This is a genomic window from Ruegeria sp. A4, assembly GCF_056543025.1.
On the sequence record NZ_JBQGAW010000004.1, the window covers coordinates 56,196 to 111,725 of the forward strand.

The window sequence follows — 55,530 nt, forward strand, 5'->3', positions numbered from 1 at the left end:
CGCTTGAGGCATATCCGGTGGCCGACCGCGAGCGCATCAAGGAACAGCAAAAACGGCTCGAGGGCGACCGTCGCCCCAAAGCGCGTCCCGATGGAAAGGACCGCGCATGAGCTATCTAGAATATGCCGTGAAATCCACACCGTCGGGGTTTCGGAAATTCCTGTACATGAACTGGCCGCTGACCCTGTTGCTGATCAGCACGGCCAGCGCAGGGTTCCTGATGCTGTATTCGGTTGCCGGCGGGTCGTGGACACCCTGGGCAGAACCGCAGATGGAGCGGTTCGGGCTTGGCCTGATCGCGATGTTCATCATTGCTTTGGTTCCGATCTGGTTCTGGCGCAACATGTCCGTGCTGGCCTATCTCGGGTCGGTTGCGTTGCTGGTATTCGTGGAATTGTTCGGCACCATCGGCATGGGCGCGCAGCGTTGGATCGACCTTGGATTCATGCGCCTGCAACCCTCAGAAGTCATGAAGGTGGCCCTGGTCATGGTTCTGGCGGCGTACTACGACTGGCTGCCATCGCACAAGACGTCTCGCCCTCTTTGGGTCTTTATTCCCGTGGCTCTGATTGTCCTGCCCACGCTGCTGGTTCTGAAGCAGCCGGATCTCGGCACGTCGATCCTGCTGTTGGCTGCCGGTGGCGGGCTGATGTTTCTTGCGGGTGTCCACTGGGCTTACTTTGCGGCCGTCATTGCCGCCGTCGTGGGCCTGATCGCCGCCGTGTTCAACAGTCGCGGGACCGAATGGCAGTTGCTCAAGGATTATCAGTTCCGCCGGATCGACACGTTTCTTGACCCTTCTACCGATCCTTTGGGTGCCGGGTATCACATCACGCAATCCAAGATCGCCCTTGGTTCCGGGGGCTGGAACGGGCGGGGTTTCATGCAGGGTACGCAATCCCGGCTGAACTTCCTGCCCGAGAAACACACCGATTTCATCTTCACCACCCTCGCAGAGGAATTCGGGTTCGTCGGTGGCATCACGCTCTTGACTCTCTACGCCCTGATCCTTGTGTTCTGCATGGCGACCGCACTGGCCACCAAGGATCGGTTCTCGTCACTGGTTACTCTGGGCATCGCGCTGAACTTCTTCTTGTTCTTTGCCGTCAACATGTCGATGGTGATGGGCATGGCTCCGGTTGTGGGCGTCCCTCTTCCAATGGTCAGCTATGGCGGATCGGCCATGCTGGTGCTGATGGCCGCGTTCGGCATCGTCCAAAGCGCTCATATCCATCGTCCCCGCTGATCTGAAAGGCCCCCGATGCCCGTAAACGTTCTGTTTTCCGCGCGCCCTGCCCTGTGGCCCGTGTATGAACCGCTGCTCACTCGATACCTTGCGGAAGCCGGCGTTGAGGCGCGGCTCGGTACGGAATTTGACCCGGATCAGGTCGATTACGTTGTCTACGCTCCGAATGGCGGGTTACTGGATTTTTCGCCCTTTACGCGCCTGAAGGCGGTTCTGAGTCTCTGGGCCGGGGTTGAAAAGATCGCGGACAATGACACGCTGACCGTCCCCTTGGCGCGAATGGTGGATCACGGGCTGACGCAGGGTATGACCGAATGGGTGGTGGGCCATGTGCTGCGCTATCATCTGGGAATGGATCGCCACATCACCATCCAAGATGGCGTCTGGGCCCCGGATGCCCCGCCTTTGGCGCAAGAGCGCAAAGTGTGCATTCTGGGCCTCGGCGCATTGGGCGAGGCCGCGGCCCGCGCCCTGGCCTCGCTGAATTTCACGGTCACAGGCTGGAGCCGCACCGCCAAGGACATCCCCGGCGTAAATTGCCTGCATGGTCCTGACGGTCTACGTGACGCGCTTTCCCAGGCCGAGATACTGGCTCTGCTGCTGCCTGACACCGCTGCCACCGAAAACGCGTTGAATGCAGAAACGCTGGCCCTGCTGCCCAAGGGCGCGCGGATCATCAACCCGGGTCGCGGACCTCTGATCGATGACGATGCGCTGCTGGATGCCTTGAACGCGGGTCAGGTCGGTCACGCGACGCTGGATGTGTTCCGGGTCGAGCCCCTGCCCCCCGATCATCCGTATTGGGCACATCCGAACGTGACGGTGACCCCTCATATCGCGTCCGAGACCCGCCCGGCCACAGCCGCGCAGGTCATTTGCGAAAACATCCGGCGCGGCGAAGCCGGAGAGCCCTTCGTGCACCTGGTGGATCGCGCTTTGGGCTACTGATTTCAGGCCGCGATCAGACCGCGGCCTTTCAACAGGGCGTCAACCCCCGGCAATCTTCCCCGGAACGCCAGATACAGGTCTTCTGCCTCGCGCGAACCGCCAGTGGACAGGATGTTGTCCTCCAACGCTTTGGCGCGTTCGGGGTCAAAGGCACCTCCCGCCTCTTCAAAGGCGGCAAAGGCGTCGGCATCCATCACTTCGGACCACATATAGCTGTAGTACCCCGAGCTGTAGCCATCGCCTGCAAAGACATGCGCGAAATGCGGAGTAGCGTGGCGCATTCCAATGGCCTTCGGCATCCCCAACCCGGCCAAAACTTCTGACTGTTTCGCCATCGGATCTGACGGCGCCTCGCCATCGTGGAAGGCCAGATCAACAAGGGCCGAGGCGACATATTCCACCGTCTGGAATCCCTGATCGAAATTGGCCGCCTTCAGCACCTTTTGCAGCATGTCCTGCGGCATCGGCTCACCCGTTTCCGCATGGGTCGCAAACTCGGCAAGAACCTCGGGCACTTCCAGCCAGTGTTCGTAAAGCTGGCTGGGCAATTCCACGAAATCGCGCGCCACGGACGTGCCCGAGATGCTTTCATATGTCACGTTGGACAGCATCTGGTGCAGGGCATGGCCGAATTCATGAAACAGGGTCCGCGCGTCATCATAGGACAGCAGGGCGGGATCCCCCTTGGCAAAGTTGCAGACGTTGATGACCACCGGTGTCTGCTTCTTTGGGAATTTGGCCTGCGCCCTCATCGCGCTGCACCAGGCGCCTGACCGCTTGGACCCTCGTGCAAAATAGTCTCCGATAAATACGGCAACATGCTGCCCGTCGCGGGTAACGTCCCAAGCCCGGCAATCCGGGTGATAGAGGGGGACGTCCAACGATTTGAATTCCAGCCCGAAAAGCCGGTTGGCGCAGGCAAACGAAGCCTCGATCATGCGATCCAGTTGCAAGTAGGGTTTCAACGCGGCCTCATCCAGATCATGTTCCGCCTTGCGCCGCTTTTCAGCATAGTACCGCCAATCCCAGGCTTCCAGAGGGCCGTTGATGCCGTCTTCCTGCATCATCTGCGTCAGAACATCCGCGTCGGCGTCGGCGCGGGACTTGGCCGGTTCCCAGACCTGCATCAACAGTTCACGCACCCGATCCGGCGTGCGCGCCATCTCGGTTTCCAGCTTGTAGGCGGCGAATGTATCATAGCCCAGAAGCTTGGCGCGCTCTTCGCGCAAGGCCAGGATTTCCGCCGCGATGTCTCGGTTGTCGGTCTCGCCCCCATTGGCACCGCGTGCGGCCCAGGCGCGATAGGCTTTTTCACGCAGGTCCCGGCGGGGCGAGAATTGCAGAAACGGCACGATCAGCGACCGTGACAAGGTGACCACCGGCCCCTGTGCCTTCTTCTCCTGCCCCGCGGCACGTGCCGCGTCCACGACGAAATCCGGCAGGCCGTTCAGATCCTCTTCGGTCAGATCCATGTACCAGTCCCGCTCATCCGCCAGCAGGTTCTGGGTAAACGACGTGCCCAGCGACGCGAGGCGCGACTTGATCTCTTGCATGCGGGCGTCTTCGTCCCCTTCCAAAGCCGCGCCGGCACGCACAAAGCCCCGGTGGGTCAGCATCAGCACACGCGCCTGCTCCTCGGTCAGGTCAAGATCTTCGCGCCGTGCCCATAGGTCGGCCACACGCTTGAACAGCAACTTGTTGGAAGAAATGCCCGAAAAATGCGCCGAAAGCCTGGGGGAAAACGCGCGTTGCAGTTCTTCCCGCTTGGGGTTGCTGTCCGCGCCCGCAATCGTGAAGAAGACCGACAGAACCTTGTCCAGTTGCCCGCCCGCAGCCTCGAGCGCCTCGATCGTGTTGGCGAATGTGGGAGTATCCGGATTTGCCGCTATCGCGCCAATCTCGGCGTTATGCTCTTTCATCGCCTGCTCCAGTGCCGGCGAGAAATCATCATCCGAGATATCGGAAAAAGGGGCGATTTCAAATGGTGTGGTCCAGTTGGACAGGATCGGGTTGGTCATGCGGATCTCCTTTGATCCCATAGCTATGTCGCCATGGCCGGGTGTTCCAGAACACCCCACCCATGTGAAGAAAGGTTAATCGTTTGTCATGCCACAAATGGGGCAATCGTCCCGGCGGGTCAGAGCAATCTTTCGGCTTTCGCCATACAGCGCGTCATAGATCAGCATCTCGCCGCGCAGCGCCATGCCGGCGCCCGTTATCACCTTGATCGCCTCGACCGCCATCATCGATCCGACGACGCCCGGCAGCGGGCCGATCACACCGGCCTCGGAACAGGACGGGGCCAGACCGGGGGCCGGGGCCTCTGGGAAGATGCACTGATAGCAGGGGCTGCCATTGGCCGGGTCAAACACACTCAGTTGACCTTCCCACTGCGACAAAGCCCCCGAAATCAGCGGTTTGCCCAACGCGACGGCGGTTCGGTTTGCCAGATACCGGGTCTCAAAATTGTCGGTTCCGTCAAGGATCAGATCGAAGTCTGCAAACAGGTCGGTGGCGATTTCCTCGCTCAAGCGACGGTGATAGGGCAAAACAACGACCTTCGGGTTTTGCGCCTCCATCGCCTGCTGCGCCGAAAAGACCTTGGGCATTCCAATATCCGCGTCCCGGTGAATGACCTGTCGTTGCAGGTTGGCATTCTCGACGACGTCATCGTCGATGATCCCGATCGTGCCGACACCCGCAGCCGCCAGATATTGCAGCGCAGGTGCGCCCAGACCACCTGCGCCGATTACCAGTACGCGGGCTTTTTTAAGTTTTTTCTGACCGGGCCCACCCAGTTCGCGCAAAACGATATGGCGGGCATAGCGGTCCAGCTCGGCCTCGGTAAATCGGTCCGAGGGCATGTCGGGCTCCGGTTCCGAAGTTGAAACTGCGCGGTTACGCAAGGCTTTGAGTATTCTGCCATACAGCAAAGCCAGCGCCGCGAAACCCACGAGGATCAGCCAAAGCGCCGCAGACCCACCCGTTGCTTCGCGAAGAGGGTGCCCATCCGGCAAGATCAGATGGGACAGTATGACGCCGGCCAGCAACACACTCACGGAAACCACCCGCGCTTTTTTCGACGTGCCGGCGATATAACCGACACCCCAAAGCCCAGCAGCCAGGATGAAAACCAACAGCATCAGCCGCGCCCGGTCGAGCCGAAACCGCCAGCCCCGCGATCGGTTTCGCCCAGAGCCTGAGCCAGTTCAAACGTTGCCTGCACTACCGGCGCGACCACAAGCTGCGCGATACGATCTCCGTGGGCGATCTCGAACCGTTCCTGTCCCGCATTCATCACGATCACGCCCAAAGGCCCACGATAGTCGCTGTCGATAGTGCCCGGCGTGTTGGGCAGTGTAATCCCATGCTTCAACGCAAGGCCCGAGCGGGGCCGAACCTGCACCTCATACCCTTGTGGGATTTCAATGCGCAGGCCGGTCGGCACCAGCGCCCGCTGACCGGGGTCCAGCGTAATCGGCGCGCCGCCGGGCAGATTGGCACGCACGTCCGCGCCGGCCGCCCCCGAGGTTTCGTAAGAGGGAAGCGCCACGGCGGGGTCTGCCCCGTCTTCGCGGATCACCCGGATTGCAACCATGCCCTTGCCTTTCCTTCAGCCCGCCAACGCGTCCGCGATTTTCGCCGCCAGACGCCGGGCAACTTCGCCTTTGCCCATACGGGGCCATTCCTCGGCCCCGTTGTCCGAAATCAGGATGACCGCATTCTCTGACCCGCCCATAATGCCTGTTGCAGGGCTGACATCGTTTGCGACGATCCAGTCGCAGCCTTTGCGCAGACGCTTGGCCGTGGCGTGTTCGATCACATTGTCGGTCTCGGCCGCAAAGCCTACAACCAACGGCGGGCGGTTCACGCCCATCCCGGAAACACGTTTCAGAATGTCCGGGTTTTCGGCGAATTCCAGTACCGGCAGGCCATCGCGGCTTTTCTTCAGCTTCTTGTCCGATGCGCTGGCGACCCGCCAGTCCGCGACCGCAGCCGCGAATATTCCGGCATCGACGGGCAGAGCTGCATCAACTGCATCAGACATCTGTTGCGCGGTTTCGACAGGTACGACCCGCACACCCACCGGGGGCGGCACGTCTGCCGGGCCGGTCACAAAGGTCACCTCGGCCCCCAATTCCGCCAGCGCCCGGGCCACGGCGGCACCTTGGGCCCCGGACGAACGGTTGGCTATATACCGGACCGGATCTATCGGCTCATGCGTCGGGCCGGACGTCACCAGCACCCGCCTGCCCGCCAAGGGCCCCGCAGACAACCGAGCCTCAACCGCCGTGACAATTTCCAGCGGCTCTGACATGCGCCCCGGACCGTATTCGCCACAGGCCATGTCGCCTTCGTTCGGGCCCACAAAGCGCACGCCATCCGCTTGCAGCTGCTTCAGGTTTCGCTGTGTTGCCGGGTGGGTCCACATGCGCACATTCATCGCGGGCGCACACAGAATGGGTGTGTCCGTGGCCATCAGAAGCGTCGAGGCCAGATCGTTGGCCAGCCCTGCGGCCATCTTGCCCATCAGATCCGCCGTTGCGGGTGCCACGACGATCAGATCCGCAGAGCGGGACAGTTGAATATGCCCCATCTCGGCCTCATCAGTGAGGTCAAACAGATCGCGATAGCCTTTTTCACCTGCCAGAGCCGATACCGACAGCGGCGTCACAAACTCTTCCGCAGCGCGCGTCAATACAGGGGTTACGTCCGCGCCACGCTCGCGCAACCTGCGGATCAGGTCCAGCGATTTGTAGGCCGCGATTCCGCCACCGATAATCAGCAGAATGCGTTTGGATGACAGCATGTTCAGCCCTTCCCGTCCCGGTCGGCCCCGACATTAGGCAAGGCCCGCAGGTAGTTCCAGCGATTAATTCTGAACCTGAAATGCCGCACAGGGGTCTTCGCGCTCGGCCGTGGGGCTATCAATCACGATATCGAATTCTCCGTCGATTGCTCCATCCTCCGATTGTCCGACGGCCACGACTTTCCAACCAGGTCTGAGGCGCGCAAGATAGGTCGGTATGCCCCGATCCTTTCGCGCATGACCGTTTCCGGTGATCACGGCAACCGGACCCCCGGTTTCGTCCATCGCACGGACCACGGCCCGGGCCAGCACAGCATCGCGCAATCGTTGGATCGCAACCATCTGGGGCAACATTTCAGCCGGAAGCGCATCGCAATGCGCCGCCAACTGGTCGGCTTCGCGCGCGACCTGTTCTTCAGACGATAGAGGCACCGTCAGACCATAACGCGCCGCGTCTGCACCCAACGCCGTGGCGGCACCGCGTTCCATCGCGGCACGCGCAGCAGCACGCGGAACCATGGCCCCGTACACCGGCGCGCCTGACGCCTCGAACACCGGATAATACATGCTAAGCGGCGGCCAGCCACTTTCAGCCCATTCCAGAATACGGCTCAGTTCTTCCGGGTTGGACACAGCTTTCTGCGCAAGCCTCTGCGCGCCTTCTTCCGTGACCATTTCCCAGACGACGGCCGAGGGTGAAACAGCTTCAAGCGCTTCGGCCTGCACCAGATGATGCGTCGGGTTGTCGTGAACTTCCCCCAATATCACGACATCGGCGTCCCGCATCGCGGACATGGCATCAGCGGGAACAAGTCGATCTGCCAGCCCCGGTCGCGCTGCCGCAACCGTAAGACCCAGAACGCACACAAGAATCGCAAACTGTTTCATGCGATGAAGTGTTGCACCTCGCGCGACTGGGCTTCAAGGTTCTTGCGCATTTTCGCGAAGGCTGCGGCTTCAAGCTGACGTACACGTTCCTTGGACAGACCCAGCTCGGTTCCAAGGCTTTCCAGGGTTCGTGCGGGGTCTCGCAGCTTGCGCTCGCGCACAATGAAACGCTCGCGATCATTCAAGGCATTCATCGCCGTCAACAGCCACTTGCGCAGTTGTTCGGTGTCATGGCTGTGTTCAACTGCTTCGGCTGCCTGCTCGCGGTCATCTTCCAGGGCATCAATCCACTCGCGCCCATCCTCATCAGCGGATTGCACCGCATTCAGCGAAAAATCAGAGCCGGACAGACGACCTTCCATCATCTCGACGTCGCGCAGCGGCACACCGATTTCCGTGGCGATCATCTGATGCAATTGATGACGGTCCAGTTCCTGACCTTCGGTGGCGGCTTCCCGTTCCAGCCGGGCCTGAACTCGGCGCATGTTGAAAAACAGCGACTTCTGAGATGAAGTTGACCCGGTCCGAACCATGGACCAGTTCCGCATGACATAGTCCTGAATGCTTGCCTTGATCCACCATACGGCATAGGTCGAAAACCGCACGCCGCGATCCGGATCGAACTTGTCTGCGGCCTTCATCAGGCCAAGGCCTGCCTCCTGAATGAGATCATTCATCGGCGCGCCATAGCGCTTGAACTTGGCCGCCATCGAAATCGCCAGACGCATATAGGCGGTGATCAGACGGTGCAACGCCTGTTCATCACGCTCATCACGCCAGGCATAAGCCAGTTTCAGTTCGGTTTCCGCATCCAGCAGCTCGGCCTTCATTGCTTGCCGGGACATCGAAAAGTCCGTCGCATTATCTAGTGCCATAAACCTCTCCCCTGTTTGCAGGTACTGGTCAGACTTGCCTTGCCGACCTATGACCTTTACGCAAAACAGCACCAAACGGATCAACTATAGGTAAGTACTGTGTCGCCGGATTTAACCTTGGTTCTGGGTGGGGCCGCGTCGGGCAAGTCGGTTTTCGCCGAAGAACTGGTTGTTTCTCGGGGGAAAAGCCGAGTTTACCTTGCGACATCACAAGTGTTTGATGACGAGATGCGCCAGAAGATTGAGCGCCATCTTGAACAACGCGGCGACGGTTGGACCACGGTTGAAGAACCTTTTGATCCGGGGCCGGTTCTGGCCACGTTGTCGCCCGATCAGATTTGCCTGATTGACTGCGCCACCATGTGGCTGAGCAACCACATGTTGGCCGAATCCGATCTGGAAGCGGCACAAACCGCCCTGCTTGACGCCCTTCGTGCATGCCCGGCGCAAATCGTGATTGTCTCGAACGAAGTTGGCCACGGTATTGTCCCTGACAACGCCCTGGCCCGCCGGTTTCGCGAAGCCCAGGGGCGGTTGAACATCGCGCTTGCAGCGCAGGCCGATCTGGTGGTGCAGATCACCGCCGGGTTGCCCTTGGTTCTGAAAGGGCAATTGCCGTGACGCGCCTTCACCTTGTTCGACACGGGCCGACGCACGCGAAAACCATGGTCGGCTGGTCCGACCTGCCCGCCGACCTGAGTGATACAGCCGCACTGAAACGTCTGAACGACCATTTGCCGCCCGAGGCGCTTGTGATCTCGTCCGATCTGTCACGGGCAGTTGACACCGCCACGGCCATACAAGGTCAACGTCAACGCCTTCCTCATGATCCGGGCTTGCGGGAAATTCATTTTGGTCACTGGGAGTTGCGCGGATTTGCCGAAATCGAAGCCGAAGACCCGGAACTGGCCTTTGCATATTGGGACAACCCCGGCGATGTCCGCCCGCCGCAAGGTGAAAGCTGGAACGACGTCCGCAATCGGGTCGACGCGGCGATCGACACGCTTGTTTCAGCACATTCCGGCCGCGATCTGGTCATCGTTGCGCATTTCGGCGTTATCCTCACGCAAGTGCAGCGCGCCCTTGATCTGGACGGACAACAGACTTTTTCACACCGAATCGACAACCTGTCGGTGACGGATATCCTGATCGACGCAGACAGGTCGTCTGTCGGTACAATCAATCACCTTCCGTGAACAGACCCCGCACAAATCACTGTTTTACCGAACTGCGAACCTGCGGCATCGTCTGCGTATGACATATGATTTGTATATCGGCGACCGCCTCTTCTCCAGCTGGTCAATGCGTGGCTGGTTGATGCTTGAGAAATTCAACCTGCCCTACAGAAGCCACATGATTGGCCTGTATTCGGGCACCATGGCACAGGATATGGAGCCCTTGGCCCCAGCGCGACTTGTTCCTACCCTGCGCCTGCCGGAAGGAACTGTGGTGGGCGAAAGCCTGGCCATGGCTGAAACCCTGGCCGAGCGCCACCCTGATGCCGGGTTGTGGCCATCAGATCCCGCCGCCCGGGCAACCGCCCGCTGGCTGTGCGCCGAGATGGTGGCAGGGTTTGGAGCCTTGCGGGGTGAATGCCCGATGCAATTGCTGCACGTCTGGCAGGATTTCGACCCATCAGATGAAACACTGGCAGATCTGGCACGCATCGAAACACTCTGGGATCATGCGCGCATAATGTCAGGTGTGGAACAAGGCCCGTTGTTCGGCTCGTATTCGCTGGCGGACGTGTTTTACACACCTGTCGCAGCGCGGATCATCGGATATGGGCTGCCAGTTTCCAAGGCGAACCGGACCTATTGCCTGGACCTTTTGTCAGACCCCGCCGTCAGACAATGGCGCGCAATGGGCCTGACTGTCAGATACGACCCTTTTCCCTATCGTCTGGATTTGCCGTCCAAGCCCTGGCCGATCGGAGGGGTTTCAACCGCCAAGCCGGTCTCCGGCCCGTCAATCAACCAAGTTTGCCCGTATTCCGGCAAACCCGTTGCGGAATTTCTGGAGTTGGATGGAAAATGCTGGGGCTTCTGCAATCCATTCTGCCGCGACAAAACAATTGCCGATCCCGACGCGTGGCCAAAATTCGCTGCATTGCGCGCAACCGTTAACGACTCTTAAACCACAATCATGGCAGCAACACCCTGTTAACCAAGAACAGGACTGCCATGGTCGCCCGCGCCCACACTGTTGCCTTTCACGGCGTCGAAGCCCGCCCGGTCGAGGTGCAATGTGCCGTATCGCCCGGCTTGCCGGCCTTTTCCATCGTTGGCCTTCCCGACAAGGCCGTGTCCGAAGCCCGCGACCGTGTCCGCAGCGCGCTGAGTGCGATGGCCATCGCTCTGCCCTCTAAACGAATTACGATCAACCTGTCTCCTGCGGATCTGCCCAAGGAAGGCAGCCATTTCGACCTGCCCATCGCAGTCGCGCTGTTATCGGCACTCGAGGTCATCCCAGCCGATGCCGCCGAAGGAACGGTCGCACTGGGAGAGTTGTCGCTTGATGGCTCTCTGGTGCCTGTCGTCGGCGCCCTGCCCGCCGCCATGACGGCCGCATCCGAGGAACGCATGTTGCTGTGTCCCAAAGCTTCCAGCGCCGAGGCTGCATGGGTCGACGCCACTCAGGTTATCGGCGCGGGTTCCCTGGGCGATGTCGTCCGCCATTTCTCGGGACAGTGCCCTTTGCCGGCGGCACAACCCGGCGAGGTGAATCTGACGCCCAGCGTGCGGGATCTGCGCGATGTAAAGGGGCAGGAACGCGCCAAACGCGCTTTGGAAATCGCGGCAGCCGGGCGTCACCATCTGATCATGATCGGCACGCCGGGGTCGGGCAAATCCATGTTGGCTGCACGGCTTCCGGGCATCTTGCCACCGCTGACCGCAGTCGAAGCGTTGGAAACTTCGATGATCCAATCCCTGTGCGGGTTGCTGGATGAAGGCGGCATCAACCGCACGCGTCCTTTTCGGGAACCGCATCATACGGCCTCAATGGCAGCCATTGTCGGCGGGGGCAAAGGTGCCAAGCCCGGTGAGATCTCTTTGGCGCATAACGGCGTGCTGTTCATGGATGAGTTCCCCGAATTTCCGCGTACGGTTCTGGAGACCCTGCGCCAGCCAATAGAGTCCGGAGAAGTCATGGTGGCGCGTGCCAATGCCCATGTGAAATACCCCTGCCGCTTCATGCTGGTGGCCGCCGCGAACCCGTGCAAATGCGGCTACCTGACGGATCCATCGCGCGCCTGCTCTCGCGCACCCGGCTGCGGCGAAGACTATCTGAACCGTATCTCGGGGCCCTTGATGGACAGGTTCGACCTGCGGATCGAAGTTCCGCCTGTGGGCTTCACCGATCTTGATCTGCCCCCTTCCGGCGACAGCTCGGCGACAGTTGCCACGCGGGTTGAAAACGCCCGCGCCATACAGGCAGACCGGTTTCGGGGAATGCCAGAGATGCGTCAGAATTCCGACGCCGAAGGCAAAGTTCTGGAACAGATCGCAACACCCGATGCAGAAGGAAAAGCAGTTTTGCTGAAGGCGGCTGATCGGTTCGGCCTATCGGCCCGTGCCTTTCATCGCATTCTGAGGGTGGCGCGGACGATCGCCGACCTGGACGGCTCAGCCGACATCCGCAGGCCACATGTCGCAGAGGCGCTGAGCTTTCGCATCAGCGCCCGCGTGATGGCTTAGATCTTGGCTTCAATCGCCTGCCAGATCTTTTCGGCAATGTTCACGCCGTCGAACCGTTCCAGCTCTTGAATACCGGTCGGCGAGGTCACGTTGATCTCGGTGAGATAGTCGCCAATGATGTCGATCCCGACAAAAATCTGACCTTTTTCCTTCAGCAGCGGCCCGATGGCGGCACAGATCTCCAGATCACGCTCTGACAACCCGATCTTTTCCGGGCGTCCGCCCACATGCATGTTTGACCGCGTTTCGCCCGCGGCCGGCACCCGGTTGATTGCGCCAACCGGTTCACCGTCCACCAGGATCACCCGCTTGTCGCCATTGCTGACATCCGGCAGGAACTTTTGCACGATCAGAGGCTCGCGCGAGAACCCCGTGAACAGCTCGTGCAGAGAGGTCAGGTTGCGGTCATTGGCATCCAGTCGGAACACGCCCGCACCGCCATTGCCATAAAGCGGCTTGAGGATGATATCGCCGTGCTTTTCCTTGAACGCCTTGATCGTTTTTATGTCACGGGCAATCGTTGTCGGCGGCGTCAGGTCAGGGAAATCCAAAACCAGCAGTTTTTCAGGATAGTTCCGAACCCAGAACGGGTCGTTGACCACCAGCGTTTGCCCTTTCAGGCGGTCCAGCAGATGGGTGGACGTGATGTAATGCATGTCAAAGGGTGGATCCTGACGCAGCCAGACCACGTCGAAATCGGCCAGGTCAACTTCACGTTCGGGGCTCAGAACCGCTGGATCGCCAGCGACCCGCTGCACGGTCATGTCATGGCCGCGCGCCGTGATACGACCTTCCTGATAGGCCAGCTGATCCGGCCCGTAGAAAAACAACGAATGACCGCGCGCCTGCGCCTCTTCCGCCAGACGGAATGAGCTGTCGGCGTTGATGTCCACGGCCCCGATCGGGTCCATTTGAAAGGCGATTTTCATGGCGTGTCCCTCAGTTTCACGCAAGATACATGGCCCAGCAGGCCTGAGGGTTCAATGGGGCTTAGGCGTGACCGAAGGCGTTTTCGATGATTTGAACCGCGCCAGTGCCATCTACCAGTGCCGCGTCAAAGCGGACATTGGTCAATTGCCCACCCGGTTCGTTTTCCAGGTATTGCGCGGCTGAAGCACAGATTCGGTCAATTTGTCTTTGGCTGATCCGGGCTGCAGCATTTTCGAAACTGGAGCTTTTCTTGACCTCGATGAACACTAGCCCATCGCCGTCCCGCGCAATCAGATCGATTTCACCACCGGCACCCCGCCACCGATGATGCGCAATTGCAAACCCCCGGCGCTCGTAGTCCGAGGCGACCCGAAGCTCGGCTGACTGTCCCGCCTGATAGGAAACCGAGCCCTGAATTGCACGCCGCCCCATGTCATCCCTTTCCCAGTTTCAGAGCTTTCTGGTAAATAGGTCGGCGCGGCAGATCATACATTTCTGACACAAGATCCGCTGCGTCCCGAACCGAGTGGGTTTCCAAAGCTCGTTTCAAAGCCTCTTCTACGTCGGATTCGTTAACGCTTTGCAAATAGCCGCGATCCACCAGCAAAACGATCTCACCCTTGACCGGTTTTTCCTGAATTTCCGCCGCCAGATCGGCCAGTCTTCCACGGCGGATTTCTTCGAACTTTTTCGTCAGTTCACGGCACAAGGCCGCCTGGCGGTCTGCCCCCAGGCATTCCGCAAGATCTGCAAGGCTGGCCGAGACGCGTTTTGGGGATTCATAGAACACCAAGGTGCCTGGTATGTTTTTCAAAGCCTCAATCCGGGTCCGGCGTGCGCCCGATGCATTGGGCAAGAAACCTGCGAAAAAGAATGAATCCGTTGGCAGACCCGCCAGGGTCAGCGCTGTTATGGCAGCGGATGCCCCGGGCGCACAGGTCACCATATGCCCGGCTTCGGCCGCCTGCTTGCCCAGATCATATCCCGGATCAGCGATCAGCGGCATACCCGCCTCGGATGCATAGGCGACCGATTGTCCCTGTGCCAGGGCATCCATAAGTCTGCCACGCGCCCCGGCGCCGCTGTGATCATGGTAGGCTTGGATATGCCGACCCTCCAGGGGGATGCCATGGATTTCCATCAACCGCCGCAGGCTCCGGGTGTCCTCCGCCGCTATCACATCGGCCGAGGCCAGAACATCCAGCGCCCTGAGCGTAATATCGCGCGCGGTTCCGATCGGAGTGGCAACAAAATACAGGCCCGCAGCCAATCTGATCTTTTGGAAATTCAAAGCTGGACCCTCACAGCGTGACGTTTATTATCGCGGCTCAACAGAACAGAAGCATTCACAGCCGCCGGATCAGGGAGTTTTCATTTAGATGTTTACCGTTTGCAAGCCCGTAAGCAAGCTGGCGAAAGCCGCCATTGCCCTGACGACCGCAGCGTTTCTGGCCGCTTGTGAGCCGGGCGGCGTTGGGGGTGGCCCTTCGATTGACACGTCGAATCCTGTTCCGGTTGCTTTGCTGGTTCCCCGCTCGGGCGACGCCGCGCTGGCGCAGAGCCTTGAGAATGCGGCCCGTATGGCAATGTCCGATCTGCCTAACGTCAAAATCGACCTGCGTGTTTACGATACGGCAGGAAACCCGACCACGGCGACAGCGGTGGCCCAGCAGGCCGTTGCCGAAGGCGCCAAGATCATTGTCGGCCCTGTTTACGCCCAGGCGGCAAACGCTGCCGGACTGGCCGTACTGAACAATAACGTGAATGTTCTTTCGTTCTCGAACAACACCAGCATTGCGGGTGGCAATGTATTTGTACTTGGACCGACCTTTGAAAACACCGCCAACCGGCTGGTGAATTATGCGGGCAGGCAAGGCAAAACGAACACGGTTATCGTGCACAGCAATGATGCCGCGGGGCAAGTGGGGCAAGCTGCCATCGCCAATGCTCTGGCAAACAGCCGGGTCAACAATGCGGGAACGGTCGGATACGACCGGTCGCAGCAGGGTGTCATCAACTCGGTTCCCACCATCAAGGCCACCGTCGATTCGACAGGGGCGGACTCGATTTTCATGACGGCAACGACAGCGGGTGCCTTGCCACTTTTCTCGCAATTGCTGCCTGAGGCCGGCGTTTCTCCGGCGACGACACAATTCATCGGTCTGACCCGTTGGGATATCCCCCCGCAAACGCTGGAGCTGCCGGGCGTGCAAGGGGGATGGTTCGCCCTGCCCGACCCGTCAAAGGCCCAAGCCTATCGTCAACGGTACAACGCGACATATGGAGAAGCGCCACATCCGATCAGCGGTCTGGCCTATGACGGAATAGCGGCGATTGGTGCTTTGGTCAGCCAGGGCAAATCCAATGCTCTGACCGGTGCTGCCCTGACGCAAAATGCCGGTTTCCAGGGTGTTGGCGGCATCTTCCGCCTGCGCCCGAACGGCACCAATGAACGCGGCCTTGCCGTAGCGACGATTCAGAATAAACAGGTGGTTGTGATTGACCCTGCCCCGCAAAGCTTCTCTGGTGCCGGTTTCTGAGCGATCGGGCGAGACCATGGCGCCGGATGGCGCGCTAATTTGCCCTGCCGAAAACATCTTTGACAGCGTCAGCGTCAATGATGCGCTGGCCGAGGTGTTCGAGACCAGCTCTGACAACAGCAAAATGCGTTCTGAAACAGTGCGCATTCTGCGCGACGCTCAGAAAGCGGGTCGCAAAGCCATTGCCGATGCCTTCAGCGAGCGTCCGTTCGACGCGCGTGCGCTGACCCGGTCCTATACCTACCTGACGGACCAGCTGGTCGGAACCGCGATGCTGGTCTCCAGCACGCGCCTGCACCCGCTTGCGACGCCAACACAAGGTGAAAAGATCGCCGTACTGGCCGTTGGCGGATATGGGCGCGGTGAAATGGCACCGTCTTCTGATGTCGATCTGCTGTTTCTGACCCCGTACAAAATCACCGCCTGGGCCGAGAGCGTCATTGAATCGATGCTTTATATCCTTTGGGATCTCAGGCTTAAGGTCGGGCATTCCTCGCGCACGATCAAAGACTGCCTTCGGCTGGGCACCGAGGATTTCACGATCCGCACGGCAATGCTTGAACAACGCTATTTGGCGGGCGACAAGGCGTTGGCCGACGAGCTTGAGCGACGCCTGAAAACCGAGCTGTTCAAAGGAACCGAGCGGGAATTCATCGAAGCCAAACTGAACGAACGAGATGAGCGGCACCTGAAACAGGGAGAGCGCTACAAGGTCGAACCCAATGTGAAAGAGGGCAAAGGGGGGTTGCGCGACCTCCAATCCCTCTACTGGATCGCAAAGTACATCTATGGCGTTCAGGACGTGGCCGAACTTGTGCCTTTGGGTCTGTTCACTCCGGAAGAGTTCAAGACCTTCGTTCAGGCCGAAGAATTTCTTTGGGCTGTTCGTTCGCATTTGCATCTGGTGACGGGTCGCGCCACCGAGCAACTGACCTTTGACATGCAGGTCGAGGTTGCCGCGCGCATGGGCTATGAGGATCACGCCGGTCGCCGGGCGGTCGAGGTGTTCATGCAACGCTATTTCCGCGAAGCCACGCGTGTGGGCGAGTTGACGCGGATTTTTCTGACGAAGCTTGAGGCGCTGCACGTGAAAGGCGCACCTTTGCTGGAGCGTATTTTCCGCAGACGCCGGCGGGTCAAAGCGGGATACCGGGTTGTTCACGGTCGTCTGGACATAGCGGACCCTGACAAATTTCTGTCCGACAAGGTAAACCTTCTGCGCCTGTTCGAAGAAGGCTTGCGAACGGGAATGCTGATCCATCCGGATGCCATGCGTCTGGTGGCGGCAAATCTGCATCTGATCGACGACGAAATGCGAAATGACAAAGAAGCGCGGCGCATCTTTCTGGACCTGATGCTGAAACACGGCAACCCAGAGCGAGCCTTGCGGCGGATGAACGAACTGGGTGTACTGTCCGCCTTCCTGCCCGAGTTCGAGCCCATCGTGGCAATGATGCAGTTTAACATGTACCACAGCTATACGGTGGACGAGCATACCATCCAGTGCATCGTGAACCTGGCCCAGATCGAACGCGGAGAGCTGATCGAATCGCTGCCTCTTGCCTCTTCGATTCTGAAAGGTGGGGTCAATCGCAAGGTGCTGTATGTCGCCCTGTTGCTGCATGATATCGCAAAGGGACGACCCGAAGATCACTCGATTCTTGGAGCACAGATCGCGCGCAAGGTGGCACCACGACTGGGCCTGAACAAAGCAGATTCGGAAACGGTCGAATGGCTGGTGCGTTATCACCTGCTCATGTCCGATATGGCACAGAAACGTGACATTTCAGACCCCCGCACAGTGCGTGATTTCGCCAAGGCAGTTCAAACCGTCAAACGGCTGGACCTGTTGACCGTTCTGACCGTCTGCGACATTCGCGGCGTGGGGCCGAACACATGGAACAACTGGAAAGCCACGCTTTTGCGTGCCCTTCACGCCGAAACCAAGCGCGCGCTGGAAACCGGGATGGAGGACCTCAACCGCGCCAATCGCGGCGCCGAGGCAAAGAAAGCCCTGCGCACCGAACTGGCAGCCTGGTCCAAGGCCGACCTCAAATCCGAGACGGGGCGCCACTATGACCCATATTGGCAGGGTCTCAATCTGGCCACACATGTCGAGTTTGCGAACATGCTGCGTGCGCTGGAACAAAGCGGCGACCCCGGCGCGATGGAGATCCGCCTGCAACCGGACGAGGATCGCGACGCAACCCGAGCCTGTTTTGCGATGGGCGACCACCCCGGTATCTTTGCCCGCATTGCCGGCGCGCTGGCCCTGGTCGGCGCCAATGTCGTTGATGCGCGCAGCTATACGACCAAAGACGGCTACGTCACCGATGCATTCTGGATTCAGGACGCCGAAGGGCACCCGTTTGAAGCCTCGCGCCTGCCACGTCTTACGCAGATGATCCACAAGACATTGCGCGGCGAAGTGGTTGCGAAGGAGGCGTTGAAATCACGCGACAAGATCAAGAAACGCGAGCGTGCCTTCAACGTTCCAACGCATATCACCTTCGACAATGACGGTTCTGAAATATACACGATCATCGAAGTGGACACCCGCGACCGTCCGGGGCTGTTGTTTGACCTGACCCGGACCCTCGCCGCAGCGAATGTCTACATCGCCAATGCCGTGATCGCGACCTATGGCGAACAGGTGGTCGATACGTTTTACGTCAAAGATATGTTCGGCTTGAAATACCATTCGGAAAGCAAGCAACGTGGGCTTGAGGCCAAGCTGCGCAAGGCGATCACCGAAGGTGCTGAGCGTGCGGCCTCATGAAGCAGATCCGTTTGTTTTCAGGCCTGTTCACGGTCGGCTTCTGGACGCTGGCCAGTCGAATACTGGGGTTTCTGCGGGAAATTCTGCTGACCGCCTTCATCGGCCCCGGGCCGGTGATGGATGCTTTCGTCGCGGCCTTTCGCCTGCCGAACATGTTCCGCCGCTTTTTCGCCGAAGGTGCGTTTAACGCTGCTTTTGTGCCCATGTTCTCGAAACGGCTGGAGGCGGACGAGAACCCCCAGGGGTTCGCGCAGGATGCGTTCAACCTGTTGGCCGTGGCCGTTCTGGCGCTGGTCGGGCTGGCCATGGTTTTCATGCCGGGTCTGGTGTGGCTGACGGCCGAAGGGTTCTATGGGGATGAACGTTTCGATCTGGCCGTGGACTATGGCTATGTCGTGTTCCCGTATATCCTTTTCATGTCCTTGGCGGCGTTGTTTTCGGGGGTATTGAACGCCACCGGCAGGTTCGCAGCGGCCGCAGCGGCACCTGTTTTGCTGAACATCTTTGCCTGCACCGCGCTGATCGCCGGGGCCATCTCTGGCGGCGAGGTGATACGATGGCTGATCTCGGTCATTCCGGTCGCCGGCGTCGCACAACTGGTGCTGGTCTGGGTGGCGACCGAACGTGCAGGTATCCGTATCCGCCCCGGCCTGCCCCACCTGACGCCCGAGATGCGCCGGATGGTCCGCATCGCTGTTCCCGCCGCCTTGGCCATGGGGGTTACGCAGGTCAATCTGGTGGTCGGACAACTGGTGGCGTCAAAGACCGAAAAGGCCGTGAGTTGGCTGTTTGCCGCGGATCGCCTGTACCAACTGCCTTTGGGCGTCGTCGGAATCGCCATTGGCATTGTCCTGCTGCCTGACCTGTCCCGCCGCCTGCGCGCCGACGACAAAGAAGGGGCCCGCAACGCGTTTTGCCGCGCCGGGGAATTCATGCTGCTGTTGACGTTGCCCTCGACCGTGGCGTTCCTGATCATCCCGAACCCGCTGGTTTCGGTGCTGTTCGAACGGGGACAGTTCAGTCCCGAGGATACCGCTGCGACAGCGCTGGCGGTCGCGATTTATGGCATCGGTCTACCTGCATTCATGCTGCAAAAACTGCTGCAACCCCTTTTCTTTGCGCGCGAAGATACGCGTTCCCCGTTCCGCTATGCGGTGGTCGCAATGGTCGTGAACGCGGCCTTGGCGTTTGGCCTATTTCCGCTGGTGGGTTGGATCGCCCCTGCGATTGCCGCGTCAACTGCCGGCTGGGCCATGGTTGTTCTTCTGGCGATCGGCGCACGTCGTATGGGCGAAGAAGCGCGTTTCGATGACCGTTTCAGGGCACGTGCGGGCCGGATCGTTCTGGCCTCGGTCGGTATGGGCGCGGTCTTGTTTGCGTTGATCCACTTCTTGGGTTGGACGCTGGACATTCCCGGCTGGCGCTATCTTGCGCTTTTGGTCCTGATCGTGGTCGCCGCCGTCTCGTATTTCTGTCTTGGTCATGTCCTGGGAGCGTTCAAATTGTCAGAGTTCAAACGCGCCTTGCGCCGGGCCTGATCAATCGCGGCGGATGCGCCCGACGATCCGGGCCCAGGCCCCCGGCGCCACCAGAAATGACATGCCAAAGCCGGTGGCAAACCCGCCCAGATCGGCGACCCATTCCGCGTTTCCGCCGAAGATCAGACCAAACAGGAACTGAATGCCCATCAGAACGGCGATCAGTTGGAACGCCCTTGCCTGATTTGCCCCCACAAGCGACAGTTTGCGCCACAACAACCACGTGAATGCTCCGATCAGGCCATAAACAGGTGGAAACCCTCCGATCAGGGGATAGCGCGGGTCCAGCAAAACGGCGTAGGTCAACGCGCCGCCAATCCCCGAGACGACGAAGATCAGCAGCATGGGGACACCACCAAAAACCTCACCAACCATTTTTCCCATCGCCAGAACGAAGACACAGACAAAAATCGCCTGCGTAAAGTTGGCGGAAACAAAGGGATAGGTCACGAACCGGACCAGATGTTCGAACGGCCAACGCCCGTTCAGCACCATCCAATCGAAAATATCCGCCGAGAAGGCATAGTGCTGTATCGCGTCCAGACGCCAGCCCACGGCCGCCGGCCCTCCGATCAAACCGCGCGATCCCAGCGTGAAGGCCAGTTCGACGCCGATGATAAACAGAACCAGCGCCACCACAACGGGCGGCAACGGGTTTACGGCGGGTGTGTAATGCTCACTGCTCATTGGGATGGCCTTTCGCGGCTGTTGACGTCCCTTTGCCTCATGGGTAAGCGACGGGGGCTGATTTTTCCAGACAGGAGTTCCCTTTGATGACCGAGACCCAGTTCACGCCCCGCGTGTTTTCCGGCGCACAGCCTTCGGGTAACCTGCACCTCGGCAATTATCTCGGTGCGCTTCGGAACTGGGTGAGAATGCAAAGCGAGGAATTTGAAACCATCTATTGCATGGTCGATCTTCATGCAATCACGGTCTGGCAAGATCCAATCGAGTTGCAGCATGCAACGCGGGAGCTTTGTGCCGGTTACATCGCTTCTGGACTAAACCCCGAAAAATCGATTTTGTTCAATCAAAGCCAAGTGCCGGAACACGCGCAACTGGCTTGGATATTTAACTGTGTTGCTCGTATGGGTTGGATGCAGCGCATGACCCAGTGGAAGGACAAGGCCGGCAAAAACCAGCAGAACGCTTCGCTTGGCTTGTTTGCCTATCCTGCTCTGATGGCTGCGGACATCCTCATCTACCACGCGACCCACGTACCGGTCGGGGAAGACCAGAAACAGCATCTTGAGCTGACTCGCGACATCGCCATCAAGTTCAACAACGATTTCGGCGTCGATTTCTTTCCCGTCACCGAGCCGGTGATCGAAGGTGCGGCCACACGGGTCATGAGCCTGAGGGACGGATCAAAGAAGATGTCGAAATCCGATCCTTCTGACATGAGCCGGATCAACCTGACGGATGACGCCGAAGCGATTGCCAAGAAAATCCGCAAAGCCAAGACCGACCCTGATGCTCTCCCGTCAGAGGCCGAAGGGCTCGAGGACCGCCCCGAGGCGCGTAACCTGGTCAATATCTACGCGGCCCTGAACGATCAAACCATCGAACAGGTTCTGTCCGAAGTAGGCGGCAAGCAGTTCGGTGAGTTCAAACCGATGCTGGCCGATCTGGCAGTGGCGAAACTGGCTCCGATCTCGACCGAAATGTCACGCCTGATGGGGGATCAGGCCGAGATTGACCGGATTCTCGCCCGCGGCGCCGAGCGCGCACGTGAAATCGCTGCTCCGATCCTGCAAAAGACTTACGAGATCGTTGGCATGGTCGGCGCCGCATCACGCTGATTGCACTGGACCTTCGCCTGACGCCCTCCTAGGGTTTGCCTGAATCAAAGGAGGGCGTCATGGCAACCGGCACGAACATCCGGACCTATTTTCAAGGCCAATGGCATGAGGGGGACGCACCCATCATGCGCGCGGCGGATCATGGCGCCTGGCTGGGATCTTCGGTCTTTGACGGCGCGCGATATTTTGACGGCGTGGCCCCGGATTTGGAGGCCCATTGCGCACGGGTGAACCGGTCAGCCGAAGCCTTGATGCTGACGCCGACCATGACGACCGAACAGATGGTCGAGTTGGTACGCGAAGGGTTGCAGGCCTACAGCCCGGACACAGCCGTTTACATTCGCCCGATGTACTGGGGGATCGACGGTGACAGCACGGCAATAGTCCCGCAGGAAAACAGCACCGGTTTTGCCATCTGCCTGGAAGAAATCCCGATGGCCCCGGAAACCGCGTCGGCCACTCTGTCGACCACGCGCTTCCGCCGCCCGGTTCTGGAAAGCGCGGTCGTAAACGCCAAGGCGGGGTGCCTTTACCCCAACAACGCCCGCATGCTGCAAGAGGCGCGCTCGAAAGGCTTTTCCAACGCTTTGGTGGCCGATGCGATGGGGCATGTGGCGGAAACGGCGACGGCCAACATCTTCATGGTGAAGGATGGCGAAGTCTTTACACCGATCCCGAACGGAACCTTCCTGGCCGGCATTACCCGAGCACGGCATATCAAAAACCTGCGCGCAGATGGAGTAAAGGTCCACGAAACGGTTCTGAGCTTCGAGGATTTCCACGAGGCCGACGAGGTCTTCATGTCCGGCAACATGAGCAAGGTCACACCGGTAACTGCGCTGGAGGATACGCAATTTCAGGTGGGTCCTGTTGCTCGCCGTGCCCGCGCGCTTTATTGGGATTGGGCTGCAAGCGAACGCTAGCGCAAAGCCTCAGGCTTGCCCGAGTTGCCAGCGTGCGATCGGTCGGGCATGATCCCGGAAACCTAAAGAGGATACCCATGCGTAAGTTCCTAGTCGTTCTGGATGACAGCCGCGAATGCCTGAACGCGATGCGGTTTGCCGCGATGCGGGCTGCCCATACCGGAGGTGGTGTGACGGTCCTATCTGTCATCCCGCCCGACGAGTTCAATCACTGGATCGGTGTGGCCGAAACCATGCGTGAAGAAGCCCGCGAACGTATCCACGCGCATTTCGAAGTGTTTGCCAAATGGATGCGGGACAAGCAGAACGTGGAACCTGAACTGGCCATTCGCGAAGGTGATCCCGTGGCACAGATCATTGAACATGTTCAGTCCGATCCCGAGATTGGTGTTCTTGTACTTGGGGCGGGGACCGACAAAAAAGGTCCTGGTCCCTTGGTGACTCAACTGACGAAGAATTCGGGGAGCCTGCCGATTCCGATCACGATCGTTCCGGGCAATCTGAGCAAAGAGAAGCTGGAAGAAATAACCTGAGGCGCGGCGATGGCGAAGACGATACAGTTTTGGTTCGAATTCGCCTCGACCTATTCCTACCTCAGCGCGATGCGGATCGAAGCGGCCGCGCAAAACAAAGGCGTTGCCATTGAATGGCACCCGTTCCTGTTGGGTCCGATTTTCGCGGAACAAGGATGGCGCACCTCACCTTTCAACCTGTATCCGGCCAAAGGGCGGTACATGTGGCGCGATATGGAACGTCTGTGCAAGGCGCGCGGGCTTCCTTTTGCAAAGCCTGATCCATTTCCGCAGAATTCGCTCAGGGCAGCACGTCTGGTTCTGGCCATAGAGGATCATCGGGAACGGGCTGCGTTTGTTCGGGCCGTCTTCAGCGCCGAATTCGGCGCCGGGCAGAATATCTCAGAGGACAGCGTACTGGCCTCCTGCCTCGAAGAGGCAGGGCTGCGCAGCAGCCTGATGAACCGCGCAGGGGACCCGGAAATAAAACAGGCCCTGTTCGAACAATCTGCCCGCGCCAAGGCGCTTGGTCTGTTTGGTGCACCAAGTTTTCTGGCCGGGGAAGAGTTGTTCTGGGGCGATGACCGTCTGGATGACGCATTAGAATACTCTTCCACAATTTAGAATCGTTCCAAATCTTGACTTCCCGTGCGCCTGCGCGCATATCAGAAGCACATCAGACGGAGCGCCCTCATGTTCATCCAGACCGAATCCACCCCCAATCCGGCCACGTTGAAATTCCTGCCCGGCCAAACGGTGCTGGAAGCTGGAACAGCGGATTTCCCAACTGCGGAAGCGGGCGAAAAATCGCCTCTGGCCAAACGCATTTTTGCGGTCAACGGTGTGACTGGCGTGTTTTTTGGCAACGATTTTGTCACCGTTACCAAATCGGACGACGTTCAGTGGGACCACATCAAACCGGCCATTCTTGGCGCGGTGATGGAGCATTATCAATCCGGCCAACCTGTTATGGGCGCAGATTCCGCCGGAGCCTCGGGCCATGCCGAGCACTCTGGTGAAGACGCTGATATCGTCAACCAGATCAAGGACTTGCTGGACAGCCGTGTGCGTCCTGCCGTGGCTCAGGATGGGGGTGATATCACGTTCCACGGGTTTGATCGCGGCGTGGTCTATCTGCACATGCAGGGGGCCTGCGCGGGTTGCCCGTCTTCGACATTGACCCTGAAGATGGGCATCGAAAACCTTCTGCGCCATTACATTCCAGAAGTGACCGAGGTTCGCCCTGTTGCCGTCTAACCCGACGATTCTGGCATTTGACACATCGGCCGCGCATTGCGCGGCCGCTTTGTTGCGCGATGGCGAAATCGTGACGTCTCGTGCCGAAGCAATGTCACGCGGACAAGCCGAACGATTGATTCCGCTGTTGGAAGACGTTCTGGCGGAAACCGGATGTGATTGGGCCGGTTTGGACGCGATCGGCGTTGGGATAGGGCCCGGGAACTTCACCGGCATCCGTATTTCGGTTTCGGCCGCGCGGGGTCTTGCACTTGGGCTGGAAATCCCTGCGGTCGGAGTTTCCGGCTTCGATGCCTTGCGTGAGCTGGCGGAAGACGGGCAGATACCGGCGATCCCTGCCCCACGCGACCAAGTTTATGTGAAAATGCCCGGTGCCGATCCGTGTCTCTTGCCTCGGGCCGAAGCGGAACTTGGCGGGCCGTTGTTCTCCTGCTCTGACCCTGCCTTGCTGGCACAATCCATCGCCCTTGTGGCCGCACGGCGCTGGGATCGTACCAGTTTGCCGCCGGCACCTTTGTACGTCAGGCCCGCCGACGCGGCTCCGTCCCGTGATACCCCCCCTGTCCTGCTGAACGAATGACACCGCGCGAGATGGCATCGACCCATGCCGCAGCGTTTTCGCACTCGCGCGGCTGGACAGAAGATGAATTCGCCGCCCTTCTTGAAAACCGCTTTACTCATGCCGTCGGAGATTCCCGGTGCTTTGCACTGTTTCAGGTGATTGCGCGCGAAGCCGAGTTGCTGACAATTGCGACCCACCCTTCGTTTCAAAGGCAAGGCCTGGCACTTCGACTCATGCAGGAATGGCATGATCAAGCGATCGATTTGCAGGCAACGCGTGCCTTTCTGGATGTCGCGGCCGACAACATTGCGGCCATTTCCCTGTACAATCGATGCGGATATCGGCAGTGCGGGCTGCGCAAGGCGTACTATGCACGCGAAACGGGCCAGAAAACTAATGCACTCGTAATGGAATGCCGCCTGCCCCTACGGCAATCGCCCGTTTTTTAGACCATTTGGTCAGAATTCAGTTGACCATGGTGGTTGCAAACCCCCTTAATACCCGCCATCACAACAGTTATGCTCGCTAAAAGTGGGTGAACGGGGCTAATCTGACCCTGTGCCAACAAAATAAAATTGGGAGACTGAAATGACCCTGATGAAATCCTTGATGGGTGCTGCTGCTGCCGTCGCAATGTCAGCCGGAGCGGTTCTGGCCGAACCGGCGGTGATCTTTGACCTGGGCGGCAAGTTCGACAAGTCCTTCAACGAGGCCGCCTATAACGGCGCGCAGCGCTGGGCGAATGAAACCGGCGGCAAGTATCTGGAAATCGAAATTCAGGCAGAACCGCAGCGCGAACAGGCCCTGCGCAGGTTTGCGGAATCCGGTGCAAATCCGATCATCACCATGGGGTTCGGAATCGCTGACGCCCTGGCGGCTGTTGCAAGTGATTACCCCGACACCAAATTCGTCGCTGTTGACGTGACTTGGCTGGACGCTCCAAACATCCGCCAGATTGGCTTTGCCGAGCACGAGGGATCCTACCTGGTCGGCATGATGGCCGCCATGGCGTCGAAATCCGGCACCGTTGGTTTCATCGGCGGTATGGACATCCCGTTGATTCGCCATTTCGGATGCGGCTATGCCCAGGGCGCGAAGGCCGTGAACCCAGACATCAATGTTGTTGCCAACATGACAGGAACAACGCCTGCTGCCTGGAACGATCCGGTAAAAGGTTCGGAGCTTACAAAAGCGCAGATCAGCCAGGGCGCTGATGTGATTTACGCTGCGGCCGGCGGAACCGGCGTTGGCGTTCTGCAAACTGCGGCTGACGAGGGCATCCTGTCGATTGGTGTGGACAGCAACCAGAATCACCTGCACCCAGGCAAAGTTCTGACTTCGATGCTGAAGCGTGTGGACGTCGCTGTTTATGAAGCGATGAAAGCAGGCGAAAACGTTGAAACCGGCGTTTTCATCATGGGTCTGGCCGAAGATGGGGTCGGCGTTGCCATGGATGAAAACAACAAAGAGCTTGTTTCGGTTCGCATGAGCGACGCCGTAGACGAAGCCCGCAAGGCGATCATCAACGGCGACATCAATGTTGTAAGCTATTACGAGAACGACAGCTGCCCGGCGCTGCAGTTCTGATACCGTGCGGGGCGGGAGAGTGCCTTCCGCCTCGCCACCCACTTCGCCATCCTGGCGGACAGCCGGATGGGTTTCTCGGCAGTTGAGGGCAAGACATGACCGTCCCAGCCATTGAGCTCAAAGGGATATCCAAAGCCTTTGGGCCAGTTCAGGCCAACAAAGACATCTCGATCAGCGTTGCACCCGGTACGATCCATGGGATCATCGGTGAAAACGGCGCAGGCAAATCCACGTTGATGAGCATTCTCTTCGGCTTTTACAAAGCCGACAAAGGTGAGATCTGGATCAATGGGACCAAGACCGACATCCCGGACAGCCAGGCGGCCATCGCCTCGGGCATCGGGATGGTGTTCCAGCATTTCAAGCTGGTGGAAAATTTCACCGTACTGGAAAACATCGTACTGGGCGCCGAGGATGGCGGGTTGCTGGCGCCATCACTGGCAAAAGCCCGCAAAGAGCTAAAAGAGCTCGAGGAAGAATACGAACTGTTCGTCGATCCCGACAAGCGCATCGACGAGATCGGCGTGGGGATGCAGCAGCGGGTCGAGATCCTGAAGGCGCTTTACCGCAAGGCCGAAATTCTGATTCTGGACGAACCGACCGGCGTGTTGACCCCAGCCGAAGCCGATCAGCTGTTCCGCATTCTCGACCGACTGCGGTCCGAGGGCAAAACAGTCATCGTGATCACGCACAAACTGCGCGAGATCATGGAAAACACCGACACGGTATCGGTTATGCGGCGCGGGCAAATGACGGCCACGGTCAAAACATCCGAGACCAGCCCCGAGGAGCTGGCCGAACTGATGGTCGGCCGCAAGGTTCTGCTGCAAGTCGACAAAGTGCCCGCGACGCCCGGCAAACCCATTCTCGAGATCGAAAATCTCAGCGTTTTTGATTCGGCGGGCGTTGAACGGGTCAAAAACATCGATCTGACCGTGCGCGCAGGTGAGATCGTCGGCATCGCCGGCGTGGCCGGCAATGGTCAATCCGAACTGCTGGAAGTTCTTGGTGGAATGCGCCCCGGACAGGGCACGATCAAGCTGAACGGCGAACCGCTGGCACTGAGTGGGGCCGGATCAGATGGTCAGGCCCGCCGCGCGCATCACATCGCCCACGTGCCCGAAGACCGGCAGCGCGAAGGCCTGATCATGGACTTCCACGCCTGGGAAAACGTGGCCTTCGGATATCACCGCGACCCGGCCTATAAACGCGGTATCTTCATGGACAACGCGGCGTTGCGCGCCGATACCGAAGCCAAGATCGAAAAATTCGACGTCCGCCCGCCCAATCCCTGGCTGGCAGCCAAAAGTTTCTCGGGCGGCAATCAGCAGAAAATCGTTGTCGCCCGCGAGATTGAACGCAACCCTGACCTGCTGCTGGTCGGGCAACCCACTCGGGGCGTGGACATCGGCGCCATCGAGTTCATTCACAAACAGATTGTTGCGCTGCGTGATCAGGGCAAGGCAATCCTGCTGGTGTCGGTCGAACTGGAAGAAATCTTCTCGCTCTCGGACCGGATCGCGGTGATGTTTGACGGACATATCATGGGAGAACGCCTGCCCCATGAGACAGATGAAAAAGAACTGGGCCTTCTGATGGCCGGTGTTGCGGGAGAGGCCGCGTAACATGGAAAAAATGCCTAAATGGGCCGATGTCATTCTGATCCCCCTGATCAGTCTGATACTGGCCGCAATCCTTTCGGCGCTGGTCATCCTTGCCATCGGCGAAAACCCTGTCGAGGCCGTCAAATTGATGGTCACTGGTGCGCTGGGATCGACTTATGGCTGGGGCTATACGCTCTATTACGCGACCAACTTCATGTTTACCGGTCTTGCGGTGGCCGTCGCCTTCCATGCCCGTATGTTCAACATCGGGGGCGAAGGTCAGGCGATGCTGGGCGGGCTGGGCGTGGCCATGGTCTGTCTTTATGTCGACTGGCCGCATTGGAGCATTGCCTTGCTTGCCGCCTGCGCGGCATCGATGCTGTTCGGCGCGCTCTGGGCGGCCATTCCGGCCTATCTTCAGGCAAAGCGTGGCAGCCATATCGTGATCACCACGATCATGTTCAACTTCATCGCCGCTGCTTTCCTGAATTACATGCTGGTCAATGTCATGCGGCCCCAAGGGTCGCAGGATCCGGCCACCGCGCGGTTCTCTGAAAGCGTGCATCTGCCCTCTTTCCAGGAGATGTTCTCGACCGCAGAGAATGTTGTTTTCCGCGGCGCCCCGGCGAACATCACCTTTTTCATCGCATTGCTTGCCTGCGTCGTAGTCTGGGCACTGATCTGGCGCACGCGTCTGGGTTATGAAATCCGGGCTTACGGCCATTCCGAGACCGGCGCTGTCTATGCCGGTATTTCACCTGTGCGCATCACGATTGTCGCGATGCTGATTTCCGGCGGGCTGGCAGGGTTGATGGCCATCAACAATGTCATGGGCGAAGCCGAGCGACTTGTTATGAACTCGACCGAGGGCGCGGGTTTCATTGGCATCGCCGTGGCTCTGATGGGGCGTTCACATCCGTTCGGTGTGTTTCTGGCTGCGCTCTTGTTCGGATTTCTGTATCAGGGCGGCGCCGAGCTGGCGCTGTGGGCTTCGATTCCGCGGGAACTGATCGTGGTCATTCAAGCCCTGGTCATCCTGTTCACCGGCGCATTGGACAACATGGTGCGAATGCCGCTTGAAAAACTTTTCCTGGGTATGCGGAAGAGGGCTGAGTGATGGAATTTTTTGTAACCCTCATTCAGGTTCTGGATTCGACCATTCGCCTGTCCACGCCACTGCTGCTTGCCTGTCTGGCCGGTCTGTTTTCGGAACGGGCCGGGATCTTCGACATCGGCCTCGAAGGCAAAATGTTGATGTCAGCGTTCTTTTCGGCTGCAATCGCAGCTGTCACAGGGTCGGTTTGGCTGGGCCTGCTGGCTGGTATCGCATCCTCTTTGTTGCTGTCGGGCCTGCACGGGCTGGCGTCGATCACCTTCCGGGGCAACCAATTGATATCGGGCGTGGCCATCAACTTTCTGGCCTCGGGCCTGACCGTCCTGGTCGCGCAAAGCTGGTTTCAGCAAGGTGGTCGTACACCGTCCCTGTTTGGCGGGGGCCGGTTCGAACCGATCAACTTCCCATTCGCCGAGTCCCTCGGCGGTGTGCCAATTGTTGGTCCCATCTATTCCGAATTGCTCTCGGGCCACTCGATCTTGGTTTATGTCGCGTTCCTGATGGTTCCGGCCACCTGGTGGATTCTGTATCGCACCCGGTTCGGTCTGCGCCTGCGGGCGGTGGGTGAGAACCCGGCCGCAGTGGACACCGCCGGTGTCTCGGTGGTTGGCCTGCGGTTCGCCGCCGTCGCCATCTGTGGTTTGCTGTGCGGCATCGCAGGCGCCTATCTGGCTACGGCCTTGCAGGCAGGGTTTGTCAAGGAAATGACCGCCGGTCGTGGATTTATCGCCTTGGCCGCCCTGATCTTTGCCAAGTGGCGCCCGTGGCATGCCATGTGGGCCTGCTTGCTGTTTGGTCTGCTGCAAGCGATCGCGCTGCGGTTCCAAAATATCGACCTGGGTGGCGTCGTGATTCCCGTGCAGGTGATGGACGCCCTGCCCTATATTCTGACGGTGGTGATCCTTGCCGGCTTCGTCGGCAAAGCCATCCCACCTCGGGCAGGCGGAGAACCCTACGTCAAAGAGCGCTGATAAGGCCAGTTCCGAACTGAGTTTCAGTCCTGTTCGCTGCGGAGCGGCATGCAGAGTTGATTTTGCATGCCGCAACCGTTCTAAGAGGGTATGAGTGTGTACCTTCCTGCAAACTGGCAGTTGCCCGCAGACCCGATCAGCGCAAACAGGCAGGTCTGGTCGTATGTGCCGATTAGTCACATTCAATTTTTTAAATATTTAGGCGAATGCGACGCTATGGCGTTGCGCCTCTCAACTCAGTGCGACTAGAAGAGCCCATGCAGATATACCTTCCCATCGCCGAAGTCTCAGTAAACGCCTTTCTCTTGTTGGGGTTGGGCGGCATGGTTGGCATCCTGTCCGGAATGTTCGGTGTCGGTGGCGGCTTTTTGATGACCCCGCTGCTGTTCTTCATCGGTATTCCGCCGGCGGTGGCTGTTGCTACCGAAGCCAATCAGATTGTCGCATCATCCTTTTCCGGAGTTCTGGCACATTTCCGACGAAAGACCGTGGACCTAAAAATGGGAACGGTATTGCTGGTTGGCGGGCTTGTTGGGGCCGCTTTGGGCGTGGTTGTCTTCAACTATCTCAAAAGCCTGGGTCAGGTCGATCTGCTGGTGACACTCTGTTACGTTGTTTTTCTTGGCGTCATTGGCAGCCTGATGTTTGTCGAAAGCCTGAGGGCACTGCGTAAAGCCAAGAAAGGCGGCGCGGCCCCTGCCAAGCGCCGGCAGCGGGGCTGGGTCCATGCCATGCCCTTCAAAATGCGTTTTCGCACCTCGGGCCTGTATATCTCGGTCATCCCGCCGGCCTTGGTCGGTCTGTGCGTTGGGGTTTTGTCGGCGATCATGGGCGTTGGCGGCGGCTTCATCATGGTCCCTGCCATGATCTACTTGCTGGGTATGCCGACCAAGGTCGTTGTCGGCACGTCGCTGTTTCAGATCATCTTTGTGACAGCCTTCACCACGATGCTGCACGCCACCACCAACTATACGGTTGATGTTGTTCTGGCAGTCTTGTTGCTGGTGGGCGGCGTCATTGGCGCCCAGATCGGAACCGTGATCGGAGCCCGGATGCCGGCGGAACAATTGCGCGTGCTGCTTGCCGCTCTGGTGCTGGCCGTATGTGGCAAGCTTGCACTTGATCTGCTTATCGAACCCGCCGAGCTCTACTCGCTTGGCAGCGGCGGAGGGCACTGAGGATGCTGCGTTCGCTTATTGCCGCCCTGTGCTTGTTCTGCACGCCCGCTTTGGCAGCGGAAGAACAGGTTGTCCTTGGTCTCAGCCAGGACCGGGTTGCCATCACCGCGACATTCGACGGATCTGAACTTCTGATTTTTGGGGCCATCAAGCGGGAAACCCCAATCCCTTCCGGCCCTCCGGTCGAAGTCATCGTCGCGGTTGCGGGTCCGTCCGAGCCTGTCACCGTGCGACGCAAGGAACGCAAGCTTGGGATCTGGGTGAACACCGACAGTGTTCTTGTCGACCTTGCACCCAGCTTTTACGCCGTTGCAACCAGCGGACCCTTTGACGACATCCTGTCCGACACCGAAGACCTGCGTTACCGGATTTCGATCGAACGCGCGATCCGCTCGGTCGGTGCCGCGATGCATATCCGGGGCGCACAGGATTTTGCAGACGCCGTAATAAGAATTCGAGAACACGAACAACTATATTCGATCCGCGAAAACACCGTAGCAGTGGATGAACAAACCCTGTTCCGTACCTCAATCGATATGCCCGCCGACCTGACCGAAGGCGATTATTCCGCCCGGATTTTCCTCACCCGAGGCGGAGAGGTAGTCTCGCAATATGAAGCGATCATTGATGTCCGGAAAGTCGGTCTGGAGCGTTTTTTGTACAATATGTCCCGCCAGCAGCCCGTCTGGTACGGCCTGATGTCGCTGGTCATAGCGATTGCGGCAGGCTGGGGCGCCTCGACAGCCTTCCGGCTGTTGCGAGAAAAGTAACCGTCACCCCCGGCCGATATAGGGCATGGTCGTGGCCATGACGGTCATGAACTGCACGTTGGCCTCGGGCGGCAGGCTTGCCATATGCAGGACCGAGCGCGCGGCGTCTTCCACGGCCATCGTCGGATCTGGTGTTTCGCCCGCGGCTTGCGCCGCGTCCACAAGGCCCTGAACCATCTGCGTGCGCGCATTTCCGATATCGATCTGCCCGCAGGCAATTCCAAAGCGACGCCCATCCAGCGAAAGGCTGCGCGTCAGCCCTGTAATGGCGTGCTTTGTGGCCGAATAGTGTACCGAATTCGGGCGCGGAACATGTGCGGCTATCGAGCCGTTGTTTATGATCCGGCCGCCCTGCGGGTTTTGGTGACGCATGATTTTGAAAGCTTCACGCGCGCAGAGGAACATGCCGTTCAGGTTCACGTTGACGCTTTGATACCAATCGTCCAGTGCGATCTCGTCGATCGTGCCGCCCGGCGCAAAGATCCCGGCGTTGTTGAACAGAACATCCAGCCGCCCGGTGCGATCTGTAAAAGACCGAAAAGCCCGTTCAACCGCATTCGGGTCGGTCACATCCGCAGGCAGGACGGTGGCTGCCTGATGCTCTTTTGCCAGAGCTTCCAGTTTGTCTTTGCTGCGCGCCAACAGCCCGACCGTCCACCCTTGGGACAAGAACAGCAGGGCCGTTGCCCGGCCGATACCTGAACTGGCACCCGTTACGATGATGGATTTCATGTCTCTTCCGTCTCCAATGTCAGCGAAGCCGCCGGAATCGCCCTCAAGTCATCCACACGCAGGGGGTGCGTGGGTTTCGCCAGGCGATTGCGCACCACCCAGATCAGCCGCTCTTGCGCGCGTGTGATCGCGACATATGCCAAACGCTTCCACAATGGCTGTCCGGCCTCGGTCCGGCCCATGCGAGCGGCGGCAAAGAGATCCGGAGCGAACACCTGAACCGTATCCCATTGTGACCCCTGCGCCTTGTGGATCGTCACGGCCGCCCCGTGCAAAAAGGTCGCCCCCATGCGGGCGGCATAGGGAATGAACGGCTCTTCCTCGTCCGGTTTTTCGATCTGAACAATGGACGCGGCGCTGACCTGCGGGTCTTCGGCCCCCATCACGTGAAGACGCGAGAACCCCGGCTTTCGTCCCGGCCCCAGATATACCACCTGAGCTCCTTTGATCAGCCCCCGCGCCTCAAGGTCCAGCCGTTTCTTGCGATGTTTCAAGGGCAATTCGATCCCATCACAAATAAGCGGTTCACCTTCCAGCAATTCCGTATCCGGTGCGCCGTGAACTTGCCTGAAGGCCTGTATCAAACGAATGCGCGTGGCGTTGCGCCAGACGAGAACCGGGCTTCGGGCCATCAGATCGACCTCAACCCGCTGGCCCCAGACAACCCGATCATCCCGACGGGCTGTTTCTTCGATCAGTCGCTCGAAATCCTCGAAGCCCATTGCCGGGTCAGCCAGCGCATGCGCAAGATCCAGAATTGGGTTGTCTGCATCCTGGCGGTGCACGCGCTGAAGTGTCAGCTTCCTGGGCTCGGGCAATGCCTCGAACACCATGCTGCCGGACTGATTTACCGGTGCCAGCTGAGCCGGATCGCCGAACAACAGAAGGGTCGGGAAAATCTCTTTGAGATCATCGAACTGGCGGTCATCCAGCATCGACGCCTCATCGACGAACCCGATATCCAGCGGTTCGTCACGGCGCTTCCACCCGGTGATGAAATCCGACCCTCGCAAACCGGCGGCGGCCAGCGCCCCGGGGATAGATTTGTTGTTTTGGTAAAAAGCAGCCGCACGATCCAAAGCTTCATCCGTCAAACCTTCGATATCGGGGCGTTCGTCATTGCCGGCCAGCCATTCCGCAATACGCTCGTATTCCGGATCATAGACCGGCGTGTACAATATGCGGTGAATCGTGGTCGCAGGCACGCCGCGCAATCGCAGAACGCTTGCTGCCTTGTTCGTCGGGGCCAGGATGGCAAGGCTGCGCTTGTCTTTCGATTTGCGGCTTTCATAATCGCCGGACACGATCTGAACACCCGTCTCTGCAAGTGCCTTGTACAGCTCGGCCAACAGCAGCGTTTTGCCCGATCCGGCCTTGCCGATCACGGCCATCACACCAGATTTTCCTGCGCCTGGCAGTTTCAGAAGGGCATCATCTTCGAGATCAACACCCGCTGCCCGCAGCATCTCGGCGATGCTGTCATACGCGGCGGCCTGATCATCTGAGAACGTTACATTCGGCAAGGACATGGCGCGACCCTACAGGGCCGCGCCGACCACCACCAGATGTGGATTGGCGTTTTCCGGCACTTAAGCGGACAGGGCGAACCGGTGCTGTTTCTTCGGCCCGAATGCGGCCTTGAACCACATCCGAGACAGGTCGCGCGGGATGCCCGCACGCTCGGCCACCCGATTGCAGTCGTCCGCGGAATAGGGCCACAATCCGACTGAAATCTGATCGCGCCCGCTGCCCTGGGTTCCCAGAACCTCGGGCGAGGACCCGATCAGGCGATAGATTCTGATCATCCTTGCATCGAATACGCCAGCAATATGCGTCAGGCCGAAACCTTCCATCATTTCACCGCCGCTCAACATGATGGCGCCGGCAGTATGCGGGCTGGCTGTTCGGGACAGGCAGAACCGGGTGACTTCCCAGATCAGGGGGCTGCAAATCGGCTTGCCGCCATTCAGATGACCAAAAACCTCATTGATCATCACCCGACCGGTCGTAGGCAATACACGCATCGACCCTCCGTGGCTGCCATCCGGCTCTTCCCAGATGACATAAAGCGGATTGAGATCATCGTATTCGTCCCGTTCTTCGCCCTTCTCGTTGACGTGGACATCCCACCCCAACCTGGTCTTGAACTGATCCGCACGATCTTTGAACATCCCCTCTGCCAGAGTCGGAAATCTGTGTAACTCATCGGCATATAGATAACGCAACATGACTTGTTCCCCTTGTCGTCCTGTGCAGGAACGAAGGGAGTACAGAGTCGTGGTTAATTTTGCGTGTGGAGGCCGTTCGCCTCTTAAACCACTATTAATCCCCGGCTGAGTGCCGTGGCGATTGCGTGGGTTGTGTTATGTGCGCCCAGCTTTGAGCGCGCGCTTTCAATGTAAACGCGCAACGTATGCTCGGAAATCGTCAGGGAATGGGCCACTTGGGCGCGGCTGTATCCCAACGCCAAAAGTGTGATCGCGTCGATTTCCCTTGGCGACAAGCTGCGCGGGCAGTCCGGCTGCCTGTCTTTTTCAAACTCCAGCGCCTTGCGATTTATGTAATGCGCAACAAGAATCAAATCACGCCCGTAAGTCGAGATAAAGTTCTTCCAGGTTTGATCATCACAACTGTGGTTGACCGTGAACAGGGCAAACTGACCATTTGGGCCCCGAATTGGGATGGAATACCCCTGATTGCCAACGCCATGGTTTTGCGCATCCAGAAGGAAGGCCTTTGCCACCTTGCCGGACCAATCCAACGACTTCCAGTCAACCGGATGAAACCGCTGGAAACACCCCAAGATCACAGGGTCGATACGGTGATAGTTTTTTTCCCTGTAGCGCTCATCCCAGGCGTCTGAATAGGTGGTGTAGCCGTATTGATCTCCGGCACCGTCAACCCAGTGATACGTCAGGTGCTCGACGTTCAACGCGTCCCGCAAACGCTCAGCTACGGCGCTGAGTTCTTCAAGCGTGTTGGTGTTTTCCAAATCCTGAAGGATTTGACCCAAATCGACCTTCGTTGCCATCCGCGGGCGCCCGTGCCTCGTTCTTCATGGACGCAATCTCGGCAGCCGCGATCAGTCTTGTGTCATCAAGCTGCTCTGCAAGCGCGCTCAAACCATTCGCAACGGCGAAAGCATTGAGGTCCGACAATACGTCCAATATCCACTCATTTTGCGCCATCAGGGTCTCTCTGAAACAGTTAACGAAGGGTTAACACAACCATAACATGTATGATCTTTTTCAGCCTATTCGCCGGTTTCTACTCCCCAAAAATAGCGATGGGCAAAAATGCAAGCATTTGAAAGATCGTCAGAGGCCCGAAAAACGCAAAACACCCGCGAACCAGCAAGGTGATTCGCGGGCGTTTTTTGTCTACAACCCTGGCGGGTTGTTAGCCTGCGTCCAGGACTTCCTCGAGGGTACGCAGACCCGTACGCGGCGCCTGAACAAGAACGGACATATTGCCCGGCTTGTGCTCGTTCCGCAGCATTTTCATATGGGCCTCGGGCAGGTCATTCCACGTGAACACTTCGGACATGCAGGGGTCCAGGCGGCGCTCGACCATCAGCTTGTTCGCGGCTGCCGCCTGCTTCAGATGAGCAAAGTGCGAGCCCTGCAAACGCTTCTGGTGCATCCACATGTAGCGCACATCGAATGTACAGTTGAAACCCGATGTTCCGGCGCAAATCACGACCATACCGCCTTTTTTCACAACGAAGGTCGACACTGGGAAAGTGCTTTCACCCGGGTGTTCGAACACCATGTCAACATTGTTGCCTTTGCCGGTTATGTCCCAGATCGCCTTGCCAAATTTTCGGGCCTCTTTGAACCATTCGGCATATTCCGGTGTGTTGACCGTGGGCAACTGACCCCAGCAGTTGAAGTCACGACGGTTCAGAACACCTTTGGCGCCCAGACCCATAACGAAATCACGCTTGCTTTCGTCTGAAATCACACCGATCGCATTTGCGCCTGCTGTGTTGATCAATTGGATCGCGTAGGACCCCAGACCGCCCGACGCACCCCAGACCAGGACGTTCTGACCCGGTTTCAGATCGTGCGGTTCGTGGCCAAACAGCATCCGGTACGCGGTTGCCAGCGTCAGGGTGTAGCACGCCGCTTCTTCCCATGTCAGATGCTTGGGGCGCGGCATAAGCTGCTGTGCCTGCACGCGGGTGAACTGGCTGAACGAGCCATCCGGTGTTTCATAGCCCCAGATCCGCTGGCTGGGCGAATACATCGGATCTCCGCCGTTGCATTCCTCGTCATCGCCGTCGTCCTGGTTGCAGTGGATCACAACCTCATCGCCAACTTTCCAGCGCTTCACCTTGTCGCCAACGGCCCAAACGATGCCCGACGCATCCGAACCCGCGATGTGGTAGGGTGCTTTGTGGCCGTCAAACGGGCTGATCGGCTGCCCCAGAGCGGCCCAGACGCCGTTGTAGTTGACCCCTGCGGCCATAACCAGAACCAGCACTTCGTTGCTGTCCAGGGTCGGAACATCCACAACTTCCTGCTGCATGGCGGTGTTCGGCTCACCATGACGTTCTTTGCGGATGGCCCAAGCGTACATTTGCTTTGGGACATATCCCATGGGCGGGATTTCACCCATTTCATACAGATCTTTTTCAGGTGCCTCGTACGACGCGATACCACTTTCGGTGTCCAAAGCCATGCCGGCCTCCTCTGTTCAGTGCCTTTGCCGCGACGCAGAATCGCGCGCTTCACAGACTGGAATATTGGGCGCTGAGTAATATTGCAACCGTTTTTGGCGCTATATTGTAATTTTATGACCCAGCGGTTGCAGAAAGTTATTTTGCGGACGCAGAAATTCGGTCACCTGAATCCGCCGGGACGGATGCGGCGTAATAGTCCAGAAGATCGCCGCGCTGACCTGATACGGACAGCATGTTCCCCTGTCGGTTCAGAATCCGGCGTTCAACCAGTTGATCCAAAGCATTTGATATGGCCTGCGAATTGTCCTTGGTCTGCGGATCATCGCGCTCCATCATCTGTCGGATTTGTAACAGCACGTCTTCTTCGGACATCGGGCCCTTGTCGCGCACCAGCAAACAGGCCGCTGGTGCCGGCACAAGCGGAATAGCATGCTGGATACGCTGCATCAGCGCCCGGGCCAAATCCGTCATCATGTCGTCGCTGCCCTTGGCTCGGAATTCTCTCAGAGAGATCGGCCTGCCGTACCGGACGGACGCCAAACCGAACCGCTTGTATCGGCCGATCAAACGACGCCAGATCTGTTTCACTATCCAGCGCGTGATGACGCCGATCCGTGCGCGAAACCGCCGCTCTGTTCCAAGTGCCGCGCGGGTCAGGATGGTGTCTTCCAACACACGGTCGTAATTCAGGGCAACCGGGACAAACACCACATCGCGCCCCTGTGGCGACGTTCCATCCATGATGTACTTGAGCAGTCCAAGCTTGGGGCGCGCAATGGCTCCGGTCAGGCTCAGCCCGCCTTCTGGAAACATGGCTTGAGTTACGCCAGCATCGGTTGCGTGGCGTACATAGGTGGACAGAACCTGACGATAGAGTTCGCTGCCGGACTTGCGCCGGATAAAATACGCCCCCATCGCCCGGATCAATCGGCTGAGCGGCCAGACCCGGGCCCACTCTCCTACAGCATAAGACAGTGCAGAATGTCGGGCTGCAAGATACGTGACCAAAACGTAATCCATGTTGCTCCGGTGGTTCATGACAAAGACAACCGTAGCTTCGGGGTCAATGTTCCTGACGGATTCTTCGTCCTGGTAGCTAAGCCGTACCTCGTAGAATGTGTTGCTCAGCAAGCGGGCCAACCGGATCGCAAAGCTGAAATAGGCGAAGGCCGAAAATGACGGAACGATCTCTCGGGCATAACGACGTGCCTGCTCCGAGGCGACGGCCTCGGGCATGCCGGTTTCACGGGCATGTTGCTGAACCGCCTGGCCGACCTGCGGATCATAAATCAAGCGCTGGATCATGTCGTGTCGACGCGCCAACTTGAAGGGCTGGATTGGGCGTTGAAGGCGCTGGTTCAGGCGCGCCACCGCGCGTTCCAACCTGCGACGGAAAAACCAGCGGACGGACGGAAACAGGAAATGCGATGCGAAAGTGACCATGGCAAAGACCACGATCAGCACGAAAAGCCAAAGCGGAAGTTCCACGGTTTGCGTCATGGCGGCAGATTGCCACCAATCACAGCTGCCCACAATCTGAACAATTGCGGCATGCCGCAACGCAGCGAATTGACATGTCCCGAAAATTGCGCTTTAGAACCTCAAGACGAAATTTTATTGCCCACTGAAACGCGAGGCCCCGCTATGACGCAGACGCAGAAAGATCGCCCCTGGCTCATCCGAACCTATGCCGGTCATTCCACGGCCAAAGCCTCGAATGCGCTTTATCGGGGGAATCTTGCGAAAGGCCAAACCGGCCTGTCCGTGGCCTTCGATCTGCCCACGCAAACAGGCTATGACAGCGACCACACTTTGGCCCGCGGTGAAGTCGGCAAGGTCGGTGTGCCGGTCTGTCATCTGGGCGACATGCGGGTTCTGTTCGACCAGATCCCGCTTGAGCAGATGAACACCTCGATGACCATCAACGCCACTGCGCCATGGCTTTTAGCGCTTTATATCGCCGTCGCGGAAGAGCAAGGCGCGGATGTATCCAAACTACAGGGCACGGTTCAAAACGACCTGATCAAGGAATACCTGAGCCGCGGCACTTATGTTTGCCCGCCCAAACCGTCGCTCAAGATGATCGCGGACGTGGCCGAGTATTGCTATACCAATGTTCCGAAATGGAACCCGATGAACGTGTGCTCGTATCACCTGCAAGAGGCGGGTGCGACGCCAGAGCAGGAACTGGCATATGCCCTGGCCACTGCCATCGCCGTGCTGGACGAATTGCGCCCACGTGTACCTGCCGAGGATTTTCCGGCGCTCTGCGGCCGGATTTCCTTCTTTGTGAATGCTGGCATCCGCTTTGTCACCGAAATGTGCAAAATGCGTGCCTTCGTGGATCTTTGGGACGAGATCCTGCAACAACGCTATGGCGTTGAAAATCCGAAATTCCGTCGATTCCGCTATGGCGTGCAGGTGAACTCTCTGGGTCTGACCGAGCAGCAGCCCGAAAACAACGTCTATCGCATCCTGATCGAGATGCTGGCCGTAACCCTGTCGAAGAATGCCCGAGCCCGAGCGGTGCAGTTGCCCGCCTGGAACGAAGCGCTCGGTCTGCCGCGCCCGTGGGACCAGCAGTGGTCGATGCGGATGCAGCAGATCCTGGCCTACGAAACCGATCTGCTGGAATACGACGACCTGTTCGATGGCAACCCTGCTGTCGATGCCAAGGTCGAAGAGCTGAAAGAAGGCGCGCGGGCCGAACTGGCCAACCTGGATTCGATGGGCGGCGCGGTCGCTTCGATCGAATACATGAAGTCCCGACTGGTAGATTCCAACGCTGAACGCCTGAACCGGATCGAGCGCAACGAAACCGTTGTTGTCGGTGTGAACAAATGGATCGAAGGCGAGGCATCACCGCTTCAAACCGAGGACGGTGGCATCATGGTTGTTGATCCTGCCGTGGAACAAGAACAGATCGACCGCCTAAATACGTGGCGCGCAGAACGGGACGAAGCGGCCGTAACCGCGGCCTTGGCCGCGCTGCGCGAAGCGGCACAGACCGGGGCAAACATCATGGAACCGTCCATTGCCGCCGCAAAGGCCGGCGCGACGACGGGCGAATGGGCCGAAGAGATGCGCAAAGTCTATGGAACCTATCGCGGCCCAACCGGTGTTTCCGGGTCTGTTTCGAACAAGACCGAAGGGCTGGACGACCTGCGTGCCGCTGTTGATGCCGTCAGCGACAAGCTGGGCCGGCGTCTGAAGTTCCTTGTAGGCAAACCTGGGCTGGACGGCCATTCCAACGGTGCCGAACAGATCGCCTTCCGTGCCCGCGATTGCGGTATGGACATCAGCTATGAGGGCATTCGCCTGACACCCGAAGAAATCGTTGCGGCCGCCCGCGAAGATGACGCGCATGTCATTGGATTGTCGATCCTGTCCGGCAGCCACCTGCCACTGGTCAAAGACGTCATGGAACGTCTGCGGCAGGCGGGGTTGTCTCATATCCCAGTCGTGGTGGGTGGCATTATTCCGGACGAAGATGCCGAAAAACTGAAATCCATGGGTGTGGCCAAGGTCTACACCCCGAAAAACTTCGAACTCAATTCGATAATGGGCGATATCGTTACTCTGGTGGATCCTCGGAACCTCGCGGCAGAGTAAATTAGCTTAAAGGCACTTTTTCTCCTGTTTCCGTCTCTGAAAAATTCGGGATGGAATAAGCTGATATTTGGAATTACGGTGCGCGCTCATGTGCACCGTAATTATTATCTGATGGAGAAGAATGATGGGGATCAATCTTGAGAATATGTCACGCAAAGACCTTTTGGCTTTGCGCAATGACATTGAAAAAGCTTTGATCAGGGCAGAAAAACGCGAACGTCAGGAAGCTTTGAAAGCCGCAGAAAAGGCTGCGGCAGAATTCGGCTTCTCTTTGTCTGAGCTGTCCGGAGAAGCGTCTCGCAGCGTTAAGCCAACAAAAACAAAGGCTAAATACCGCAACCCGGAAAATCCAGATCAAACTTGGACCGGTCGCGGCCGCAAGCCTCAATGGGTGCATGACGCGCTGACCGCAGGCGTGGATATTTCTGATCTGGAAATCTAATCTGAGCGTTTTTGAAAATGACAATTCATATTGGCGCCGAAAAAGGCGAAATAGCTGAAACCGTTCTTTTGCCCGGTGATCCCTACCGGGCGAAATGGGCGGCCGAAACGTTTTTGGACGATGTCAAACAGGTCAATAACGTTCGGGGAATGCTTGGCTTTACCGGAAACTGGAAGGGAAACCCCGTAACAATTCAGGGAAGCGGCATGGGAATGCCGTCTCTTTCCATTTATGTAAACGAGTTGATCCGCGAATACGATGCGAAAACCCTGATCCGCATCGGATCCTGCGGGGGGATGCAGGACAGCGTCAAAATTCGTGACGTTATTCTGGCCATGACATCAACCACGCTGAGCACACCGTCGCGCGGCATCATGAAAGAGCTCAACCTTGCACCCTGCGCCGATTGGGGGCTGCTGCAAGCTGCCGCCACCGCGGCTGCCGCCAAGGGAACGCCGACCCATGTTGGTGGAATTTACTCGTCAGATGTCTTTTATGACGAGCGTCCAGATCTCAATGAACAGATGGTGCGTCACGGCATTCTGGGGGTCGAGATGGAAGCGGCCGAGCTCTATATCCTGGCGGCGCGCCACAAATGCCGCGCCTTGGCCGTTCTGACTGTTTCCGATCACCTGTTGACCGGAGAGGCTCTGCCATCGTCAGAACGTGAAAGCAGCTTTGGTGAAATGGTGGAAATCGCGCTTCAGGCTGCGTTCCCCAACAGCTGATGGTGGGCAGGCACGAGGAAACGGACGCCTGCCGTTGCTAACGCCCGTGCGAGCGATCATAACCATTGCTCGCAGGGCTGTCCCACCCCTTCAAATCACCACTGGCAGGAGCGAACACCTCGACCAGCAAGGGGTGGCATGCAGCCGTGTCCGAGGAATGTTCCGAGGAACAATCCCCGCCCGGGCAGGCGCTGAGGTTTCCCAGCAAATCAATCTCGGCAAAAAATTCCAGAAAATCTCCGGGGCGCACGGGTGAGGCTTTCATGAAGTACTGACCCGTGTCGCGGGTGAAACCGGTACACATGAAGACGTTCAATACGTCGTGCACCGCTGGTTCGGCTTCGGCCAGCGGAATATTGAGGTGATCCGCAAGCGCGCGGGTCAGGTTGGAATGGCAACAATGGTGGTATTGCGTACCGGACAAAAGGTTGCCCGTATACGGATCGCATCGCGTACCGATGACGTCATGAACCGACCCCCCATAGGAATCGATCCCGTACCACTCCAGCGTATCCGCAATAATCGTGGCCATCGGGCGCAGATGAGGAAAACTGGACCACATCCGCTCTCCGGTGGTCAGATGCGTGCCATGCAGCGCCCGGGTTTTTCCGGAATAGAAGCGTTCCGAAAGGTCGTTTCGGTTCCAGAGGTTCAGATCGCCAACCTGCGGCCCCTCGACGGAAGTGATGCGAAAGAAATGGCCGGCAGGCACTTCAAAACAACGCGCATCACGTGGCGGCACCAGCACTTCGCCCGTTTTGCTTGCGCGTGCGCGAAGGGACCTCATCCAAGGTACATCCGGTCGCGGCAATGCCTCGTTCGGGTAACAGATGACAGGGGCAACCGCGCGACGGGCTTCGGCATCTTCGGGAGGGTGAAGAGTGTTTTCTGAAACGGTCATGCCGGGCAAAGTGGCGCATTATTCAGCCCTCGGAAAGCCCTATCTTTCAGGGATCACGCGCCCTCAAACACTGCAAAGGTTGGTCCAGTGTAGTTATTTCGGCACCGCAGAAGCTGCACCGCCAGATGCCGTGGCTCTTGTCCTGCCGCCACCTGCAATCACGTGTCAGCCCGGAATGGCGCGAGCGCCAGAGGAAATAGGCAAACACGCCGGCCGCCAGAAGAAGCAGAAGAACAGGCATCCCTCTGCTTTGCCGATAAACCGTCAGTTTGCAAGCCTTGCCGCCTGTATCAGGCTGCGTTTGCGTATTCGAAAAGCTCTGGTTCCTTGTCAGCCTTCGCAGGTTCGGGCGTGTAATAGGCCCATGCCTGTTCAAGCAGTTCCAGCGCGTTTTGGGCGTCGGTTTTCCGTTCGGATGTGTCTTTGCTCATTGGAGTGATCCTGACTAAAGCTCATCACTCCTCCCTGCCCAAAAAAATAAGGCAATGCAGCCGGGGCTGCATCGCCTATTTTTGCAAGATGGACATGCGAAAATCGCAAGTCGGGCCAGTGTTTAGACCGCGCGCTCGACCATCATCTTCTTGATCTCGGCAATCGCCTTGGCCGGGTTCAGACCTTTCGGGCAGGTCTTGGCACAGTTCATGATGGTGTGACAGCGGTAGAGCTTGAACGGATCTTCCAGCTCATCCAGACGTTCACCAGTGGCTTCATCCCGGCTGTCGATGATCCAGCGATAGGCATGCAGCAAGGCCGCGGGGCCAAGATAGCGGTCGCCATTCCACCAGTAGCTGGGGCATGAGGTCGAGCAGCTGGCGCACATTACGCATTCATAAAGACCATCCAGCTTCTTGCGATCTTCGATGGACTGTTTCCATTCTTTCGCAGGGCGATTGGTCTTGGTTTCCAGCCACGGCATGATGGACGCATGCTGGGCATAGAAATGAGTCAGATCAGGGATCAGGTCCTTGACCACCGGCATATGCGGCAGCGGATAGATTTTCACATCGCCTTTGATCTCATCCATGCCATAGATACAGGCCAGCGTGTTGATCCCGTCGATGTTCATCGCGCAAGATCCACAGATGCCTTCGCGGCAGGACCTTCGGAACGTCAACGTCGGATCGATCTCGTTTTTGATCTTGATCAGCGCGTCCAGCACCATCGGACCGCACGTATCCATATCAACGAAATAGGTGTCGACACGCGGGTTCTGCCCGTCATCGGGGTTCCAACGATAGATCTGGAACTTGCGCACGTTCGTGGCGCCGTCCGGCTTTGGCCAGGTCTTGCCGGTAGTAATCCGGGAATTCTTGGGCAGGGTCAGTTGAACCATGTCAATTCTCCATTCAGCACAAGGCCGCCTTTCAGCCTGTCCGGGCGCATTCAGACGCCCCTCGGTTGTAATGCCCCCAATGGGCGATGTTCACGTCGAAATCCGGCGAAAGCCAATCCGCAAGGTTTTGCGGATCGTCCCGGTCGATATCAAAGCGCAGAAAGCGCGGGTTGTCGTCAAAGAAAGCTTCGACCTCGGAATGGTGCACGTCATACATATGCGCCCAGCCCCGTTTCACCTCGTCGGCCGTCTGTCCATTGGCCTTGCAGCATCGCTCTAGGTACCTACCGCCGGAATGGTTGGCACGTGATGCGATCCAGTCATCGCGATTGCGCGTGTTCAGCAAGAAATAGGCGTCGGGGTAAGCCGCGTGCAGCTCTCGAAAGAACCGCGCGCCGTCCAGCATGAAGCGCGAATTGACAAAGGCGATATCGGTGAAGGCCCGGACGGGACCGAACCCATCCAGCGGTCTGCGACCCATGGCAATATTGGTGACCATGCGATGTGCAAGGTTTAGACCCTGTTCATCTTCCCAATGCACCGAAGGAATCCCGCTGTTCTGAAACAGCTTGTGAATTGAGGTCGTCGCACAGCGGTTCAGGCCGATCAGGATGATCTTGGGATCGCTTTGCCCGGATTGGAGTTTCTCGACCGTCATTGCAAGCACCAGCAAAGCATATGCTGCGATGCGCCTGGGATTTCACCATGACTTGCGCTTTTTTGAACGCCCTTCCGGCATGTGACAGGATCAAAAGCGGCTTGTTTGGCTTCCCGGGTCGATATGGTGCTTGCGCCAGTCACACGTTCAACTCCGCTCGAACACTTTGAACGCGGCAAAGCTGTTCTTTGAGGCATGCGCATGCCCTTTGACGGCAAACGGGTTCTCTTCTTCACAATAGAGCTGCCAGCCGGGCATGAATTCTTCAACCCACAGGGAATACGGGCGATGGCGCACATGCTGGTTGGAAGGGTTCTGGTCAAAATCAGACGAATAGATAACGACGAAACGCTTTGCCAGCCCGAACAAGCGCCGCATGTAGTTTTCGTAAACGCTGTCTTCGGTCAGATGATAAATGACATCCAGCGAAAGAGAAACGTCATGCGGCTCAACCTCGGAATCGGCGTTTTTGAACACCCAATTGGGGCGGGATCGAAAAACTTCGTTGCAGCGCCGAACGCAGAGGTCCGAGACATCCAGACCGGTATATTTCGGGATATCAAACAATTGCGCCTGATTTCCGTCGCCCGATCCCAATTCCACAACCGAGTCCACGCCTTCCATCTCGACCATCGTGTTGATGAAATTCGCTTTGTAGACGGCAAGACGCCCGTAAGACCCCGCTCCCGAGGTCTTGCCACGCTCATATCGGCGTTGCCAATAATCGGTCGAAGAAAACTCTGCCATCTCGCCCCTGTTCCTGACCCGCCCTTTAGAACGTCCGCGCTTTGGGCGCGATTTTCTGCAAGCTGATACCGCCTTGGTCCTCGGTCGTCAGCGGATCAACGATGACCGGACGATAGCTGAGCTCAACCTTGTTGCCCTCGACCCGGCTGACCGTGTGAACACGCCAGTTTTCGTCATCACGCTCGCTGAAGTCCTCATGCGCGTGGGCCCCTCGGGATTCCTTGCGGGCCTCGGCACCGACGATGGTGGCAAGCGCGTTTGGCATCAGGTTGGTCAGTTCAAGGGTTTCCATCAGATCGCTGTTCCAGACCAACGAACGGTCCGTGACCTTCAGGTCGTCCATCTTTGCGGCAATCGCCGTCATCTTCTCGACGCCTTCGGCCATGGTCTTGGCGGTCCGGAACACGGCCGCATCCGCCTGCATGGTCTTTTGCATCTCAAGCCGAAGATCGGCGGTTGGGATTGAACCGCTGGCGTTGCGCACCGCATCAAAACGGTCAAACGCCTTGTCGACCGAAGCCTGGTTCAGAACCGGGTTGGGGGATTCGGCGTCGACAACCTTGCCAGCCCGGATCGCTGCCGCCCGGCCAAAGACCACAAGGTCAATCAGCGAGTTCGACCCCAGTCGGTTCGCCCCGTGGACCGAGGCACAACCGGCTTCGCCAACGGCCATCAAACCGGGAACGACAGCCGTCGGATCCTCGGCCGTCGGGTTCAAAACCTCACCCCAATAGTTCGTGGGGATACCGCCCATGTTGTAATGCACGGTGGGCAGAACCGGGATCGGTTCCTTGGTGACATCCACACCCGCAAAAATCTTGGCGCTTTCCGAGATGCCGGGCAGGCGCTCTGCCAGAGCTTCGGCAGGCAAATGGCTGAGGTTCAGGTGAATGTGATCCCCTTCGGCCCCTACGCCACGTCCCTCGCGGATTTCCATGGTCATCGAACGCGAAACGTAATCGCGCGGTGCGAGGTCCTTGTACTGGGGCGCATAGCGCTCCATGAACCGCTCACCTTCCGAGTTTGTCAGGTACCCGCCCTCGCCACGCGCGCCTTCGGTGATCAGACAGCCCGAACCGTAGATGCCGGTGGGGTGGAACTGAACGAATTCCATATCCTGCAAAGCCAGCCCAGCACGGGCCACCATGCCGCCGCCATCACCGGTGCAGGTATGGGCCGAGGTGGCGCTGAAATAGGCACGGCCGTAGCCACCCGTAGCCAGCACCACCATCTTGGCGTTGAAGACATGCATGGTGCCATCGTCCAGCTTCCAGCAGACGACACCCTGACACTGGCCGTCTTCGGACATGATCAAGTCGATGGCGAAATACTCGATATAGAACTCGGCGTTGTTCTTGAGCGACTGTCCGTACAGAGTATGTAGGATCGCGTGGCCGGTCCGGTCGGCGGCTGCACAGGTGCGCTGTACCGCAGGACCTTCTCCGAATTCAGTAGTGTGTCCACCGAAGGGGCGCTGATAAATCTTGCCCTCTTCCGTCCGGCTGAACGGAACGCCATAGTGCTCCAGCTCGTAGACCGCCTTTGGCGCCTCGCGGGCGAGGTACTCCATCGCGTCGGTATCGCCCAACCAGTCCGAGCCCTTGACGGTATCGTACATGTGCCATTGCCAATGATCGGGGCCCATATTCGACAGCGACGCGGCAATGCCACCCTGTGCAGCGACGGTATGAGAACGGGTTGGGAAAACCTTGGTCACGCAGGCCGTACGCAGGCCTTGTTCCGCCATACCCAATGTCGCCCGCAGACCGGCCCCACCGGCGCCAACAACGACCACGTCATATTCATGCGTTTCGTATTCGTATGCAGCCATTTCTTTCAGCTCCGGGAATTAAAGGGCAATGCGCGCGATGGCGAAGATGCCGGCCGCGGCCGCACCGTAGGACAGGCAGGTCACCAGAATGATCAGGACCTTTTCAAGCGTGCCGTGAACATAGTCTTCAAGCATCACCTGCGCACCGTCCGCGAAGTGTTTGAAGCCAACCGCCAGCGTCAGTGCTGCCACGATGGCGGGGAAGGGCCGCGAGTAGTATTCAAGCACCACATCAAACGGCTGACCCAGAACCGGGCCGAAGGTGAAAACAAACAAAGGCACAAGGATCAGCAGAGCCACCGAGCTGACTTTCATCGCCCAGAAATGGGCTGTGCCGGATTTCGCCGAGCCGAGGCCAGCGGCGCGTTTGCGGTCGGTCAGATAACGCATGTCAGGCCTCCAATCACGCGACGATGACAAGGGTCAGAAGGGTCAGCACGACCGATCCGATGACAACGGCCCAGCCCAGCTTTGTCGCTGTGGGAAGGTCCAGCCCAATAGCATTGTCCCAGATCAGGTGCCGTACACCGGCCAGCGTGTGATACCAAAGACCCCATACGGACAGAGCCATCACCAGATCGCCAAGCACCGAAGTAATCACTCCGTTCGCAACGGCGAAGGCCTCGGGCGACGTTGCTGCGGCCAGAAACCACCAGACGATCAGCAGCGCCGCCAGCAGTAGCGCGTTTCCGGTGATGCGTGTCAGGATGGATGTGACCGACGTCAGCTGTGGACGATAGATCGACAGGTGCGGCGAAAGTGGGCGGTTGCCCCGATTTACATCGGCCATGGCGGCTCCTTTTCGGTTGGCTACCGAACGTTTTACTGTTTTTTGCGACACTGTCACGTGCTGCGGGTGCAAAAACCACTAAATTCAGCGCAATTTGACGGATTATTCCGGTATGTGATCACACAAAATATTGTCGTGATCACATTTAACATTCCCCTTCATCAATGTTAGCGATTTCAAGACCAAAGGCATGTGATCACGAATCTCCTGACTGTCATTTCAGGCCCGCCGTTTGCTGCGTCACTTCGCGCAGCAGTTTCTTGCGAATTCGCTCTGGGTAGTCCGCGAAGCCCGAGGCCGAAACGACAAAAGCGCCTTCACCCACGATGACATTCTCAAAGAAATAGGCCGTCAGGTCCGGTTCACTTTCTTCGATGGCCAACGCATTGACGACGATACCGCGGTTGCGCAAAGCCGCGTGAACTTGCGTCGGTTCGACGCCTTCATTGGATACGCCGTCCCCCGACAGATCGATCAGTCGCCGTTTGCAATCGGAAACGGACTCAAATGCGTCCAGCGTCGTGTGCAGCGCCTCGCCAATCGCGGTCGAGAAGTTCCGCCAGATGCGTGGATCTTCGGCAACCTGATCTGCAAAACGATCCAGCGCCGCGAAACTGTCAACTCGGGTCCAGGGGATCGTGACCTGCTGGCGCGACGACCCGGTCCATTGCACCAGCATCAACTGCGCCTGACCACGAACCAATGCCTCGGACACGATCGGGTCACGCAGACCAGCAGCCAGCCCGTCCATCTGGATACGAAACTCGCTGGCGTCGACAGAGCCGGAAACGTCAACCGCCAGGGCCAGCGCCAGATCGCAGGCCTGAGCCGCCGGCGCCAGACAAACGCTGGACAATATCGCGCGCAGAATATGCATGGTGCAAGCCTAGCACGGCTTGCACGCGAATGGCTCACATTACCGTCAGCACGCCTATTGCGGCATGAGCGCCCAATAGTCGAGGTCCAGAAGAACATCCGGCAAATACCGGCCCTCGTCATTCTTCAACACGAACGGATCACCACCCTTCGTCGCCACCAGACGCAGGCGGATCGCACCCACGCCGGGAACACCGGTTTCCGCCTTGTCCAGAACTTCGGACCAGGCCTTGATCGTATCGCCCGCGAAGCATGGGTTGGCATGCGCACCACCATTCAGGCCGACAATCATCTGCGCGTTCGCAAGCCCATTGAACGACAATGTCCGCGCCATCGAGATCACGTGCCCACCATAGATCAACCTGCCTTCCGGGCGGAACGTCAGGTCGAAATGAACCTTGGCGGTGTTCTGCCACAATCGCGTGGCCAGCATGTGTTCGGCCTCTTCCACGGTGACGCCATCCACGTGGTCGATTTTCTCACCGATTTCATAATCGCCCCAACGATGTGCTTCACCGGCCAAAGCGAAATCGTAATTCGAGAAATCCAGACCTTCGGGCACGATCAGATCCTGGGGCGTCAAGGCCTTCTTCAATTCTGGAACAACCGTTTCGGGCGCTGGCACATTCACGTCTGCCTTGCGCACCATCACCCAACGGACATATTCGATGACGACTTCGTCCAATTGGTTCATTCCACGGGTGCGGACCCAGACGACACCTGTTTTCCCGTTGGAATTCTGTTTGACGCCAATCACCTCGGACACAGATCGCAGGGTATCACCGGCATAGACGGGTTTCAGCCAGCGGCCTTCGCCATAGCCAAGATTGGCAACCGCGTTCAACGAGACATCCGGAACCGTTTTGCCGAACACCAGATGAAACGCCGCCAGATCATCAAGCGGACTTTCCGGCAAACCGCAATCCCGGGCAAATTCGTCCGAGGAATACAGCGCGTGACGCGCGGGATAAAGCGCGTGATACAAACCGCGTTCGCCCTCGGTCACTGTGCGCGGCACGGCGTGTTGCAACACCTGCCCTACGGAATAATCCTCGAAAAATCGGCCCGGATTTGTTTTTACCATTACTGCTGTCCCAGTTTCATGTCGGGGGAATAGTCGGCTTCGACCTCTTTGGTCACAGCCTGCGCACACCGCATTACATTGTTGGCTGAGTCAAAGGCATAGGACGGGTCGCCGTACAGCTCCCATCCCTTTGCCAGCGCATCTGACACCTTGTGGCAGAAGGCTGACGTGTCTTCTTCGGTCAACAAACGATAGAGTTTCGCCATGCTGTCAGGTCCTCATGAGCCAAACGGAAACGGACCGACCAGGCCGTGGATATATCCGATAATCCCCAGCAGAACGATCGACGCCACAAGAAACATCGCATCCTTGCCATAGGTACCCGGCTCACTGGGCGTCCAGTCGGGTTCGGCCTTGTTGATCACGACAACTTCGACCACGGCCCATGCCAGAAGACCGCCGAACAGGATGATCGAGGCCAGATCTCCGTTCACCAGCAAATGCGCAAAGGCCCACAGCTTGAAACCACCCAGCATCGGATGGCGAAGCTTGTTCAGCACCCGGCCTTTGGTGCCCGCGGGGCTCATCATGAAGATCGCGATCAGAACCAACAGATTATTTACGTGAATCAGAAAGGTCGGCGGTGCCCAGACATAAATGAAGTCGGTCATGCGATAGCCGAACACCATCAGCAGGATCGACGCGACCAGCGCCAGGGCTACTGCCCCCTTGCCCCCGTCGCCCATCGCGGCGCGGCGTTCAGGCGCCACGCGTTTGAACAGATGCGCGGCCCACCACAGCGCCACGCCCAAGATCAGAAGAACAAAGCCCATGCTGGCTTACCCCGCTTGCAAAGCTGAAATCGCCTCTGCTTTTGCCAGAATTTCACGGGCCGTTGCAACGTGCAGGTTTTCAACGATCTTGCCATCCACGACAGCAACACCCTGCCCTTGCGCTTCGGTCTCTTCGAATGCCGAAATTTGGCGGCGGGCCAGATCGATCTCGTCATCCGATGGTGCGAAGGCCGTGTTGGCCACATCGACCTGGGCCGGATGGATCAGTGTTTTGCCATCAAAGCCCATGTCGCGACCCTGCGCACACTCGGCGGCCAGACCCTCGGTATCCTTGAACGCGTTGTACACGCCATCGATGATGATCAGACCTTCGGCCTTGGCGGCCAACAGGCACAGACCCAGCGAAGCCATCATCGGCAGGCGATCGGGGCGAAAGCGGGTTTGCAGCTCTTTGGCCAGATCGTTTGTGCCCATCACGAACCCGGCCATCAGCGGATGCGCGGCGATCTCGGCAGCGTTCAGCATTCCGCGCGGCGTTTCCATCATGGCCCAGATCGGCAATTCTCCGGTGATCGCCGCCAGAGCATCCACGTCAGCCGCCGAATTCACCTTGGGCAACAGGACAACATCGGCATCCATGTCGCGCACCGCCTCGGCATCGGCACGCCCCCATTCGGTGTCCAGCCCATTGATCCGGACGATTTTGACCCGCGCACCATAGCCCCCAGCGGCCAAGGCCCCTTTCAGCGTTTCGCGAGCGTTTTCTTTTTCGTCCGCTGCAACTGCATCTTCCAGGTCGAAGATGATCGCATCCACAGGCAAAGAACGGGCCTTGTCCAGGGCCCGGTCCTTCGAGCCAGGAATGTAGAGAACCGAACGATAGGGGCGCAGACGAGGATCCATGGACCACTCCTATTGAAATAAAGTTGCGCGGAATGGGACATTTTTTGCAGGAAAGTTCAAGCACAAAATCGCCGCACCGCAGCAAACCCGACGCAACGTGCGTTCCCTTAACCGGATTTCGTCCCTTGCCACCCACCCTGATCGGCAGTTGGAATCAAAAAGGGGTACGGGATGCGAAAGACGGTGTTCAAGATGACGATGGGGCTTGGTATCATGGTCCTGGCCGCGCAACATGTGCATGCTCAGGGTCAAAACTGTGCGCCCAGAGAAGCTGTACTGGAACGGTTGCACGAGGCCTATGGCGAAACGCGCAGGGGTTTGGGACTGGCCCGGAAAGGCGCCGTCATGGAGCTTTTTGCCTCGAACGAAACCGGCAGCTGGACGATCACGGTGACGTTGCCCAACGGGATCACCTGCCTTGTGGCTTCTGGTCAGGCTTTTGAAGAGGTGGCCGAGGCGCTGCGACCCAATGCCTGATCAGGTAAGCGCGTCCCAGATCAGCTTGCTGCCGGTGAGCGTCAGCAGCACATAGGCAAGCCCGAAGAACAGGCGTTCGGACAACATGAAATGTGCCCGGACGCCCAGCCATGCCCCCAGGATCGCAAAGGGTGTCAGCAGCAAATCTGCCCATAACGTCTGCCATGTGAACATACCCAGATACGCATAAGGTATGAATTTCGCGATATTGATCACCCAGAAAACCAGTACCGTACTGGCTTGAAATTCCGTTTTCGTCAGGCGTTGCGACAATAGATAGACCGCTGCCGGGGGGCCACCGGCATGGCTGACGAAACTTGTGAAACCCGCGACCAGCCCGGCAAACAAACCGGAAGACGGCGGCAGTCGCCTGGCAAACCCGCGCACCCACCCTTTCGACTGCGCGATGTGCCAGATTACGAACCCGACCGAGATGCCACCAATCAGCAGACGCAACAGATCATCATCTGTTGCACGATAAAGCCACGCACCCATCGCCACACCGGGCACGGCGCCAAGGATCAGCAGACGGGAATCCGGCCAGCTCCACCGCCTCCAATAGGGATTCAAAGTGGCCACGTCGATCACCATCAAGATCGGCAGCATCAGGGCCAAAGCCTGCCCGGGCGTCAGGATCAAGGCCAGAATCGACGACGAGGCAAAGGCCACGCCGGAACCGAAACCGCCCTTTGAAATACCGGCAAAGATCACGGCAGGGATCGCCACGGCAAAAAACATCAAGTTCAATTCGAACATGTGACAGTCCCGGTTTTGGCTTGTCTCAAAGGCCGTTTAGCGCAATCAAAGCGGGGCCTGCAAACAGTATGCGGTTGTATGCCACGTCGCAGAACTCTTGCCTATTGACGTTTTAACGACTAGCACAACCGCGATTTCAATACCGACCGGATATGGAGAAATTCCAAATGGCCAGACCCAAGATTGCGCTGATCGGCGCGGGGAACATCGGCGGCACGCTCGCACATCTCGCAGCTGTCAAAGAACTGGGTGACGTTGTCCTGTTTGACATCGCAGACGGGCTGCCTCAGGGCAAGGCGCTCGACATCGCTGAATCCGGCCCTTCGGAAGGGTTCGACGCCTCGATGAAAGGCACCAGCGACTATGCCGATATCGCTGGCGCGGATGTTTGCATCGTGACCGCAGGCGTGGCCCGCAAACCGGGCATGAGCCGCGATGATCTGCTGGGCATCAACCTGAAAGTCATGAAGTCGGTTGGCGAAGGCATCGCAGCCCACGCACCCGAAGCGTTCGTTATCTGCATCACCAACCCGCTGGACGCGATGGTCTGGGCCTTGCGCGAATTCTCGGGCCTGCCGCACAACAAGGTCTGCGGCATGGCAGGGGTGCTTGACTCGGCGCGCTTTGCACACTTCCTGTCGGAAGAGTTCAACGTCTCGATGCGCGACGTCACCGCCTTCGTTCTGGGCGGCCACGGCGACACCATGGTGCCGTCGGTCCGTTACTCGACCGTTGCCGGTATTCCGCTGCCTGATCTGGTCGAGATGGGCTGGACCACGCAAGAGAAACTGGACGCGATCGTGCAGCGCACCCGTGACGGCGGCGCCGAAATCGTTGGCCTGCTGAAAACCGGTTCGGCCTATTACGCGCCTGCAACATCGGCGATCGAAATGGCCGAAGCCTATCTGAAAGACCAGAAACGCGTTCTGCCCTGCGCGGCATACTGCAACGGCGAACTGGGTGTAGACGGGCTCTATGTCGGTGTTCCGACCGTCATCGGCGCTGGCGGCGTCGAGCGTATCGTTGACATCAAGCTGAACGAAGACGAGCAGGCAGGGTTCGACAACTCGGTGAACGCCGTGAAGGGTCTGATCGACGCGTGCAAGGGCATCGACAGCTCGCTGGCGTAAAACAGCCCTGAAGTCCGAATAACAGACCGGCCCGTTTCAGGGCCGGTTTTCTTTTGGTCCGCGCATGTCCCGGTCGCAAATGTTGGCGCAAACGCCGCAAATCCCTTTTTTCGAATGTGATTTTCTGACGCTGCGCAGTTTTTTCGAATCGTTTTGCCACATCAGAAACTTTGTGATCACACCCTAAAATCCCGTGATCACAAATGTTGAAAATCTTCGCCAAAAACCCATCGAGCATCAAAAAACCCTTTAAACTTGCCCGCTAGACACCCCTATAACGATTAAACGCAGTCAGACGGGACAGTTTCGATGAACATTCACGAATATCAGGCCAAAGCCCTCCTTCGCAGCTATGGCGCACCGGTGTCCGATGGTCGCGCCGTGTTGCGCGCCGAAGAAGCCAAAACCGCGGCAGGTGAGCTGGACGGCCCGCTTTGGGTTGTCAAAGCACAAATCCACGCAGGTGGTCGCGGCAAGGGTTCGTTCAAAGAGGCCGACGCCGGTGAAAAAGGCGGTGTTCGTCTGACCAAATCGGTTGAAGAAGCCGCCGAAGAAGCCAAAAAGATGCTGGGCCGTACTC

59 protein-coding genes (2 of these 59 running past the window's edge) are annotated in these 55,530 nt (G+C 58.4%); 29 read left to right on the top strand and 30 right to left on the bottom strand.

What is annotated here, in order from left to right:
• The 3 genes in view from mrdA to ACR0E2_RS13515 are tightly spaced (at most 15 nt apart) and all read left to right on the top strand, a layout consistent with a single transcriptional unit that may run on beyond the window.
• Positions 1–110, top strand: the 3' end of a protein-coding gene (gene mrdA, locus ACR0E2_RS13505; RefSeq protein ID WP_171206014.1) for a penicillin-binding protein 2. It extends 1,840 nt beyond the left edge of the window; the window shows 110 of its 1,950 coding nt (coding positions 1,841–1,950); its start codon lies beyond the left edge, outside the window; the stop codon is at positions 108–110.
• Complete coding sequence (gene rodA, locus ACR0E2_RS13510) at positions 107–1,246, top strand: rod shape-determining protein RodA (protein ID WP_480446753.1); 1,140 nt, start codon at positions 107–109, stop codon at positions 1,244–1,246. Before mrdA ends, rodA begins: the two co-directional genes overlap by 4 nt.
• Positions 1,247–1,261: 15 nt before the next feature.
• Positions 1,262–2,194, top strand: coding sequence for a 2-hydroxyacid dehydrogenase (locus ACR0E2_RS13515; protein WP_480446754.1), 933 nt, complete (start codon positions 1,262–1,264; stop codon positions 2,192–2,194).
• 2 nt (positions 2,195–2,196) lie between these two features.
• Here the strand turns inward: ACR0E2_RS13515 and ACR0E2_RS13520 are convergent, their stop codons facing one another.
• From ACR0E2_RS13520 to ACR0E2_RS13545, 6 genes are all read right to left on the bottom strand, one after another.
• Positions 2,197–4,212 carry a M3 family metallopeptidase gene (locus ACR0E2_RS13520; RefSeq protein WP_480446755.1) on the bottom strand — a complete coding sequence of 672 codons (2,016 nt, stop codon included), beginning with the start codon at positions 4,210–4,212 and terminating at the stop codon, positions 2,197–2,199.
• A gap of 75 nt (positions 4,213–4,287) precedes the next feature.
• Entirely contained in the window at positions 4,288–5,337 is a 1,050-nt protein-coding gene (locus ACR0E2_RS13525) for a HesA/MoeB/ThiF family protein (RefSeq protein WP_480446756.1), read from the bottom strand.
• Positions 5,337–5,792, bottom strand: a complete 456-nt coding sequence (gene dut / locus ACR0E2_RS13530; protein ID WP_171119662.1) for a dUTP diphosphatase — start codon at positions 5,790–5,792, stop codon at positions 5,337–5,339. The genes ACR0E2_RS13525 and dut overlap by 1 nt, the downstream gene beginning before the upstream one ends.
• 15 nt (positions 5,793–5,807) lie before the next feature.
• Positions 5,808–7,004, bottom strand: coding sequence for a bifunctional phosphopantothenoylcysteine decarboxylase/phosphopantothenate--cysteine ligase CoaBC (coaBC, locus tag ACR0E2_RS13535; protein WP_171229749.1), 1,197 nt, complete (start codon positions 7,002–7,004; stop codon positions 5,808–5,810).
• 63 nt (positions 7,005–7,067) lie between these two features.
• A complete protein-coding gene (locus ACR0E2_RS13540) occupies positions 7,068–7,892 on the bottom strand; it encodes a ChaN family lipoprotein (RefSeq protein WP_480446757.1) in 825 nt (274 codons plus the stop codon).
• Complete coding sequence (locus ACR0E2_RS13545; RefSeq protein WP_152456879.1) at positions 7,889–8,767, bottom strand: RNA polymerase factor sigma-32; 879 nt, start codon at positions 8,765–8,767, stop codon at positions 7,889–7,891. The genes ACR0E2_RS13540 and ACR0E2_RS13545 overlap by 4 nt, the downstream gene beginning before the upstream one ends.
• A gap of 99 nt (positions 8,768–8,866) precedes the next feature.
• On the opposite strand from ACR0E2_RS13545, the gene cobU reads away from it, so the two are divergent.
• From cobU to ACR0E2_RS13565, 4 genes are read left to right on the top strand one after another with little or no spacing between them, the layout of a single operon-like run.
• Complete coding sequence (cobU, locus tag ACR0E2_RS13550; RefSeq protein ID WP_480446758.1) at positions 8,867–9,388, top strand: bifunctional adenosylcobinamide kinase/adenosylcobinamide-phosphate guanylyltransferase; 522 nt, start codon at positions 8,867–8,869, stop codon at positions 9,386–9,388.
• On the top strand, positions 9,385–9,963 hold the full coding sequence (locus ACR0E2_RS13555; RefSeq protein ID WP_480446759.1) for a histidine phosphatase family protein: 579 nt from the start codon (positions 9,385–9,387) through the stop codon (positions 9,961–9,963). Before cobU ends, ACR0E2_RS13555 begins: the two co-directional genes overlap by 4 nt.
• 58 nt (positions 9,964–10,021) lie before the next feature.
• The gene (locus tag ACR0E2_RS13560; RefSeq protein ID WP_480446760.1) at positions 10,022–10,903 is read left to right on the top strand and encodes a glutathione S-transferase; all 882 of its coding nucleotides are present in this window, start codon (positions 10,022–10,024) and stop codon (positions 10,901–10,903) included.
• Between the two features lie 47 nt (positions 10,904–10,950).
• Positions 10,951–12,465, top strand: a complete 1,515-nt coding sequence (locus ACR0E2_RS13565) for a YifB family Mg chelatase-like AAA ATPase (protein WP_480446761.1) — start codon at positions 10,951–10,953, stop codon at positions 12,463–12,465.
• Here ACR0E2_RS13565 and gshB read toward each other — a convergent pair.
• From gshB to rsmI, 3 genes are all read right to left on the bottom strand, one after another.
• Positions 12,462–13,394, bottom strand: a complete 933-nt coding sequence (gene gshB, locus ACR0E2_RS13570; RefSeq protein WP_171206023.1) for a glutathione synthase — start codon at positions 13,392–13,394, stop codon at positions 12,462–12,464. The genes ACR0E2_RS13565 and gshB overlap by 4 nt on opposite strands.
• 61 nt (positions 13,395–13,455) lie before the next feature.
• Positions 13,456–13,827: a YraN family protein gene (locus ACR0E2_RS13575; RefSeq protein ID WP_171119670.1), complete on the bottom strand. Its 372-nt coding sequence runs from the start codon at positions 13,825–13,827 to the stop codon at positions 13,456–13,458.
• A 1-nt stretch (position 13,828) separates the two neighbouring features.
• Complete coding sequence (rsmI, locus tag ACR0E2_RS13580) at positions 13,829–14,686, bottom strand: 16S rRNA (cytidine(1402)-2'-O)-methyltransferase (RefSeq protein ID WP_480446762.1); 858 nt, start codon at positions 14,684–14,686, stop codon at positions 13,829–13,831.
• A gap of 88 nt (positions 14,687–14,774) precedes the next feature.
• Between rsmI and ACR0E2_RS13585 the strand changes: the two genes are divergently transcribed.
• From ACR0E2_RS13585 to murJ, 3 genes are read left to right on the top strand one after another with little or no spacing between them, the layout of a single operon-like run.
• On the top strand, positions 14,775–15,935 hold the full coding sequence (locus ACR0E2_RS13585) for a penicillin-binding protein activator (RefSeq protein WP_152456871.1): 1,161 nt from the start codon (positions 14,775–14,777) through the stop codon (positions 15,933–15,935).
• Positions 15,895–18,714: a [protein-PII] uridylyltransferase gene (locus tag ACR0E2_RS13590; protein WP_371813364.1), complete on the top strand. Its 2,820-nt coding sequence runs from the start codon at positions 15,895–15,897 to the stop codon at positions 18,712–18,714. The genes ACR0E2_RS13585 and ACR0E2_RS13590 overlap by 41 nt, the downstream gene beginning before the upstream one ends.
• Positions 18,711–20,252 carry a murein biosynthesis integral membrane protein MurJ gene (gene murJ / locus ACR0E2_RS13595; RefSeq protein ID WP_480446763.1) on the top strand — a complete coding sequence of 514 codons (1,542 nt, stop codon included), beginning with the start codon at positions 18,711–18,713 and terminating at the stop codon, positions 20,250–20,252. The genes ACR0E2_RS13590 and murJ overlap by 4 nt, the downstream gene beginning before the upstream one ends.
• Here murJ and ACR0E2_RS13600 read toward each other — a convergent pair whose 3' ends face one another.
• Entirely contained in the window at positions 20,253–20,939 is a 687-nt protein-coding gene (locus ACR0E2_RS13600) for a rhomboid family intramembrane serine protease (RefSeq protein ID WP_480446764.1), read from the bottom strand.
• 86 nt (positions 20,940–21,025) lie between these two features.
• Between ACR0E2_RS13600 and trpS the strand changes: the two genes are divergently transcribed.
• From trpS to ACR0E2_RS13665, 13 genes are all read left to right on the top strand, one after another.
• Positions 21,026–22,054 (top strand): tryptophan--tRNA ligase, encoded by a 1,029-nt coding sequence (trpS, locus tag ACR0E2_RS13605; RefSeq protein WP_171641678.1) that lies wholly within the window; start codon positions 21,026–21,028, stop codon positions 22,052–22,054.
• A 59-nt stretch (positions 22,055–22,113) separates the two neighbouring features.
• Positions 22,114–22,977 carry a branched-chain amino acid aminotransferase gene (locus ACR0E2_RS13610; RefSeq protein WP_170346396.1) on the top strand — a complete coding sequence of 288 codons (864 nt, stop codon included), beginning with the start codon at positions 22,114–22,116 and terminating at the stop codon, positions 22,975–22,977.
• Positions 22,978–23,054: 77 nt separating this feature from the next.
• The gene (locus tag ACR0E2_RS13615; protein ID WP_152456865.1) at positions 23,055–23,510 is read left to right on the top strand and encodes a universal stress protein; all 456 of its coding nucleotides are present in this window, start codon (positions 23,055–23,057) and stop codon (positions 23,508–23,510) included.
• A 9-nt stretch (positions 23,511–23,519) separates the two neighbouring features.
• Positions 23,520–24,113, top strand: a complete 594-nt coding sequence (locus tag ACR0E2_RS13620; protein ID WP_171229761.1) for a 2-hydroxychromene-2-carboxylate isomerase — start codon at positions 23,520–23,522, stop codon at positions 24,111–24,113.
• A gap of 69 nt (positions 24,114–24,182) precedes the next feature.
• Positions 24,183–24,746, top strand: coding sequence for a NifU family protein (locus ACR0E2_RS13625; RefSeq protein WP_152456863.1), 564 nt, complete (start codon positions 24,183–24,185; stop codon positions 24,744–24,746).
• Positions 24,736–25,326, top strand: a complete 591-nt coding sequence (tsaB, locus tag ACR0E2_RS13630) for a tRNA (adenosine(37)-N6)-threonylcarbamoyltransferase complex dimerization subunit type 1 TsaB (RefSeq protein ID WP_480446765.1) — start codon at positions 24,736–24,738, stop codon at positions 25,324–25,326. The genes ACR0E2_RS13625 and tsaB overlap by 11 nt, the downstream gene beginning before the upstream one ends.
• On the top strand, positions 25,323–25,757 hold the full coding sequence (locus ACR0E2_RS13635) for a GNAT family N-acetyltransferase (RefSeq protein WP_480446766.1): 435 nt from the start codon (positions 25,323–25,325) through the stop codon (positions 25,755–25,757). The genes tsaB and ACR0E2_RS13635 overlap by 4 nt, the downstream gene beginning before the upstream one ends.
• 139 nt (positions 25,758–25,896) lie before the next feature.
• Positions 25,897–26,895, top strand: a complete 999-nt coding sequence (locus ACR0E2_RS13640) for a BMP family lipoprotein (RefSeq protein ID WP_171119679.1) — start codon at positions 25,897–25,899, stop codon at positions 26,893–26,895.
• 95 nt (positions 26,896–26,990) lie between these two features.
• Positions 26,991–28,520, top strand: a complete 1,530-nt coding sequence (locus ACR0E2_RS13645; RefSeq protein ID WP_171233094.1) for an ABC transporter ATP-binding protein — start codon at positions 26,991–26,993, stop codon at positions 28,518–28,520.
• 1 nt (position 28,521) lies between these two features.
• Entirely contained in the window at positions 28,522–29,616 is a 1,095-nt protein-coding gene (locus ACR0E2_RS13650) for an ABC transporter permease (RefSeq protein WP_152456858.1), read from the top strand.
• Positions 29,616–30,584 carry an ABC transporter permease gene (locus ACR0E2_RS13655; RefSeq protein WP_480446767.1) on the top strand — a complete coding sequence of 323 codons (969 nt, stop codon included), beginning with the start codon at positions 29,616–29,618 and terminating at the stop codon, positions 30,582–30,584. The genes ACR0E2_RS13650 and ACR0E2_RS13655 overlap by 1 nt, the downstream gene beginning before the upstream one ends.
• A gap of 257 nt (positions 30,585–30,841) precedes the next feature.
• Entirely contained in the window at positions 30,842–31,762 is a 921-nt protein-coding gene (locus ACR0E2_RS13660; RefSeq protein ID WP_152456856.1) for a sulfite exporter TauE/SafE family protein, read from the top strand.
• 2 nt (positions 31,763–31,764) lie between these two features.
• The gene (locus ACR0E2_RS13665) at positions 31,765–32,532 is read left to right on the top strand and encodes a TIGR02186 family protein (protein ID WP_171119683.1); all 768 of its coding nucleotides are present in this window, start codon (positions 31,765–31,767) and stop codon (positions 32,530–32,532) included.
• Between the two features lie 3 nt (positions 32,533–32,535).
• Here ACR0E2_RS13665 and ACR0E2_RS13670 read toward each other — a convergent pair whose 3' ends face one another.
• From ACR0E2_RS13670 to ACR0E2_RS13695, 6 genes are all read right to left on the bottom strand, one after another.
• Complete coding sequence (locus ACR0E2_RS13670; protein WP_171233097.1) at positions 32,536–33,264, bottom strand: SDR family oxidoreductase; 729 nt, start codon at positions 33,262–33,264, stop codon at positions 32,536–32,538.
• Positions 33,261–34,793, bottom strand: coding sequence for an ATP-dependent DNA helicase (locus ACR0E2_RS13675; protein ID WP_480446768.1), 1,533 nt, complete (start codon positions 34,791–34,793; stop codon positions 33,261–33,263). Before ACR0E2_RS13675 ends, ACR0E2_RS13670 begins: the two co-directional genes overlap by 4 nt.
• 60 nt (positions 34,794–34,853) lie before the next feature.
• On the bottom strand, positions 34,854–35,492 hold the full coding sequence (locus ACR0E2_RS13680; RefSeq protein ID WP_152456852.1) for an acyl-homoserine-lactone synthase: 639 nt from the start codon (positions 35,490–35,492) through the stop codon (positions 34,854–34,856).
• Between the two features lie 83 nt (positions 35,493–35,575).
• Positions 35,576–36,295 (bottom strand): helix-turn-helix transcriptional regulator, encoded by a 720-nt coding sequence (locus ACR0E2_RS13685; RefSeq protein WP_152456851.1) that lies wholly within the window; start codon positions 36,293–36,295, stop codon positions 35,576–35,578.
• 368 nt (positions 36,296–36,663) lie between these two features.
• Positions 36,664–37,947: a crotonyl-CoA carboxylase/reductase gene (gene ccrA, locus ACR0E2_RS13690; RefSeq protein WP_170346380.1), complete on the bottom strand. Its 1,284-nt coding sequence runs from the start codon at positions 37,945–37,947 to the stop codon at positions 36,664–36,666.
• A 136-nt stretch (positions 37,948–38,083) separates the two neighbouring features.
• Positions 38,084–39,448, bottom strand: a complete 1,365-nt coding sequence (locus ACR0E2_RS13695) for a 1-acyl-sn-glycerol-3-phosphate acyltransferase (protein ID WP_480446769.1) — start codon at positions 39,446–39,448, stop codon at positions 38,084–38,086.
• Between the two features lie 144 nt (positions 39,449–39,592).
• Here ACR0E2_RS13695 and ACR0E2_RS13700 point away from each other — a divergent pair, with 144 nt between their 5' ends.
• The 3 genes from ACR0E2_RS13700 to deoD all read left to right on the top strand — a co-directional run bounded on the left by ACR0E2_RS13700 (position 39,593) and on the right by deoD (position 42,730).
• Positions 39,593–41,560, top strand: coding sequence for a methylmalonyl-CoA mutase family protein (locus ACR0E2_RS13700; protein ID WP_480446770.1), 1,968 nt, complete (start codon positions 39,593–39,595; stop codon positions 41,558–41,560).
• 124 nt (positions 41,561–41,684) lie between these two features.
• Complete coding sequence (locus tag ACR0E2_RS13705) at positions 41,685–42,002, top strand: H-NS histone family protein (RefSeq protein WP_152456846.1); 318 nt, start codon at positions 41,685–41,687, stop codon at positions 42,000–42,002.
• 17 nt (positions 42,003–42,019) lie between these two features.
• Complete coding sequence (deoD, locus tag ACR0E2_RS13710) at positions 42,020–42,730, top strand: purine-nucleoside phosphorylase (protein WP_480446771.1); 711 nt, start codon at positions 42,020–42,022, stop codon at positions 42,728–42,730.
• A 37-nt stretch (positions 42,731–42,767) separates the two neighbouring features.
• On the opposite strand, the gene ACR0E2_RS13715 is transcribed toward deoD, so the two are convergent.
• The 13 genes from ACR0E2_RS13715 to ACR0E2_RS13775 all read right to left on the bottom strand — a co-directional run bounded on the left by ACR0E2_RS13715 (position 42,768) and on the right by ACR0E2_RS13775 (position 52,587).
• Complete coding sequence (locus tag ACR0E2_RS13715; protein ID WP_480446772.1) at positions 42,768–43,631, bottom strand: urea carboxylase-associated family protein; 864 nt, start codon at positions 43,629–43,631, stop codon at positions 42,768–42,770.
• 290 nt (positions 43,632–43,921) lie between these two features.
• On the bottom strand, positions 43,922–44,062 hold the full coding sequence (locus tag ACR0E2_RS13720; RefSeq protein WP_480446773.1) for a hypothetical protein: 141 nt from the start codon (positions 44,060–44,062) through the stop codon (positions 43,922–43,924).
• Between the two features lie 122 nt (positions 44,063–44,184).
• The gene (locus ACR0E2_RS13725; protein WP_152456842.1) at positions 44,185–44,964 is read right to left on the bottom strand and encodes a succinate dehydrogenase iron-sulfur subunit; all 780 of its coding nucleotides are present in this window, start codon (positions 44,962–44,964) and stop codon (positions 44,185–44,187) included.
• Between the two features lie 31 nt (positions 44,965–44,995).
• Positions 44,996–45,622 carry a sulfotransferase gene (locus ACR0E2_RS13730; protein WP_480446774.1) on the bottom strand — a complete coding sequence of 209 codons (627 nt, stop codon included), beginning with the start codon at positions 45,620–45,622 and terminating at the stop codon, positions 44,996–44,998.
• A gap of 147 nt (positions 45,623–45,769) precedes the next feature.
• Positions 45,770–46,369, bottom strand: a complete 600-nt coding sequence (locus ACR0E2_RS13735; protein ID WP_480446775.1) for a hypothetical protein — start codon at positions 46,367–46,369, stop codon at positions 45,770–45,772.
• Positions 46,370–46,394: 25 nt separating this feature from the next.
• Positions 46,395–48,200 carry a succinate dehydrogenase flavoprotein subunit gene (sdhA, locus tag ACR0E2_RS13740; protein WP_480446777.1) on the bottom strand — a complete coding sequence of 602 codons (1,806 nt, stop codon included), beginning with the start codon at positions 48,198–48,200 and terminating at the stop codon, positions 46,395–46,397.
• An 18-nt stretch (positions 48,201–48,218) separates the two neighbouring features.
• Complete coding sequence (gene sdhD / locus ACR0E2_RS13745; RefSeq protein ID WP_117870336.1) at positions 48,219–48,590, bottom strand: succinate dehydrogenase, hydrophobic membrane anchor protein; 372 nt, start codon at positions 48,588–48,590, stop codon at positions 48,219–48,221.
• Positions 48,591–48,603: 13 nt separating this feature from the next.
• Complete coding sequence (sdhC, locus tag ACR0E2_RS13750; protein ID WP_152456838.1) at positions 48,604–48,990, bottom strand: succinate dehydrogenase, cytochrome b556 subunit; 387 nt, start codon at positions 48,988–48,990, stop codon at positions 48,604–48,606.
• A 214-nt stretch (positions 48,991–49,204) separates the two neighbouring features.
• The gene (locus ACR0E2_RS13755) at positions 49,205–49,867 is read right to left on the bottom strand and encodes a DUF1194 domain-containing protein (RefSeq protein ID WP_480446778.1); all 663 of its coding nucleotides are present in this window, start codon (positions 49,865–49,867) and stop codon (positions 49,205–49,207) included.
• Positions 49,868–49,921: 54 nt separating this feature from the next.
• Complete coding sequence (locus tag ACR0E2_RS13760; RefSeq protein ID WP_480446779.1) at positions 49,922–50,950, bottom strand: MaoC family dehydratase; 1,029 nt, start codon at positions 50,948–50,950, stop codon at positions 49,922–49,924.
• The gene (locus tag ACR0E2_RS13765) at positions 50,950–51,156 is read right to left on the bottom strand and encodes a DUF1737 domain-containing protein (RefSeq protein WP_152456835.1); all 207 of its coding nucleotides are present in this window, start codon (positions 51,154–51,156) and stop codon (positions 50,950–50,952) included. The genes ACR0E2_RS13760 and ACR0E2_RS13765 overlap by 1 nt, the downstream gene beginning before the upstream one ends.
• 12 nt (positions 51,157–51,168) lie before the next feature.
• Positions 51,169–51,723 carry an NnrU family protein gene (locus tag ACR0E2_RS13770; protein ID WP_480446780.1) on the bottom strand — a complete coding sequence of 185 codons (555 nt, stop codon included), beginning with the start codon at positions 51,721–51,723 and terminating at the stop codon, positions 51,169–51,171.
• A gap of 6 nt (positions 51,724–51,729) precedes the next feature.
• Entirely contained in the window at positions 51,730–52,587 is an 858-nt protein-coding gene (locus tag ACR0E2_RS13775; protein ID WP_480446781.1) for an HpcH/HpaI aldolase/citrate lyase family protein, read from the bottom strand.
• A 171-nt stretch (positions 52,588–52,758) separates the two neighbouring features.
• Here ACR0E2_RS13775 and ACR0E2_RS13780 point away from each other — a divergent pair, with 171 nt between their 5' ends.
• Positions 52,759–53,064, top strand: coding sequence for a hypothetical protein (locus tag ACR0E2_RS13780; protein ID WP_171363566.1), 306 nt, complete (start codon positions 52,759–52,761; stop codon positions 53,062–53,064).
• On the opposite strand, the gene ACR0E2_RS13785 is transcribed toward ACR0E2_RS13780, so the two are convergent.
• The gene (locus tag ACR0E2_RS13785; protein ID WP_480446782.1) at positions 53,065–53,820 is read right to left on the bottom strand and encodes a sulfite exporter TauE/SafE family protein; all 756 of its coding nucleotides are present in this window, start codon (positions 53,818–53,820) and stop codon (positions 53,065–53,067) included.
• Between the two features lie 167 nt (positions 53,821–53,987).
• Here ACR0E2_RS13785 and mdh point away from each other — a divergent pair, with 167 nt between their 5' ends.
• Together mdh and sucC are read left to right on the top strand one after the other, a co-directional pair.
• Complete coding sequence (mdh, locus tag ACR0E2_RS13790) at positions 53,988–54,950, top strand: malate dehydrogenase (protein WP_171233113.1); 963 nt, start codon at positions 53,988–53,990, stop codon at positions 54,948–54,950.
• A gap of 309 nt (positions 54,951–55,259) precedes the next feature.
• A protein-coding gene (sucC, locus tag ACR0E2_RS13795) for an ADP-forming succinate--CoA ligase subunit beta (RefSeq protein ID WP_480446783.1) crosses the window boundary here: on the top strand, positions 55,260–55,530 show its 5' portion. 923 nt of this gene lie beyond the right edge of the window; 271 of the gene's 1,194 nt are visible here — the first part of the coding sequence; the start codon lies at positions 55,260–55,262; its stop codon lies beyond the right edge, outside the window.

Bases quoted from the DNA above. Each gene is read 5' to 3' on its own strand.
- ACR0E2_RS13635 (WP_480446766.1), top strand. From the start codon at position 25,323: ATGACACCGCGCGAGATGGCATCGACCCATGCCGCAGCGTTTTCGCAC.
- ACR0E2_RS13765 (WP_152456835.1), bottom strand. From the start codon at position 51,156: ATGGCGAAACTCTATCGTTTGTTGACCGAAGAAGACACGTCAGCCTTC.
- ACR0E2_RS13700 (WP_480446770.1), top strand. From the start codon at position 39,593: ATGACGCAGACGCAGAAAGATCGCCCCTGGCTCATCCGAACCTATGCC.
- rodA (WP_480446753.1), top strand. From the start codon at position 107: ATGAGCTATCTAGAATATGCCGTGAAATCCACACCGTCGGGGTTTCGG.
- ACR0E2_RS13525 (WP_480446756.1), bottom strand. From the start codon at position 5,337: ATGCTGTTGGTTTTCATCCTGGCTGCTGGGCTTTGGGGTGTCGGTTAT.
- ACR0E2_RS13780 (WP_171363566.1), top strand. From the start codon at position 52,759: ATGCGAAAGACGGTGTTCAAGATGACGATGGGGCTTGGTATCATGGTC.
- ACR0E2_RS13675 (WP_480446768.1), bottom strand. From the start codon at position 34,793: ATGTCCTTGCCGAATGTAACGTTCTCAGATGATCAGGCCGCCGCGTAT.
- ACR0E2_RS13540 (WP_480446757.1), bottom strand. From the start codon at position 7,892: ATGAAACAGTTTGCGATTCTTGTGTGCGTTCTGGGTCTTACGGTTGCG.
- coaBC (WP_171229749.1), bottom strand. From the start codon at position 7,004: ATGCTGTCATCCAAACGCATTCTGCTGATTATCGGTGGCGGAATCGCG.
- ACR0E2_RS13560 (WP_480446760.1), top strand. From the start codon at position 10,022: ATGACATATGATTTGTATATCGGCGACCGCCTCTTCTCCAGCTGGTCA.
- ACR0E2_RS13695 (WP_480446769.1), bottom strand. From the start codon at position 39,448: ATGACGCAAACCGTGGAACTTCCGCTTTGGCTTTTCGTGCTGATCGTG.
- ACR0E2_RS13515 (WP_480446754.1), top strand. From the start codon at position 1,262: ATGCCCGTAAACGTTCTGTTTTCCGCGCGCCCTGCCCTGTGGCCCGTG.
- ACR0E2_RS13665 (WP_171119683.1), top strand. From the start codon at position 31,765: ATGCTGCGTTCGCTTATTGCCGCCCTGTGCTTGTTCTGCACGCCCGCT.
- ACR0E2_RS13615 (WP_152456865.1), top strand. From the start codon at position 23,055: ATGCGTAAGTTCCTAGTCGTTCTGGATGACAGCCGCGAATGCCTGAAC.
- trpS (WP_171641678.1), top strand. From the start codon at position 21,026: ATGACCGAGACCCAGTTCACGCCCCGCGTGTTTTCCGGCGCACAGCCT.
- ACR0E2_RS13640 (WP_171119679.1), top strand. From the start codon at position 25,897: ATGACCCTGATGAAATCCTTGATGGGTGCTGCTGCTGCCGTCGCAATG.
- ACR0E2_RS13705 (WP_152456846.1), top strand. From the start codon at position 41,685: ATGGGGATCAATCTTGAGAATATGTCACGCAAAGACCTTTTGGCTTTG.
- dut (WP_171119662.1), bottom strand. From the start codon at position 5,792: ATGGTTGCAATCCGGGTGATCCGCGAAGACGGGGCAGACCCCGCCGTG.
- gshB (WP_171206023.1), bottom strand. From the start codon at position 13,394: ATGAAAATCGCCTTTCAAATGGACCCGATCGGGGCCGTGGACATCAAC.
- ACR0E2_RS13625 (WP_152456863.1), top strand. From the start codon at position 24,183: ATGTTCATCCAGACCGAATCCACCCCCAATCCGGCCACGTTGAAATTC.
- ACR0E2_RS13680 (WP_152456852.1), bottom strand. From the start codon at position 35,492: ATGTTGCGTTATCTATATGCCGATGAGTTACACAGATTTCCGACTCTG.
- ACR0E2_RS13520 (WP_480446755.1), bottom strand. From the start codon at position 4,212: ATGACCAACCCGATCCTGTCCAACTGGACCACACCATTTGAAATCGCC.
- ACR0E2_RS13650 (WP_152456858.1), top strand. From the start codon at position 28,522: ATGGAAAAAATGCCTAAATGGGCCGATGTCATTCTGATCCCCCTGATC.
- ACR0E2_RS13715 (WP_480446772.1), bottom strand. From the start codon at position 43,631: ATGACCGTTTCAGAAAACACTCTTCACCCTCCCGAAGATGCCGAAGCC.
- ACR0E2_RS13785 (WP_480446782.1), bottom strand. From the start codon at position 53,820: ATGTTCGAATTGAACTTGATGTTTTTTGCCGTGGCGATCCCTGCCGTG.
- ACR0E2_RS13725 (WP_152456842.1), bottom strand. From the start codon at position 44,964: ATGGTTCAACTGACCCTGCCCAAGAATTCCCGGATTACTACCGGCAAG.
- ACR0E2_RS13610 (WP_170346396.1), top strand. From the start codon at position 22,114: ATGGCAACCGGCACGAACATCCGGACCTATTTTCAAGGCCAATGGCAT.
- ACR0E2_RS13575 (WP_171119670.1), bottom strand. From the start codon at position 13,827: ATGGGGCGGCGTGCAATTCAGGGCTCGGTTTCCTATCAGGCGGGACAG.
- murJ (WP_480446763.1), top strand. From the start codon at position 18,711: ATGAAGCAGATCCGTTTGTTTTCAGGCCTGTTCACGGTCGGCTTCTGG.
- ACR0E2_RS13730 (WP_480446774.1), bottom strand. From the start codon at position 45,622: ATGACGGTCGAGAAACTCCAATCCGGGCAAAGCGATCCCAAGATCATC.
- ACR0E2_RS13685 (WP_152456851.1), bottom strand. From the start codon at position 36,295: ATGGCAACGAAGGTCGATTTGGGTCAAATCCTTCAGGATTTGGAAAAC.
- ACR0E2_RS13545 (WP_152456879.1), bottom strand. From the start codon at position 8,767: ATGGCACTAGATAATGCGACGGACTTTTCGATGTCCCGGCAAGCAATG.
- ACR0E2_RS13585 (WP_152456871.1), top strand. From the start codon at position 14,775: ATGTTTACCGTTTGCAAGCCCGTAAGCAAGCTGGCGAAAGCCGCCATT.
- ACR0E2_RS13600 (WP_480446764.1), bottom strand. From the start codon at position 20,939: ATGAGCAGTGAGCATTACACACCCGCCGTAAACCCGTTGCCGCCCGTT.
- ACR0E2_RS13755 (WP_480446778.1), bottom strand. From the start codon at position 49,867: ATGCATATTCTGCGCGCGATATTGTCCAGCGTTTGTCTGGCGCCGGCG.
- mdh (WP_171233113.1), top strand. From the start codon at position 53,988: ATGGCCAGACCCAAGATTGCGCTGATCGGCGCGGGGAACATCGGCGGC.
- ACR0E2_RS13655 (WP_480446767.1), top strand. From the start codon at position 29,616: ATGGAATTTTTTGTAACCCTCATTCAGGTTCTGGATTCGACCATTCGC.
- ACR0E2_RS13770 (WP_480446780.1), bottom strand. From the start codon at position 51,723: ATGGGCTTTGTTCTTCTGATCTTGGGCGTGGCGCTGTGGTGGGCCGCG.
- deoD (WP_480446771.1), top strand. From the start codon at position 42,020: ATGACAATTCATATTGGCGCCGAAAAAGGCGAAATAGCTGAAACCGTT.
- ccrA (WP_170346380.1), bottom strand. From the start codon at position 37,947: ATGGCTTTGGACACCGAAAGTGGTATCGCGTCGTACGAGGCACCTGAA.
- sdhD (WP_117870336.1), bottom strand. From the start codon at position 48,590: ATGCGTTATCTGACCGACCGCAAACGCGCCGCTGGCCTCGGCTCGGCG.
- ACR0E2_RS13760 (WP_480446779.1), bottom strand. From the start codon at position 50,950: ATGGTAAAAACAAATCCGGGCCGATTTTTCGAGGATTATTCCGTAGGG.
- ACR0E2_RS13645 (WP_171233094.1), top strand. From the start codon at position 26,991: ATGACCGTCCCAGCCATTGAGCTCAAAGGGATATCCAAAGCCTTTGGG.
- ACR0E2_RS13660 (WP_152456856.1), top strand. From the start codon at position 30,842: ATGCAGATATACCTTCCCATCGCCGAAGTCTCAGTAAACGCCTTTCTC.
- sdhC (WP_152456838.1), bottom strand. From the start codon at position 48,990: ATGGCCGATGTAAATCGGGGCAACCGCCCACTTTCGCCGCACCTGTCG.
- ACR0E2_RS13620 (WP_171229761.1), top strand. From the start codon at position 23,520: ATGGCGAAGACGATACAGTTTTGGTTCGAATTCGCCTCGACCTATTCC.
- ACR0E2_RS13565 (WP_480446761.1), top strand. From the start codon at position 10,951: ATGGTCGCCCGCGCCCACACTGTTGCCTTTCACGGCGTCGAAGCCCGC.
- ACR0E2_RS13775 (WP_480446781.1), bottom strand. From the start codon at position 52,587: ATGGATCCTCGTCTGCGCCCCTATCGTTCGGTTCTCTACATTCCTGGC.
- ACR0E2_RS13670 (WP_171233097.1), bottom strand. From the start codon at position 33,264: ATGAAATCCATCATCGTAACGGGTGCCAGTTCAGGTATCGGCCGGGCA.
- sdhA (WP_480446777.1), bottom strand. From the start codon at position 48,200: ATGGCTGCATACGAATACGAAACGCATGAATATGACGTGGTCGTTGTT.
- ACR0E2_RS13735 (WP_480446775.1), bottom strand. From the start codon at position 46,369: ATGGCAGAGTTTTCTTCGACCGATTATTGGCAACGCCGATATGAGCGT.
- ACR0E2_RS13720 (WP_480446773.1), bottom strand. From the start codon at position 44,062: ATGAGCAAAGACACATCCGAACGGAAAACCGACGCCCAAAACGCGCTG.